The sequence below is a fragment of the Actinomadura sp. CNU-125 genome (assembly GCF_001942465.1).
GTDB lineage: Bacteria > Actinomycetota > Actinomycetes > Streptosporangiales > Streptosporangiaceae > Spirillospora.
Genome location: NZ_MKJY01000488.1, coordinates 1 through 44,627 on the forward strand (window position 1 = coordinate 1; position 44,627 = coordinate 44,627).

The 44,627-nt window shown below is 72.1% G+C and carries 50 protein-coding genes and 3 pseudogenes; 21 read left to right on the forward strand and 32 right to left on the reverse strand.

Features of this window, described 5'->3' with window-relative positions; translation table 11 throughout:
• The 3 genes from BJF79_RS38365 to BJF79_RS38375 form a co-directional block, all read right to left on the reverse strand.
• Window positions 1-428 (reverse strand): hypothetical protein (locus BJF79_RS38365; RefSeq protein WP_262403189.1); only part of this gene is annotated, 428 nt, incomplete at its 3' end.
• On the reverse strand, window positions 425-1,192 hold the full coding sequence (locus BJF79_RS38370) for a hypothetical protein (RefSeq protein ID WP_075904739.1): 768 nt from the start codon (window positions 1,190-1,192) through the stop codon (window positions 425-427). The genes BJF79_RS38370 and BJF79_RS38365, both read right to left, overlap by 4 nt.
• Window positions 1,192-2,979: an HSP90 family protein gene (locus BJF79_RS38375; RefSeq protein WP_075904741.1), complete on the reverse strand. Its 1,788-nt coding sequence runs from the start codon at window positions 2,977-2,979 to the stop codon at window positions 1,192-1,194. The genes BJF79_RS38370 and BJF79_RS38375 overlap by 1 nt, the downstream gene beginning before the upstream one ends.
• Window positions 2,980-3,130: 151 nt before the next feature.
• Between BJF79_RS38375 and BJF79_RS63655 the strand changes: the two genes are divergently transcribed.
• Together BJF79_RS63655 and BJF79_RS38380 are read left to right on the forward strand one after the other, a co-directional pair.
• Window positions 3,131-3,508, forward strand: coding sequence for an AMP-binding protein (locus BJF79_RS63655; RefSeq protein WP_262403190.1), 378 nt, complete (start codon window positions 3,131-3,133; stop codon window positions 3,506-3,508).
• The gene (locus BJF79_RS38380) at window positions 3,505-4,683 is read left to right on the forward strand and encodes an AMP-binding protein (protein WP_262403191.1); all 1,179 of its coding nucleotides are present in this window, start codon (window positions 3,505-3,507) and stop codon (window positions 4,681-4,683) included. Before BJF79_RS63655 ends, BJF79_RS38380 begins: the two co-directional genes overlap by 4 nt.
• A gap of 44 nt (window positions 4,684-4,727) precedes the next feature.
• Here BJF79_RS38380 and BJF79_RS38385 read toward each other — a convergent pair whose 3' ends face one another.
• The 7 genes from BJF79_RS38385 to BJF79_RS38410 all read right to left on the reverse strand — a co-directional run bounded on the left by BJF79_RS38385 (window position 4,728) and on the right by BJF79_RS38410 (window position 8,509).
• Window positions 4,728-5,423 (reverse strand): hypothetical protein, encoded by a 696-nt coding sequence (locus tag BJF79_RS38385; protein WP_143220770.1) that lies wholly within the window; start codon window positions 5,421-5,423, stop codon window positions 4,728-4,730.
• 25 nt (window positions 5,424-5,448) lie between these two features.
• Window positions 5,449-6,042 (reverse strand): hypothetical protein, encoded by a 594-nt coding sequence (locus BJF79_RS38390; RefSeq protein WP_075904744.1) that lies wholly within the window; start codon window positions 6,040-6,042, stop codon window positions 5,449-5,451.
• Window positions 6,039-6,206: a hypothetical protein gene (locus BJF79_RS56450; protein WP_158079422.1), complete on the reverse strand. Its 168-nt coding sequence runs from the start codon at window positions 6,204-6,206 to the stop codon at window positions 6,039-6,041. The genes BJF79_RS38390 and BJF79_RS56450 overlap by 4 nt, the downstream gene beginning before the upstream one ends.
• Complete coding sequence (locus BJF79_RS38395; protein ID WP_075904746.1) at window positions 6,203-6,538, reverse strand: hypothetical protein; 336 nt, start codon at window positions 6,536-6,538, stop codon at window positions 6,203-6,205. The genes BJF79_RS56450 and BJF79_RS38395 overlap by 4 nt, the downstream gene beginning before the upstream one ends.
• A gap of 16 nt (window positions 6,539-6,554) precedes the next feature.
• Complete coding sequence (locus BJF79_RS38400; RefSeq protein ID WP_143220771.1) at window positions 6,555-7,481, reverse strand: hypothetical protein; 927 nt, start codon at window positions 7,479-7,481, stop codon at window positions 6,555-6,557.
• Window positions 7,482-7,659: 178 nt separating this feature from the next.
• Window positions 7,660-8,028, reverse strand: a complete 369-nt coding sequence (locus tag BJF79_RS38405) for a DoxX family protein (protein WP_075904749.1) — start codon at window positions 8,026-8,028, stop codon at window positions 7,660-7,662.
• A gap of 28 nt (window positions 8,029-8,056) precedes the next feature.
• On the reverse strand, window positions 8,057-8,509 hold the full coding sequence (locus BJF79_RS38410) for a nuclear transport factor 2 family protein (protein ID WP_075904750.1): 453 nt from the start codon (window positions 8,507-8,509) through the stop codon (window positions 8,057-8,059).
• A 141-nt stretch (window positions 8,510-8,650) separates the two neighbouring features.
• Between BJF79_RS38410 and BJF79_RS38415 the strand changes: the two genes are divergently transcribed.
• Complete coding sequence (locus BJF79_RS38415; RefSeq protein WP_075904752.1) at window positions 8,651-9,541, forward strand: LysR family transcriptional regulator; 891 nt, start codon at window positions 8,651-8,653, stop codon at window positions 9,539-9,541.
• Entirely contained in the window at window positions 9,538-10,167 is a 630-nt protein-coding gene (locus BJF79_RS38420) for a hypothetical protein (RefSeq protein ID WP_075904754.1), read from the forward strand. Before BJF79_RS38415 ends, BJF79_RS38420 begins: the two co-directional genes overlap by 4 nt.
• A 3-nt stretch (window positions 10,168-10,170) precedes the next feature.
• On the opposite strand, the gene BJF79_RS63660 is transcribed toward BJF79_RS38420, so the two are convergent.
• The 4 genes from BJF79_RS63660 to BJF79_RS38440 are packed head-to-tail and all read right to left on the reverse strand — an operon-like array spanning window position 10,171 to window position 12,748.
• Window positions 10,171-10,410, reverse strand: a complete 240-nt coding sequence (locus tag BJF79_RS63660) for a hypothetical protein (RefSeq protein WP_075904756.1) — start codon at window positions 10,408-10,410, stop codon at window positions 10,171-10,173.
• Window positions 10,353-11,666, reverse strand: a complete 1,314-nt coding sequence (locus BJF79_RS38430) for an FAD-dependent monooxygenase (RefSeq protein ID WP_262403192.1) — start codon at window positions 11,664-11,666, stop codon at window positions 10,353-10,355. The genes BJF79_RS63660 and BJF79_RS38430 overlap by 58 nt, the downstream gene beginning before the upstream one ends.
• 28 nt (window positions 11,667-11,694) lie before the next feature.
• Window positions 11,695-11,973, reverse strand: coding sequence for a hypothetical protein (locus BJF79_RS38435; protein ID WP_075904760.1), 279 nt, complete (start codon window positions 11,971-11,973; stop codon window positions 11,695-11,697).
• 22 nt (window positions 11,974-11,995) lie between these two features.
• Entirely contained in the window at window positions 11,996-12,748 is a 753-nt protein-coding gene (locus BJF79_RS38440; protein ID WP_143220772.1) for a hypothetical protein, read from the reverse strand.
• A 16-nt stretch (window positions 12,749-12,764) separates the two neighbouring features.
• On the opposite strand from BJF79_RS38440, the gene BJF79_RS56455 reads away from it, so the two are divergent.
• The gene (locus tag BJF79_RS56455; RefSeq protein ID WP_075904764.1) at window positions 12,765-13,085 is read left to right on the forward strand and encodes a hypothetical protein; all 321 of its coding nucleotides are present in this window, start codon (window positions 12,765-12,767) and stop codon (window positions 13,083-13,085) included.
• Between the two features lie 764 nt (window positions 13,086-13,849).
• On the opposite strand, the gene BJF79_RS38450 is transcribed toward BJF79_RS56455, so the two are convergent.
• Window positions 13,850-14,449, reverse strand: coding sequence for an endonuclease domain-containing protein (locus BJF79_RS38450; protein ID WP_075904766.1), 600 nt, complete (start codon window positions 14,447-14,449; stop codon window positions 13,850-13,852).
• Between the two features lie 434 nt (window positions 14,450-14,883).
• Window positions 14,884-15,312, reverse strand: coding sequence for an ATP-binding protein (locus tag BJF79_RS38455; RefSeq protein WP_075904768.1), 429 nt, complete (start codon window positions 15,310-15,312; stop codon window positions 14,884-14,886).
• A gap of 100 nt (window positions 15,313-15,412) precedes the next feature.
• Between BJF79_RS38455 and BJF79_RS38460 the strand changes: the two genes are divergently transcribed.
• The 3 genes from BJF79_RS38460 to BJF79_RS38470 are packed head-to-tail and all read left to right on the forward strand — an operon-like array spanning window position 15,413 to window position 16,634.
• Window positions 15,413-16,228, forward strand: a complete 816-nt coding sequence (locus tag BJF79_RS38460) for a helix-turn-helix transcriptional regulator (protein ID WP_143220773.1) — start codon at window positions 15,413-15,415, stop codon at window positions 16,226-16,228.
• Entirely contained in the window at window positions 16,225-16,413 is a 189-nt protein-coding gene (locus tag BJF79_RS38465) for a DUF397 domain-containing protein (protein WP_075904772.1), read from the forward strand. Before BJF79_RS38460 ends, BJF79_RS38465 begins: the two co-directional genes overlap by 4 nt.
• Before the next feature lie 2 nt (window positions 16,414-16,415).
• Window positions 16,416-16,634, forward strand: coding sequence for a DUF397 domain-containing protein (locus BJF79_RS38470; RefSeq protein WP_075904774.1), 219 nt, complete (start codon window positions 16,416-16,418; stop codon window positions 16,632-16,634).
• Between the two features lie 381 nt (window positions 16,635-17,015).
• Here BJF79_RS38470 and BJF79_RS38475 read toward each other — a convergent pair whose 3' ends face one another.
• Window positions 17,016-17,294, reverse strand: coding sequence for a hypothetical protein (locus tag BJF79_RS38475; protein WP_143220774.1), 279 nt, complete (start codon window positions 17,292-17,294; stop codon window positions 17,016-17,018).
• A gap of 301 nt (window positions 17,295-17,595) precedes the next feature.
• Between BJF79_RS38475 and BJF79_RS54475 the strand changes: the two genes are divergently transcribed.
• Window positions 17,596-17,847 (forward strand): hypothetical protein, encoded by a 252-nt coding sequence (locus BJF79_RS54475; protein WP_143220775.1) that lies wholly within the window; start codon window positions 17,596-17,598, stop codon window positions 17,845-17,847.
• A 644-nt stretch (window positions 17,848-18,491) separates the two neighbouring features.
• Entirely contained in the window at window positions 18,492-18,815 is a 324-nt protein-coding gene (locus BJF79_RS38485; RefSeq protein ID WP_143220776.1) for a hypothetical protein, read from the forward strand.
• Window positions 18,816-19,141: 326 nt separating this feature from the next.
• On the opposite strand, the gene BJF79_RS38490 is transcribed toward BJF79_RS38485, so the two are convergent.
• Complete coding sequence (locus BJF79_RS38490) at window positions 19,142-19,969, reverse strand: SDR family NAD(P)-dependent oxidoreductase (RefSeq protein ID WP_075904782.1); 828 nt, start codon at window positions 19,967-19,969, stop codon at window positions 19,142-19,144.
• Between the two features lie 74 nt (window positions 19,970-20,043).
• On the opposite strand from BJF79_RS38490, the gene BJF79_RS38495 reads away from it, so the two are divergent.
• Entirely contained in the window at window positions 20,044-20,595 is a 552-nt protein-coding gene (locus tag BJF79_RS38495) for a TetR/AcrR family transcriptional regulator (protein WP_075904784.1), read from the forward strand.
• Between the two features lie 54 nt (window positions 20,596-20,649).
• On the opposite strand, the gene BJF79_RS38500 is transcribed toward BJF79_RS38495, so the two are convergent.
• Together BJF79_RS38500 and BJF79_RS38505 are read right to left on the reverse strand one after the other, a co-directional pair.
• Window positions 20,650-22,065 carry a PHB depolymerase family esterase gene (locus tag BJF79_RS38500; RefSeq protein ID WP_262403193.1) on the reverse strand — a complete coding sequence of 472 codons (1,416 nt, stop codon included), beginning with the start codon at window positions 22,063-22,065 and terminating at the stop codon, window positions 20,650-20,652.
• A gap of 273 nt (window positions 22,066-22,338) precedes the next feature.
• Window positions 22,339-23,535: a cytochrome P450 gene (locus BJF79_RS38505; protein ID WP_158079423.1), complete on the reverse strand. Its 1,197-nt coding sequence runs from the start codon at window positions 23,533-23,535 to the stop codon at window positions 22,339-22,341.
• A 62-nt stretch (window positions 23,536-23,597) separates the two neighbouring features.
• On the opposite strand from BJF79_RS38505, the gene BJF79_RS38510 reads away from it, so the two are divergent.
• The 3 genes from BJF79_RS38510 to BJF79_RS38515 all read left to right on the forward strand — a co-directional run bounded on the left by BJF79_RS38510 (window position 23,598) and on the right by BJF79_RS38515 (window position 25,746).
• Window positions 23,598-24,206 carry a TetR/AcrR family transcriptional regulator gene (locus BJF79_RS38510; protein ID WP_083734558.1) on the forward strand — a complete coding sequence of 203 codons (609 nt, stop codon included), beginning with the start codon at window positions 23,598-23,600 and terminating at the stop codon, window positions 24,204-24,206.
• Between the two features lie 665 nt (window positions 24,207-24,871).
• Window positions 24,872-25,027, forward strand: coding sequence for a hypothetical protein (locus tag BJF79_RS56460; protein ID WP_262403194.1), 156 nt, complete (start codon window positions 24,872-24,874; stop codon window positions 25,025-25,027).
• Window positions 25,028-25,203: 176 nt separating this feature from the next.
• Window positions 25,204-25,746 (forward strand): RNA polymerase sigma factor, encoded by a 543-nt coding sequence (locus BJF79_RS38515; RefSeq protein ID WP_075904790.1) that lies wholly within the window; start codon window positions 25,204-25,206, stop codon window positions 25,744-25,746.
• A 24-nt stretch (window positions 25,747-25,770) separates the two neighbouring features.
• Here the strand turns inward: BJF79_RS38515 and BJF79_RS38525 are convergent, their stop codons facing one another.
• Window positions 25,771-27,096: a cystathionine gamma-lyase gene (locus BJF79_RS38525; protein WP_262403195.1), complete on the reverse strand. Its 1,326-nt coding sequence runs from the start codon at window positions 27,094-27,096 to the stop codon at window positions 25,771-25,773.
• A 100-nt stretch (window positions 27,097-27,196) separates the two neighbouring features.
• Here BJF79_RS38525 and BJF79_RS38530 point away from each other — a divergent pair, with 100 nt between their 5' ends.
• Window positions 27,197-27,934, forward strand: coding sequence for a hypothetical protein (locus BJF79_RS38530; protein ID WP_075904794.1), 738 nt, complete (start codon window positions 27,197-27,199; stop codon window positions 27,932-27,934).
• A 97-nt stretch (window positions 27,935-28,031) separates the two neighbouring features.
• On the opposite strand, the gene BJF79_RS38535 is transcribed toward BJF79_RS38530, so the two are convergent.
• Window positions 28,032-28,523, reverse strand: coding sequence for a hypothetical protein (locus BJF79_RS38535; protein WP_075904796.1), 492 nt, complete (start codon window positions 28,521-28,523; stop codon window positions 28,032-28,034).
• Between the two features lie 515 nt (window positions 28,524-29,038).
• Here BJF79_RS38535 and BJF79_RS38540 point away from each other — a divergent pair.
• Both BJF79_RS38540 and BJF79_RS38545 read left to right on the forward strand, forming a co-directional pair.
• A complete protein-coding gene (locus BJF79_RS38540) occupies window positions 29,039-30,463 on the forward strand; it encodes a DUF4132 domain-containing protein (protein ID WP_075904798.1) in 1,425 nt (474 codons plus the stop codon).
• A gap of 51 nt (window positions 30,464-30,514) precedes the next feature.
• Window positions 30,515-33,790: a DUF4132 domain-containing protein gene (locus BJF79_RS38545; RefSeq protein WP_075904800.1), complete on the forward strand. Its 3,276-nt coding sequence runs from the start codon at window positions 30,515-30,517 to the stop codon at window positions 33,788-33,790.
• A gap of 8 nt (window positions 33,791-33,798) precedes the next feature.
• Here BJF79_RS38545 and BJF79_RS57555 read toward each other — a convergent pair whose 3' ends face one another.
• From BJF79_RS57555 to BJF79_RS38575, 8 genes and pseudogenes are all read right to left on the reverse strand, one after another.
• The gene (locus BJF79_RS57555; RefSeq protein ID WP_083734561.1) at window positions 33,799-34,071 is read right to left on the reverse strand and encodes a hypothetical protein; all 273 of its coding nucleotides are present in this window, start codon (window positions 34,069-34,071) and stop codon (window positions 33,799-33,801) included.
• Window positions 34,072-34,321: 250 nt separating this feature from the next.
• Window positions 34,322-34,918, reverse strand: a pseudogene (locus BJF79_RS67780) (AMP-binding protein); the annotation flags it as partial.
• A 235-nt stretch (window positions 34,919-35,153) separates the two neighbouring features.
• Window positions 35,154-35,441 (reverse strand): annotated as a pseudogene (locus tag BJF79_RS67785) (AMP-binding protein); the annotation flags it as partial.
• A 93-nt stretch (window positions 35,442-35,534) separates the two neighbouring features.
• Window positions 35,535-36,311, reverse strand: coding sequence for an ABC transporter ATP-binding protein (locus tag BJF79_RS38555; protein ID WP_075904802.1), 777 nt, complete (start codon window positions 36,309-36,311; stop codon window positions 35,535-35,537).
• Window positions 36,308-37,342, reverse strand: coding sequence for a FecCD family ABC transporter permease (locus tag BJF79_RS38560; protein ID WP_262403198.1), 1,035 nt, complete (start codon window positions 37,340-37,342; stop codon window positions 36,308-36,310). Before BJF79_RS38560 ends, BJF79_RS38555 begins: the two co-directional genes overlap by 4 nt.
• On the reverse strand, window positions 37,339-38,325 hold the full coding sequence (locus BJF79_RS38565) for a FecCD family ABC transporter permease (RefSeq protein ID WP_075904804.1): 987 nt from the start codon (window positions 38,323-38,325) through the stop codon (window positions 37,339-37,341). The genes BJF79_RS38560 and BJF79_RS38565 overlap by 4 nt, the downstream gene beginning before the upstream one ends.
• A complete protein-coding gene (locus BJF79_RS38570; protein ID WP_143220778.1) occupies window positions 38,315-39,127 on the reverse strand; it encodes a siderophore-interacting protein in 813 nt (270 codons plus the stop codon). The genes BJF79_RS38565 and BJF79_RS38570 overlap by 11 nt, the downstream gene beginning before the upstream one ends.
• A gap of 2 nt (window positions 39,128-39,129) precedes the next feature.
• Window positions 39,130-40,128 carry an ABC transporter substrate-binding protein gene (locus BJF79_RS38575; RefSeq protein ID WP_075904806.1) on the reverse strand — a complete coding sequence of 333 codons (999 nt, stop codon included), beginning with the start codon at window positions 40,126-40,128 and terminating at the stop codon, window positions 39,130-39,132.
• A gap of 727 nt (window positions 40,129-40,855) precedes the next feature.
• Between BJF79_RS38575 and BJF79_RS67790 the strand changes: the two genes are divergently transcribed.
• Entirely contained in the window at window positions 40,856-41,026 is a 171-nt protein-coding gene (locus BJF79_RS67790; RefSeq protein WP_410050198.1) for a helix-turn-helix domain-containing protein, read from the forward strand.
• On the opposite strand, the gene BJF79_RS67795 is transcribed toward BJF79_RS67790, so the two are convergent.
• Both BJF79_RS67795 and BJF79_RS38585 read right to left on the reverse strand, forming a co-directional pair.
• Entirely contained in the window at window positions 41,027-41,167 is a 141-nt protein-coding gene (locus BJF79_RS67795; protein ID WP_410050197.1) for a hypothetical protein, read from the reverse strand.
• Window positions 41,146-42,204: a pyridoxal phosphate-dependent decarboxylase family protein gene (locus BJF79_RS38585; protein ID WP_262403200.1), complete on the reverse strand. Its 1,059-nt coding sequence runs from the start codon at window positions 42,202-42,204 to the stop codon at window positions 41,146-41,148. Before BJF79_RS38585 ends, BJF79_RS67795 begins: the two co-directional genes overlap by 22 nt.
• Window positions 42,205-42,785: 581 nt before the next feature.
• Between BJF79_RS38585 and BJF79_RS67800 the strand changes: the two genes are divergently transcribed.
• The 3 genes and pseudogenes from BJF79_RS67800 (at window position 42,786) to BJF79_RS57570 (ending at window position 44,569) form a co-directional block, all read left to right on the forward strand.
• Window positions 42,786-42,908 (forward strand): SUKH-3 domain-containing protein, encoded by a 123-nt coding sequence (locus BJF79_RS67800; protein ID WP_083734562.1) that lies wholly within the window; start codon window positions 42,786-42,788, stop codon window positions 42,906-42,908.
• Between the two features lie 1,065 nt (window positions 42,909-43,973).
• A pseudogene (locus BJF79_RS63670) lies at window positions 43,974-44,108 on the forward strand (transposase); the annotation flags it as partial.
• Window positions 44,109-44,374: 266 nt separating this feature from the next.
• Window positions 44,375-44,569, forward strand: a complete 195-nt coding sequence (locus BJF79_RS57570) for a hypothetical protein (protein ID WP_262403202.1) — start codon at window positions 44,375-44,377, stop codon at window positions 44,567-44,569.
• Window positions 44,570-44,627 lie beyond the last annotated feature (58 nt).

Below are 44,627 nucleotides of genomic sequence, written 5' to 3' on the forward strand. Positions count from 1 at the left end.
CCCGCCCCCGGACCCGCCCCCGGACCCGACCCAAGCTCCAGCCGCTCCACCACCGGCTCCGCGAACAGCAGCGCGTCCACGGCCTCGAACAGGTGCGGCGTCCCGTCCAGCTCCCGCAAGTGCTCGGCGTGGTCGAGCGCGGCCCACCGCAGTTGCTTGGCCAGCTTGGCGTAGGTGACGAGCGGCAGCCAGTCGCAGTCCTCGTCGACGCCGCCGCAGTGGCACGGGACGCACACGTCCCGGTCGAGGCCCTTCGCGGCCGCCCGCAGGCACAGCAGCGCCACCGCCGCCATCGCCCACATCCCCTCCACGGCGCGGAAGGAGAACGAGACGCAGTCGAAGTTGCGGTGCAGGACGTCCAGTCCCCGCTCCTCGTTGCCGGTGCGGGCGCAGAACTCCATGTGCGCGCCCAGCTCGTCGTACATCATCCCGGTCCGCGCCAGGTGCGCCGGTGCGCGACGGCCGCCTCCGCCGCCCGTCCGGTGTGCAGGTACGGCATGAGCAGCCGGACTTCGTGCGGGTCGCCGCTGGTGACCGGAAGCCGCCCGGCCAGGACGGGCGCGAGCGCCGCGACCGCGAGGTCGTGGCGGCCGAGCCGCGCCCACATGGACGCGTCCAGCGCCGCCACCATGTCGGGCCGCAGATGCTCGCGCGCCGGCCCCCGCGCGAGCTGCAGCCGCCACAGCCGTTCGGCCTCGGCGGCGTTCCCGCGCCGCGCCTCCAGCCGCACCCGCAGCTCGCCGAGCGCGTACCGGGCGTGCGGCCGGTCCGGCGGGCAGCGCCGCTCCAGCTCGTCGAGCAGCCGGAGCACCTGCTCGGCGGGTTCGGGCGCGTGCCGGACGTACCGGTCGACGACGCGGTGGAGTTCGGTCCACATGTTGTCGACGTCGGTCGCGTCGAAGCGGTACGGCTCGGCGTTCCACGTCAGCAGGCACGACCGCAGGACGGCGAGCGCCTCCGCGTCGACCTCCCGCGGCTCCTTCTCCCACTCCTTGAACCGCAGCGCGTTCGCGTAGATGACCTTGACCCCGAACAGCGTCTCCGGATCGCCGAACGCCTCCGCGTCGGCGAGCAGCCCCTCCATCACGGCGAGGTACGACTGCCCGGCGACGTCGTCGTCCTCGCCGCCCCCGGCGAGGTCCAGCGCCGCGTTCAGCCGGTCCCGCAGCTCCTCCCGTCCCGCCGGGGCCATCAGCCCTCCCGGACGGCGTGCTCGACCAGCCCGAGGAACGCGCGGTTCACCCCGGCGACGTCGTCCGGCCGCAGCGGGCGGTTCCCGGTCAGCATCGCGTACCCGTACATCGCCTCGACCGACAGCTCCACGACCCGGACGTTCGCGGTGCTGGTCAGCCGCGCGACGATCGGGTTGCGGTGGTTGAACACCAGCCGCGGCCCGTCCCGCTCCGCCTTCTCCTCGGTGCCGATGAACTCCGCCCAGACGCCGTCCACGTCCGCGTCGGCGCCGTGCCCGCCGGGCGCGCCCTCCAGGTACAGGACGGGCAGCCCGGCGGGGGAGAACGACCGCAGCAGCGGCTCGCAGCCGTGCCCGGCCAGTGTCCGCTTCGCGGTTTCGAGGAAGTCGCGGGCGGCGAACTCGACGCCGGGGCCGACCGGGTCGAGCCGCGTCGCCAGTTCCGACGCGTCCAGCTTCCGGACGTCCAGTCCCGGGTCGAGCCGCCGCAGCCGGTTCAGGATCTCGATGTGGTAGGTGTAGCCGCCGTTGACGAGCGCGATGCCCTGCGCGGCGGCGATCGCCGACAGCTGCCGGAACTCCTCGTCCCGGGACGTGTACCGGATCGCGCGGTGCCGCGCCCGCAGCTCGCCGAGCGTGAGCCGCCCCTCGCTCGTCTCGAACGGGATCTGGTCGTCGACGATCCGCAGCATCTCGACGTCGTGCACCGCCAGCGCCATCACCCCGCGGTAGTGCACCGCCAGGAACGCCCGCATCCGCGCCGGGTCGGTCGCCGCGAGCCCCACCAGCCAGGTGCGCAGCGCGTCGCCGAGCCGTTCCCGCGTCACCGCGAGCAGCTCGTCGTCGTAGAGCTGCTCGCGGCTCGCCGTCGGCCGCAGCTCCCCGGCGTCCAGCACGCACCGCACGAAGAACGCCCACTCCGGCAGGACGCTCTCCACCCGGTCGCCCAGCAGCATCCGCTTCAGGTACACCCGGTGCGCGGCCCGCTGGCTCGGGTTGCTCTCGAACGGCAGGACGAACGCCGCGCCGCGCAGCCCCGCCTCCGGCACCGACAGCTCGATCGCGTCGAACGGCGTCGCGCCCAGCAGCCGCGTCCCGTACCCGAGGAGTTCCTCGCGGTCCCGCTCCCACGGCGGCGTCGCCTCGGTGACCCGGTCCCCGTCCACCCGGACGTCGTAGGGCAGCATCGCCCCGTAGTGCCGCACCAGCTCCCGCACCGTGGACGCCTCCAGCCAGTGCTCGAAGTCCCGGCGGGCCCGCAGCACGACGGTCGTCCCGGGCTCGTCCCGCTCGCCCGGCTCGACGGTGTAGTGCCCGTCGGCGTGCCCCCGCCACACGACGGCCCGGGCGTCATCGGCGCCTTCGTCGGCACCGGCGTCCGTGAGGGCGCTGCGCGTCACGACCTCGATCTCGTCGGCGACGAGGAAGCACGACAGCAGCCCGATCCCGAACTGCCCGAGGAAGTCGTGCCGCGCCAGCCCCAGCTCGTCCCGCTTGGACGAGTTCCCGATCGTCGCGAGCAGCTCGTGCACCTGCGGCTCGGTCAGCCCGATCCCCGAGTCGAGGACCCGCAGCTCCCCGCCCCCGGTCTCGAACCGGATCGGTGCGCCCGCCCCGCCCGTCCCCTCCACCGTGTCGCCGCGCGCCGTCATCGCGTCCACCGCGTTCTGCAGCAGCTCCCGCACGTACACGCGCGGGCTGCTGTAGAGGTGCCGGCTCAGCAGATCGACGATCCCGCGCAGATCGACGTTGAAATTTCGCGCCCCCGTGGGTTCCTGACTCGTCATCACCGAACTGAGATGATCCTTGCCCGCCGCCGGTTCCGGGCGGAGAGCGGCGGAAGACGCGAATTCTTCCGCGATACGGCTTCTGGGGCGGCGGCCGGTGCTGCGAGTCTGATCGCAGACCGCAGACCAGGCGTCTCCTCCAGGAGGATCGGTGATCGTCCCGTTCAGCGTTTCCGACTTCATCGACCGGGCCGTGCAGGTGTACGGCGACCGCACCGCCGTCATCGACGAACCGGACCAGCCGGCGCCCCCGCTCGGCACGCCGACCTACGCCGGGTTCGGCGCGCTCGCCCGCAGGCAGGCGGCGTTCCTGGACGGCCTGGGCGTCGGGTTCGGCGACCGTGTAGCGGTCGTCAGCCAGAACAGCGCGCGGCTGCTGACGTCGTTCTTCGGCGTGTCCGGCTTCGGGCGCGTGCTGGTCCCGGTCAACTTCCGGCTCCGCCCCGACGAGGTCCGCTACATCGTCGAGCATTCCGCGCCCGCGTCCTCTACGTCGACCCCGAACTGGACGGGCCGCTCCGCGACGTGACGGCCGAGCACCGGTTCGTCCTCGGCGACGACACCGGCATGTTCGCCCCCGAGGGCGCCGAGCCGGAGCCGTGGGAGCCCGACGAGAACGCCACCGCGACGATCAACTACACGTCGGGCACCACCGCGCGTCCCAAGGGCGTCCGGCTCACCCACCGCAACCTGTGGACGAACGCCGTCACGTTCGCCCTGCACGCGGGCGTGACCGACCGCGACGTCTACCTGCACACGCTCCCGCAGTTCCACGCCAACGGCTGGGGGATGCCGTTCGCGATGACGGGCCTCGGCGTCCCGCACGTGATCCTGCGCAAGGTCGACGGCGCGGAGATCCTGCGCCGCGTCGAGCGGCACGGCGTCACGGTGATGTGCGCCGCGCCCGCCGTGGTCGCGGCCGTCCTGGACGCCGCCGGGGACTGGGACGGCGAGATCCCCGGCCGCGACCGGGTGCGGATCATCGTGGCGGGCGCGCCGCCGCCGACCCGGACCGTCCAGCGGGTGCAGGAGGAACTCGGCTGGGAGTTCATCCAGATCTACGGCCTCACCGAGACCTCGCCGCTGCTGACGGTCAACCGGACCCGCGCCGAGTGGGACGGCCTCGACCCCGCCGACCGCGCCGCGAAGCTCGTGCGCGCGGGCGCGCCCGCGCTCGGCACCCGGCTGAGGGTCGAGGTCCCCGAAGGCGACGAGCACGGCACCGGGGAGGTGCTGGCCCGCTCGAACGTCGTCATGGACGGCTACTGGGAGCAGCCCGCCGAGACCGCCGCCGCCCTCGGCGACGGCTGGTTCCGCACCGGCGACGGCGGCGACATCGACGCCGACGGGTACCTGTCCATCAGCGACCGCAAGAAGGACGTCATCATCACCGGCGGCGAGAACGTCTCGTCCATCGAGGTCGAAGACGTCCTGTTCTCCCATCCCGCCGTCGCGGAGGTCGCCGTCATCGGCGTCCCCGACGACAAGTGGGGCGAGACCGTCAAGGCGCTCGTCGTCCTCGCGCCCGGCGCGGACGCCACCGAGGCCGAGCTGATCCGCTGGTGCAAGGACCGCGCGGCCGGCTACAAGGCGCCCACGTCGGTGGAGTTCCGCGACGAGCTGGCGCGCACCGCGACCGGCAAACTGCAGAAGTTCAAGCTGCGGGCCCCCTACTGGAGCGGCAGCGACCGCAAGGTCAACTGACGGCGCCGGGCGGTTTCACGTCCTGCGGTTCACGTCCTGCGGTTTCACGTCCTGACGTCGGCGGCGATGACTTCGGCGAGGCGGGGGAGCACCTCGTCCCGCCACATCACGGGACCGGGCTCGTCGTGCCCCTCGAAGACCGCGCCGCTGTAGGCCAGGACACTGAACACGATTCCGCCTTTGACGCAGGCGACCTCGGGAAACAGGAGCGAGGTGGGACCGCACCGGGCTCCCGCGATCTCCTTCGCCGGATAGGGGATCGCGTGGACGTCCGTCCGGAAGTAGTCGAGGTTCGATGCGGGGGCGCCGACTCTCTTGATGTCCACCCGGAGCGCCGTCGTCGCGCTCGTCTCGCTGGGGAGGCGCATGGAGTACCCGCAGCGGGTGTTCGCCGTGTCCTCCCCTTCCAGCGCGGTCGCCGAGGTACCCGGGGGCCACGTTGTGACCTCGTCCACTTTCAGTTCGTCGACGTGGGGGAGCACCGATTCGATCTCCGGTTCGGTGAGGAGCGCGCAGGCGGCGGGCCACGCCCCGAGCGGGGCGACCTCGCGGGCCAGGGCCCCGCCGGGGAACGTTATGGGGCGGCCGTCGCTTCTCGGTTCGCCCAGTGACGCCTTGGCGGGACGGCCGTCCCCGTCGTCTCCCCCCACGCGAAAGACCGAGTAGTAGACGCTGGCCGAGATGAAAGCGACCCCGGCGAGGATCACCGTCACCCGGAGGGCGAGATTCTTGGGTCGCATGCCGCGTCGGGGTGCCATGTCTCCGTCACCAGTAGGCTCCTGTGGTTATGCTCTGCCCCGGCGAAGGCCAGCCCCCCTCGTGGAAACCGCCGTTGTTATTGGCTTGCGACCTGAACTTCGACTCGATCTCCTTCAAGGAGTCCATGGCGGTGACGGTGGTGTAGGTGTAATGCGCGACGAGGATGACCAGGGCGGCGATGAGGCCGACGAGAATTCCGATCGGGCCGCCCGCCGCGGACACCACGATGGCCGCCAGGGCTTCACCGGTGGCCGCCGCGATATTGGCGTAGTAACTTCTGATCGTGCTGGCCGTCTCGACCAGGATCTTGCTGGTCTCGTCCGCCGTGGCGGCGAAATCCTTGATCGCCTTGTTCTGCGGGTCGATGTTCCTCCGGTAGGCCATCGCCGCGGGGCCCTTCCAGTGTCCGTCGTCCGCGCGCAGGTATGCGGTACCGCCCTGGCCTTGCGCGGCGAACCTGGGGGCCTGCGCGCTGACCTTCGCCTGTACTTCGTCCGAGAAGATCGCGGCGGCTTTCTTCAGTTTGTCCGGGCCGTCGTCGAAAACGCCAAAGGTCCACGTGTGGTGCGCGTCCTTGATCCGCTCCCAGCGTTCGTTCACGTCCTTCTGGCCTGTCTCACCGCGCGTACGGTGACCGCCGCGAGAGGCTTGTCCTCCATCTCCTTTATGCCCTGCTCGACCAGCCGCATCGCTTTGCCGATCGCGGCGTCCATCTTGGCCATGTCGCTGTTGATCTTGGCGATGGCGACGCCCGTCGCGGTCACGGTTTCCACCCTCTTCTGATCGCCTGCGCCTCGCGGGTGTTCATCTCCTCGGCGTCGCGGTAAGCCTTGATGGCGGCCGTCAGGGCGCGCGAGAAGTAATCGTGGATGTACGCCCCTTGGTCCGCCAGGTGCCAGAGTGTCTCGCAGAGTTTCACGTACTGGTCGGAGACTTCCTCACCGTGAAGGTGGAGCGGGACCACCCCCTCCGCCAGCCGCCGCGCTTCGGCGACCTTGTTCCGCCCCGTGAGGATCACCTCGGACGTCTTCTTCCACGCGTCGGCGTCGGCCTTCAGCGCCGTCAGCCGGAAAGCGAGCTCGGAGTCGTGCCCCATGGAACCGTCCCCTCCGCTACATCGAGCGCATCGACCGGGTGATCTCTTCGATCCTGGACCGTATCTCCGCGATCTTCTGATCGTCTCCTGTTTGCTTCGCGGTCGAGATCGCCCGGTTGATCTCGTCCGCGATCTGTGAACTCGGGGCCCTGTGGATCCAGTTCGGGTCCAGCCGGATTCCGGTGATCCGCCCTCCGGAGACGACCGGGACGGCCCGGCCTCCATCGACTTCCCGGTTCCGGTCGGCCGCGGCGGCGGCCTCCAGCCTCTCGGTATGCCTGTCGAGTTCGTGCAGCATGTCCACGAGGTGCCGGTCGCCGGCGTCGAATTCGTCGACGGTCCGTGCGCGTCGGAAAGAGCCCGCGTCCCGGTGGGGTTCCGGTCGGCCGGTGTGCGGCGGCGAACCGGCCATGTCGTCCGCCAGGATGCCGAGCCATGTTTCCGAGTATTGGCGGTATGCCGCCGAAATCGCCTGTGCGAGTGCCGGTTCGAGCCCTTCGGGGCTCAGCCGCCTGCGCCATTCGGGAACGATCTCTACGCTGTGCAGTTCTCCGCTGCCGTCCAATACGACGGTGACCGAGGCGGACGGATCGTGCGTCCTGACGGAACCGACGCGGTCCATGCTCTGCAGGGCCGTGTCCCGCCATGCCTCCAGACCTGCCATGGAAACACCGGCGAGTGGATCCGCCTGCCGGTGGGCGGCCGCCATCGGGCGCTCGCGCGACTTCCGCCCCCCGGTCTTCTCGCCCGCCGCCGCCGTCCGCGCCTTCATGAATTCGTCGGCGGCGGTGACCACGCCACTCTCGTCCTGCTCTTCGGGAGCCGCTTGCGGAGCCCTCTCGCTCAGTAACGACAAGCGCTCCCGTGCTTCGTCGGCATTCGCGGGCCGGTGCGGCACGCTGCTGTTCAGAAGTGAGTCGATGCTGTCTTTCGGATCTGCCATCGGTGCGCACCCGATCAACGTTGACAAGACTCTGGACAAGGAAAAACAAAAACACAGTATCTGTGTTGTCGATAAACCTGTCAAGTCTTTGTTGAGGGTGCCTGTTTTGGAGCGTTCCTTTCCCGCGATCGGAATTTCCGGGGTGACGGCGGGCTCCGTGGAATCGCGGCCCGCGGGCTCAGCCCAGGAAGCGCCCGCCCGCGACGAACGCCGCGACGGCGAGGTAGACCACGTTCACGGCCGCGAGCTTGTACTGCCCCAGGCGGCCGTGGACGACCATCGCGCCGATCATCAGCAGGATCCAGCACACGGCCGTCACCGGCACCATGACCGGCGCGATGTCGAGCGCGGCGGGCAGGATCAGGCCCGCCGCGGCGAGCAGTTCGAGGATCCCCAGCCCCCTGACGGCTCCCGCGCCGAACCCCTCCGTCCACTCGCCGCCGCCCTGCGCGGCCAGCTTCTCCTTGGGGACGAACGTCTTGGTGGAGCCGCCGATCAGCGCGACCACGGCCAGCAGCCCGGCGGCGATCCACAACGCGATGTCCATGGACTTTTCCTCTAGTACGGTTCGGTTGTCAGGACTCGGGCACCGCGGTCGGCGGCGAGCCCGGCAGTGGAGCGGAGTCGACGTACCTGACCTCGTAGACGCGCTCGCTGAACTTCCAGCCGTCCGGAGTGCGCCGGTACCGGTCGTGGTACAGGGCGTGGTTGGAGTGCGAGCCGCCGTCGCGCATCCGCCCGAACTCGTGGATGTAGGCGCGGCCGGTCGCGGTGTCGCCGTCGACCCGGACCACGCCCGGGTGGACGGTCTGCACGAAGAACTCCCAGAGGCCCTGCCCCCATTCGATCCCCGCGCGGATCTCGTCCCGTCCGACGAACTCCCTGCCGATGTGCGGCCACCGCATCGCGCCGTCGGGCGTGAACAGCGCCGCGACCCGGTCGAAGTCGCGCGTCATCACCGCGTCGGTGACCTCTCCGCGCAGCGCCTCGATCTCGAAGCGGTCGGCGATCGCCTGAAAGTCGCTCATGGATTCCCCCCCGCCTTATCGGTGTCCCGCCCGGACGACCGTCTGCCCGGCCGCCCGGGCGGCGGCACGTCCAGCATCGAGGCAGGTCAGCGGCGGAACAATGTAGGCTTCGTGCGGCGATCCATAACACAGGGGTTATTCATGGAGCTACGCGACATCGAGATCTTCCTGACGCTCGCCGACGAACTGCACTTCGGCCGCACCGCCGAGCGGCTCCACGTCTCCCAGGCCCGGGTCAGCCAGGCGATCGGCAAGCAGGAGCGGCGCCTCGGCGTGACCCTGTTCGACCGCACCAGCCGGCGGGTGACCCTCACCCCGGTCGGCCGCCGCCTCCGCGAGGACCTCCGGCAGGCCGTGGACCTGCTCAACGAGGGGCTCGCCCGCGCCGAAGCCGCCGGGCCGGGCGCGGACCGGACGCTGCGCCTGGGCGTCTTCGGGCACGCCGGGCACGTGCTGCGCCCCCTCACCGACGCGTTCCGCGCCCGCCACCCCGGCAGCGGCGTACAGCTCAACGAGATCAACGGCGGCGACGCGTTCACCACCCTCCGCTCCGGCCGCAACGACGTGAACGTGCTGTGGCTGCCCGTCGCCGAACCGGACCTCACCGTCGGCCCCACCGTGCTCACCGGCGGCCGCGTCCTCGCCGTGTCGGCGGACCACCCGCTGGCCGCACGCGGCACCGCGTCCCTGGAGGACCTCGCGGGCGAGCACGTCGTCGACCTCGGCCCGGACGCCCCCGAGTACTGGGTCGCGTCCATGGTGCCCGTCCGCACCCCGTCCGGACGCCGCGTCCCGCGCGGCCCCATCGCGCGGACCTTCCACGAGATCCTCTCCCTCGTCTCCACCGGGCAGTGCGTCCACCCGCTCGGCGAGATCGCCGCCCGCTACAACAAGCCGCCCGGCATCGTCTTCGTGCCCATGCCCGACGCCCCCGCCCTCCGCTGGGCCCTGACCTGGCGCACCGCCGCCGACGACCCCACGATCCGCGCCCTGGCCCGCACCGCCGCCGCCGTCGGCCCCGTCGCGCTGTGACCGACCGCCTGCTCCGGCTGCCCGGACGCGCCGACCACCTGCGCGTCCTCGCCGCCGCGCACCCCGGACGGCTCCGCACCGGGCACCCGCTGAACCACCCGTCGCACATCCTCATGCGCGAGATCGCGCGCCGACCGACCTCGGCGCCGTCCGCGAGTACCTCTCCGGGCCCGGACGGCGCGGCGCTCGCCCGGACGGTCGAGCGCCTGCGCCGCGTCGACCACGAACCGCTGCGCCGCTTCGGCATCGACCCCGCGACCGTGCGGCACGAGCCCGGCGCAGCAGTGCGCGCCGCGCGCGCACTGCTGCCCGGCGCCGAGGACGGCGAAGCCGCCGGAGACATCGTCCGGTGGGCCGGGCACGCGTCCTTCGCCGTGCTGCGCACCGGCGCCGTCGAGCACCGCGACGGACGCCCGTTCGCGGCGGCGCACGAAAATCGCCGCGTCCGTCCCGGCCCGCCGCCACTACGCCCTCAGCGTGCCCGGACGCCCCGGCTTCGTGCACCGGCCCGCGGCATCGAGGGCCTCCTCGCCGCCGCCCGCACCGCCCCGCGCACCTTCGCCGCCCTCGAAGAACACGGCTGGAACCTCCTGGGGGACCGGTTCCCGCACGCCACGGCCGGTTGACGCTCAATACCCGCACGCGCGCCGCAGCGCGTCCCGTACCGCGGCCGGGTCGGACGACGGCAGCGCGGCGGCGACGTGCCCGTCCGGACGCACGACGACCGCGCCCTCCACGCCCGGCTCGTCCGGCGCCAGCACCCTGCACGGGACGCCAGCCGCGACCCCGTCCGGCACCCGGCGCGCGTCCGTCAGCAGCACCATGCCCGCGCCGAACAGCCGCCGCAGCCGCACCGGTTCGCCGCCCACGGAGCACGAACGTCCGGGCAGAGCGCCCCCGGCAGGAACGGCCCGGACGGCCCGGACGGTGTGGTCAGCGGCGAGTCGGCGTACCGGTAGGGCTCGGCGAGCCGGCCGGAGTCGATCTCCGCGCGGGCGTCCGGGTCGTGCAGCGCCCGCTCCAGCGCCGCGACCCGCCGCGCCCGCTGCTCCGGCGTCCGCGGCACCAGGAACTCCATGGTGCGGCCCGTCACCCGCAGGTTCTCCAGCGCCGCCGCCCGCCGCTCGGCGTCGTAGCTGCCGAGCAGGCGGCCGGGCGCGCCGTGCCGGAGCACGAACGCCAGCTTCCACGCGAGGTTCTCCGCGTCCTGGACGCCCGAGTTGAGGCCCCGCGCGCCGAACGGCGCGAACACGTGCGCAGCGTCCCCCGCCAGGAACGCGCGCCCCGCCCGGAACGTCTCCGCGCACCGCTGGTGGAACCGGTACGCGGTCGTCCACACGATCTCGTACGGGACGTCCCCGACGATCCGGCGGATCCGCGCGTCCAGCGCGCCCGACGCCCGTTCGGCGTCCAGGTCGAAGCCGTCCGGAACCTGCTGGTCGATCCGCCACACCGAGTCGGGGCACGGGTGGACCAGCACCTGCCGTCCCGGATTCCACACCGGGTCGAAGTGGAACCGGCGCTCGCGGGGGAACGGCAGCTCGGCGCGGACGTCGCAGATCAGGAACCGGTCGGCGAACGACCGCCCGGGGAACCCGATGCCCAGCAGCCGCCGGACGTCGCTGTGCGCGCCGTCCGCACCGACCGCGTACGCGGCGCGCACGCGCCCGCGCCCGTCCACGATCGCCTCGACGCCGCCGCCGTCCTGTTCGAGCCCGACGACCCGATGCCCGTACCGCAGGTCGATCAGCGGCTCCGCCGCGACCAGCCCGCACAGGCGCCGCTCGACCTCGGCCTGCGAGATGTTGATCCACGGCGGTGTCGCGCCCTCGTCCGGCTCGGGGAACGACACCGAGAACAGCTCGGTGCCCCGGTAGTACGTGCGCCCGGTCGTCCACGTCACGCCGCGCGCGACGAGCGCGTCCCCGCAGCCCACGCGGCCGAACACGTCCAGGACGTCCCGCTGGAAGCAGATCGCCCGCGACCCGGCCGCCGCACGCCCGTCCGCCGCCTCCAGCACCGCGCTCGACACCCCGAACCGCGCCAGCAGCAGCGCGGTGACCAGCCCGACCGGCCCGCCGCCCACGATCACGACATCGAAGGTCACCGCGCCCGATCGCGTCACACCGGGCCCCTACCCCCGGACCGCCCGATCAGCCGACGAGGGAGAGGCGGTCGTGCAGGGGGTCGGCGCGGATCGAGCCGCTGATGTGGGACGTGCCGTTCAGGCGGTCCGGCCGCGCGGCGGCGACGACCGCCCGCGCGTGCAGGTGCCCGCCGAACCTGCCCCGGGTATTCCAGTGATCGGGCGGCCGGAACGGCCCTCGCTCGGCGATGCGGCGGCACGGCAGGGCGGCGGCCGCGACCGTCCACATCGTGCCGACCGAGCCGCACTCGCCGTCGATGCTGTCGTGTGCCGGTGCAGGAGCCACGGCCCGTGCTCCTCCTTGCCGGTCAGGGCGCAGAACTCTGGGCGCGTGGCGGTGATCCCGTGCTTCGCACCGGCGGCGGTGCGCCGGTACGCCGCCACCGCCTCGTCCGGCCGTCCGGCGTGCAGGTACGGCATGAGCAGGGCACCCTCGTGCGCGACGCTCTCGTCGCGGGCGCCGCGATCGCGGCGCGGTGCCGCCCTACCGCGTCGCCATGATCGCTCCGACGCGGCGACGCGGTCGGGCCGCAGAACCTCGCGCGGCGGCCGGCCGGCCCGCAGCCCGCGCCAGATCCGCTCGACCTCCCCGACGTTCCCACAGCGGCACTCCACGCCGACCCGACCCTGTGCCACCGCGGCCGTCCGGCCTGGACGTGGCGTTCCAGTTCGTCGATCAGCCGCCGGACGGGGTCGGCGGGTTCGGGGCGGATCTCGATGATCCGGTCGAGGATGATGAAGAGCTGCACCCACATCGCCTTGACGTGCGACCAGTCGCAGACGTCCGGTTCGGCGTACGCCGCCCGGCCGTATTCGCGCAGCGCACCGAACATCTCCGACCGCGCCCGGGCGGACCCGCGATCGAGGGCGTCGAAGCGCAGGGCGTAGGCGCACCCGATCCGGACCTTGAACAGCATGCCCGGATCGCCGAGCGCTCTCGCGTCCACCGTGAGCGCTTCCACCGCCGTCGGCAGCGCCTCCTTGGGGCCCGGCCCGTCGGTGTTGACCCGCCACGCCGCGACGAGCCGCCGCTGCAGGGAGTCCGCATCGACCACAGCCACGGGAGTGAGGAGAGCCGTGCCCGCGAGAGCGTTCGCCGAACGTCCCGTCGACGGAGCCCTGGTGCAGGTGTGCGGCCGACGCTGGGTGGTCGGGTCCGTGGGGGAGACGATCCGGGAGCACACGGTCGTCGATCGCCAGTCCGTCGAGGACGGCCACTACGGCGAGACCCTCCGGGGCATCAGGGAGATCGAGGCGACCGCGCGCACCCTGCCGTCCGCTGGGGCGCCGTCGCGTCCGCGGACGTCCGCAGGCTGCAGGCGCCGTTCCGGTCCGGCGTCGCCATCGAGGACTACCGGCTCGAACCGGTCGCCCGCGCCCCCGACGCGCCCCGCGTGAACCTGCTGCTCGCCGACGACGTCGGCCTCGGCAAGAGACGATCGAGGCGGGCCTGGTCGCCGACGAGCCGCTCGGGCCTCATCGATGAAGACGGACGTGCGGTACACGCCATCGGACGTGTTCGAGACGTTGCCGCTGCCGGAATTCACCGGGGAGATGCGAGGGTCGGCGGAGAGGTTGGATGTGTTCCGGCAAGACGTTTATGTCGGCGCGGGATGCCGGGCTCACGCAGACGTACAACCTTGCGCATGACCCATCCTGCGATGACGAGGACATCGTGGAGCTTCGGGAGATCCATAAGACGATCGACGAGCCTGTCTGCTGCGCGTATGGGTGGAAGGACCTGATGTCTCAACTCGGCCACGGCCACGGCCACTACAGCGTCGGTCGCGAGACGCGGTACACCGTGGGGCCACCCGTCCAGCGGGAGTTGGTGGGGATCGGCTGCTTGAGCCGAACCAAGAGCGGTACGCGGTCAAGGAGACCGCCGGCTCGCACGAGAAGAGAGCAAAGAAGGGGAAGGCCAACCGGCCTGGTGAGCAAGCCGCCTCGTCGAGCCCGACGGCCCGCGGCGCGCGGCGCGCACCTCACGTACCTCGAGCACCTCGAGCAGGCCACAAGCCATCTTCTGGTTGGCCCGGCCAAGGCCCGAGCCGAGCCCACACCCATTTGCCCCGTCGGGGTCCTTCGCGACGCGCCCGTGAGTTGTTGATCTGCGGCGTGTTGCCCTTATACGGCCCCGAGTAAGGGCAACACGCCGCAGATCAACGATGCGTTCGATGCGCGATTGCCTTGCGGACGCGGTTCACGATGCTTGCTGGGTTGCGGAAGAGTCCCTCCTTGTTGACGCGGATGACGATCCAACCGTTGTCGATCAGACGGCCGTCTCGCTCGATGTCGCGGCTGTACTGCCCGTAGTCCTGTTGGTGGTGAGCCCCCTCGTACTCGATGGCGATCTTGAGGGCGGGGTATGAGAGGTCAGGGCGAGCCAGCCATTCGCCCTGTTTGTCGAAGACGTCCTGGTTGACGATGGGGCGAGGTAAGCCCGCATCGGTGATCAGTATCCGCAACCGTGTCTCCGGTGGCGAGTCGCTCTTCTCGTCTAGATGCATTACCGCATCTCTGGCCTTGAGCACTCCTCGGCGACGGTATGCGTGCACCAGGAACCCGTTGAGCCGTTCTCGGGTGGTCAACCGATGCTTCAGCATGTGATCACCGGAGATGATCAGGTCGATGCGGGGGATGGCTGCTGCCAGCTCAAGGAATAGTCGTTCTGGGCTGACGATGCGGCGTCCGTCCCAAACGCGCAGGTGTCCCGGGTCGATCGTGTAGCCGTGGACTTTCATCTGCTTGATGCGCGGCACTGTGGGGGATGCGGACGGTACGGCCGCATGTACACGCGCGTCTCGCTCCGGCACCGGTACTTGATAGAGGCGGGCTGCGGTCACATCGCAGAACACTGCGGTTGCCGGGAGGATGAGGGCGGCGGCATCGCAGCGGGTATAAACCGAGTCAGGTAGATCCGCCGGAGTGTAGACGTCATGGAAGACATGTCGGTATATGTGTGAGCGAAGATGCTTCGCGGTGATACCTAACTGATAAGCCTGTGCCGCACGAAACGGGCGATCTCTGAGTGTTTCGGGAACACTTTTGGGGGGTCTCACGCGGAAATAATAATCTATGGTGCTGCTTGCGACCTGCAGAAGGAGCCAGGGTCCGTGCTCTCGTTGATCTGCGGCGTGTTGCCCTTACTGGAGGCTCTATAAGGGCAACACGCCGCAGATCAACATTCGGGCGGCTAGGGGCTGAGTCGGGCCCATACCCATTTGCCCCCGTTGGGGTCCTTCGTGACGCCGCACGTGGTGGAGAGTGTCTGGATGATCGGCAGGCCCCGGCCGCCGTTGTTGTCGAACGCGTCCTCGGAGAGGTCGAGGCCGTCGAGGGTGAGCTCGAAGAGCGGCTTCGGCTTGGGGATCTCGGGGCTGGAGTCCCAAACCGCGATGATGATCCCGTTGGCGTCCCGGCTGACCTGAAAGCGGAGTTCCTTGTGCGGCGTCTGCCGGGCGGCGTTGGTGACGAGTTCCGAGACGATAAGAAGTGCATCGTCCAGAATGTGGGAACAGTCCCATTTGCGCAGTCGAGCGCACGCAAGTGTGCGCGCGAGCCCTACGGCCGTCGACGTCCCCAATAGGGGAATGATCAAGTCGCCTGTCGCGCTGATCGTCATTGTCCCGTCCTTGCCTTGGTTTCAAAATTTCTGTGGCAAGGATCACCCCACTGACTTACGGTTGGTGTGTTCACCTAAACAAGTCTAAACAGGAGTGGTCATGCCGATCGTTCGCGAGCCCCTCGACCCCAAGATCTCCCAGTGGCACTTCCTGGCCTTCTACCTGCGATTTCTTCGGGAGAAGCAGGGCTTGTCCCTCACGCAGGTCGGCAAGATCCTTAACCTTGCGAGGTCGAGTGTTTCGAACATTGAAGCTGGCAGGTTTCGGCCACACGAAGAGCACTTGGCGAAACTTGATGAGTTGTACGGCACTGGAGTGCTGTTGCGAACAATGCTCTGGTATGCCCGAATGGCGCACGACCCCGACTGGGGGCGTCAACTTGTTAAGTACGAGGAAGAGGCGGCGTCGATCAGGATCTTCCATGGCGACTCCATCCCCCGCCCCTTCCAGACTGAGGCGTACATGCGTGCTGTCGTCGAGGAGGGGACGGTCGAGGACGTTGAGGCGAGGATCGCTCGACGCATGGCTCGTCAGCAGGCCCTCCTGGAGCGTGACAAGCCCGCATCGTTCTGGGTCATCCTCAAAGAGAGTGCGCTCGAATGCGAGGTCGGTGGCCGGAAGGTGATGCAGGAGCAGCTTGTGCATCTGCGGCAGATGATGGACCTCCCGAACGTCATCTTTCGGTTCGTGCAGCCGTCCGCAGGAGCGCATCGTGGCTTCGACGGTCCGTTTCAGGTCCTCAGCTTGGCCGGACGCGACGTGGCGTACGCGGGGGCGCAGAACGGAGGACGACTGATCGAAGTCCCCATCGAAGTTAGGGAATTCTGGACTAAGTTTGAGTACATCGGAGCGAAGGCGCTACCCCAAGACGCCTCGCTCGTCCTTGTTGAGCGGTACTTGGAGCAGTTCACATGAACGTGCAGTGGCGGAAGAGCAACCACAGCAGCGGCGTTAGCGATGAGCACTGCGTTGAGCTGGGACGACTCGTTGAAGGTGTCGGCGTTCGGGACTCCAAGGACCCGTCCGCCGGGCACCTCAGCTTGACCACGTCCGAGTTCGCGGGCCTGGTCGACGAGATCAAGCGGCTCCCGAAGGAGTAGGCGTGGCCGCCCAGTGGCGCAAGAGTTCCTACAGCGGCGCGGCGAACGACGAGCAGTGCGTTGAGGTGGGACGGCTGGAGGGCGGCTTCACCGTCGGGGTTCGGGATTCGAAGGGGGCCTCGGACGGGCCTTCGGACGAGGCGTCGGGCGGGGTCGTCCGGCTGAGTCGGTTCGAGCTCGGGGCGCTGGTGGCTGAGTTGAAGGCGCGTCCCGTCAGGTAGTGCCCGGTGTCCCGACCCTCGGCCCCGCCCATCCACCCGTGCGGGCCCGTGTAACTGGCTTGCTCCCCAGACGGGCGCGCGGGTCCGTCCGGCGGGTGGGGGCCCGTTCGACGGGCCGTCGTAGCGTGGGCTCGGGGCCCGGTGAGGTCCGTCTTCCCGGTCGGGAAGGGAGCCTCGTTCTCGTCGATCTTCTCTCGGAGCGAGGCGTGGCCCCGGGCAGTATTTCCGAGAATTACCGACGAACTAAACGCCTCGGCCGGTTGCCTGTTGGAGCTGGGGTTGTCGGGGGCCGATCGAAATCGGCCGGGACGCCGGCGCGGGCGCAGGCCCGGGCGGCGTCCCGGCCGGCTTGGCGCCTGGTGGGCGGTTTTGCCCGGCTGGTCAGTCCTTCTGGGTCCCGAACACGGTGGACAGCACTGGGACGTTGTCGCTGTTGTTCTTGGTCGACTCTTGGTCGACCACGGTGACCGCGTGGCAGCGGGGGCCGTCGATGTGCGCGCCCGGGGACAGCAAGACGATCGGATTGCCGCACTCGATTTTGGTTTGGGGGTCGGAATTGACCTCGTCGGCCGAAGCTGCGCCGGCGCCGAGCCCCAGCCCCAGGGTGACGGCGCCGATCAGCATGGCGCGTGCAGCGGTACGGGACAGGGTGTGATTCATCGCGATTGGTCTCTTCCTGATCGTGTCCGGTAACCCCACTGATCTTGGGGGTGGACAAGAGATCGCACACTGAACGACTCTAAAAGGCGAGTAATCAATCGCAAACTTATTGCAAGTAGGTGGGCCAGGGGTTTATCCCGGGGTGGGCCCGTCCATGGATCGCCGACGAAGACGTCCCTGAAACGCGGTCGGTCCACTACTTTCTGTTGAGTTTAAACTACAGTGAGCGATGGAGGGGTCCGGGCAGTGGGCTTCTCCGTGCACCCACGTCGTCATCACCTACGCGAAGGACTTGAGATCCATGGCATCAACAGCCGTACGTCGCCGCTGTGCCCAACTTCTGGCCGTCTGCGCCATCACCAGTACCGCCGTCACTGCCACCGCATCCACCGCCAACGCCGTCATCAACCCCGTCGATCTACAAGCCATCGAGAGCATCAGCAGAGTCGACCCCGTCCTCATGACCAACTGCATGACAGGCAGCGCAGCCGACCCCGTCGGGGCAGTGGTGGTTCCCCCAGAGGTGCCTCTGGTGGGGTGCCTGACCCTGTGACGATCGCCTGTGCTGGGGCCGTACCGCAGATACGGCCCCAGCCTCGTCCTGTCCTTCTCCCTCCAAGGGGCAGTTTCCACCTGTTCGTGCCCGCCGTTGGCTGGTACGCGCCGGACGGGTCGGGCCGACGACACCCCATCGACGCCTGCGGCGGCCCCGGTGGAGGGCACCGCAGAGGCGACGTCCTCGCTGTCCTCGCCGGGCGCGGTCGCGGCGTTCCTGCGGCTGCTGGACGTGCAGCCGGGAGAGCGTGCGCTGGAGATCGGCACGGGGGTCCGGGTGGACGGCGGCGCTGCTGCGCGCGCTCGGCGCCGAGGTGACCACCATCGAGGTCGATCGGCGCCGAGGGCGTGCCCGGCACCGTATGGGACGCCGTCCACGTTACGTGCGGCGTCGCCACCGTCCCCCGCGCGTGGGTGCGGTAGACCCGGGTCGGCGGCCGGATCGTCCCTGCTGTGGATGCCCGAGTATGGCGACGGGCACAAGGCCGTCCTGACCGTCACCGGCGACGGCCGCGCCGTCGGACGGTTCGCCGGAACCGCGAACTTCATGATGCTGCGCGGCCGGCGCGGCGTCTTTCCCGTCCCGACCACTCCGCCGTCGCGGCGGCGACGCAGTCCGGCACACGGCTGGTGCCCCGCCGCTTGGTGGATGACGGCCCGGGCGCCGATATCGCGGTCGCCGGGCTCCTGCCCGACGTCATGGGGCGCCTCGCCACGACGGCTCGGTGTTCGAGTTGCGGCCGGGGCGACACCGCCGCCACGTCCTGGGCGCTGTGCCGTACCGGTCCCGGAAACGTCCACCAGGTGCGCCAGCACGGGCCCCGGCGCCCGTGGGACGAGATCGCGGGCGCCCACCGGCGGTGGGGCGCGTGGGGACGGCCCGAGCGGGAGCGGTTCGGAATCACGGTGACACCAGACGGGCAGAGCCTGTGGCTGGACGACCCGGCACACCCCCACGGGACGTGACGGTTAGCCGCGCTTGCGTGCCCGTCCGTCCCTGGCGGAAGTCGTGAACCTGCCTCCCGCACGTGCTCGCACGTCCGCTCGGGGCGTGCTCGTCGGGCTGTCCCGCGCCCACCGGCCACCCCACGACCGCGCCCGCCCGTCCACATCGCATGGATGCCTCCGCCGATCCCTCCCGCACACCGCGCCCTGGAAGCCACTCCGCCCGTCTCGGTGTTTTATGGCACCGGCGACCGCGACCTTCGGATGGCCGCCGACCCCGCCTCGCCCCGCCTCGTCGGGGGTTCCCGTAGACCTCCTCCCACCCGACGGCGTCCGGTGCCGGTCCGTCAGGTCGGCGGGGTGACGCGGAGCATGAGGGCGTCCCACGTGCGGTCGGGGAGGGCGCGGCGGACGGTCGGCGCGAGCTTCGCCTGGGCGCCGAGGCGGTAGCGGGTGCGGGGGCGGCGGTCGCCGATCGCCTTGACGATCACCTTCGCGACGTCGTCCGCCCCGAGCACACTGCGCGGACCGCCGGTCGCGTGGTCCGCCATCTTGACGACGTTGCGGAGGAACGGGGCGTACGGGCCGGTCTCGTCCTTCGGGCGCAGGGAGTCGCGCCCGGTGTTCATGAACTCGGTCCGGACGGCGCCCGGTTCGAGCAGGACGGTGCGGACGCCGAAGTGCGACGTTTCGAGGCGGAGCGCGTCCGAGAGGGCTTCGAGGGAGAACTTGGTCATCGAGTAGGCGCCGGACGCGGGCGGGACGAGGAGCCCGGCGGCGGAGCCCACGTTGACGATCGTCCCGTGCCGCCGCTCGCGCATCCCGGGCAGGACGAGCCCGCACATCCGGACGACGCCGAACACGTTCGTCTCGAACTGGCGGCGCAGCTCGTCCATGGACAGTTCCTCGACGACGCCGCCGAGCGTGTACCCGGCGTTGTTGACGAGCGCGCCGACGGCGCCGTGCTCCTCCACGACCGCCTCGACGGCCAGCCGGCAGGACGTCTCGTCGGTGACGTCGAGCGCGAGGGTGCGGCAGCCGGCGGCGGCGAGTTCGTCGAGGGTCTCGGGGCGGCGGGCGGTCGCCCAGGTGGGGTACCCGGCGCGGGCCAGGACGAGCGCGGTGGCGCGGCCGATGCCGGTGGAACAGCCGGTGATCAGGACGGAGTCGCTCACGAGTTCTCCTTAACGATCGGTCGGTAAGCGAGACTGCGATACTTACCGACCGTTCGTCAAGTAGAGTGGCGGGCATGACGGAACGCGCCGCCGAAGGCACCCGGGCCCGGATCCTCGACATCGCCGGGGATCTGTTCCGGACGCGCGGGTACGCCGGGACGTCGATCGCCGACATCGCCGCGACCCTCGGCACCAGCAAGGCCGCGCTCTACTACCACTTCCGGTCGAAAGAGGAGATCCTCGACGCCCTGCTGGCCGACTCGCTGGCCGTGCACGCGCGCATCGCCGACACGGCCGCCACCGGCACCGCCACGCCGGAGGAACTGCTGGGCGCCTTCATCGACATGGTCGCGGGCGCCGGACGGCTGCTGACGATCTTCGGCGACGACCCGTCCGTCCTCGCCGTCCTGGAGCAGCGCGAAGGCGACTACCGGCTGCGGGACTCCGACGACCTGATCGTCACCGCGCTCGCCGGGACGGACGCCGCGGCGGCCGTCCGCGCGCGTGCGGCCATCGCCGTCGCGAAGGACGGCACCAAGGGCGTCATGGCGGCAGCCGGAGGGCGGCTGCCCGACCGGGCCCGCCCCGAACTCCTCGCCGCCGCCCTCCGGGCGCTCCGTCCGTGACCTGCGCACATGCCGCGCCGGAACCGGGACCGCGCGGCGATGCCCGGCGGCGGTTCAGCAGCCCGAATCGGCGATGACGAAGTAGCCGGGGGACGTTTCCTTCAGCGTGCGGGTGACGAACACGTTGAACAGGCCCATGTTCTCGTTCGAGCCGTTGGCGTAGACGTAGCCGCCGCTGGTGTGCGCCCGTCCGGCCGTGACGTGCGCGTAGTTGTTCGCGGTGAAGCATCGGGGCTGCGCGCCCGTGGTCGTGACGGTCAATGGGGACGACGCCGCCCCCGGGCGCCCCTCGGCGTCGACCGCCGCGACCGTGTACGCGTAGGACGTCCCGGGCGCGAGACCCGTGTCCGTGAACGAGCCCGCCGCGGATGTCCCGGCCTCCGCGCCGTCGCGCCGGACGACGTACGACGCGGCGCCCTCGACCGTGTTCCACGCGAGCGACACGCCGCCGTCGGACGTCCCGGTCACGCGCAGGCCGTCCGGGGCGGGAAGCGTCCCCGGCTCCCCGGCGTCGTCGAGGCCCCAGAACAGCGCGGTGCGGTAGCCGGAGCAGATCGTGTCGAGGAAGTACGCGCCCGCCGTGCCGCACTGCGCCGCGCCCGATCCCGGATCGACCGGCAGGCCGTGCCCCATCCCGGCGATCGAGTACACCTCGACGGCCGAGTCGCCGTAGACGCTCCGCGTCGTGCCGCCCGGCAGGTCGTGCGTGCTCGACGGCGTCCGCGGGACGCCCAGCACGTTCGTCCACTGGTCGCGCAGCTCGTCCGCGTTCACCGGACGGACCGTGTAGTCGGCGGTTCCCTGCCAGATCGCCACCCGGGGCCACGGCCCCGCGTATCCGGGGTACGCGCCCCGCACCTTGTCGCCCCACTGCTCGGGCGTGAGGCCCTGGTCGTTCATCTGGCAGCCCGTCGCCTGCAGCAGGCTCGCCGCGCACCCCGCGGGCAGCCCGGACGCGATCGAACCCCCGGCGAACACGTCCGGGTACGCGGCCAGCAGGTTCGCGGCCATCCCGCCCCCGGCCGACAGCCCGGTGACGAACACCCGGCCGCCGTCGGAGCCGAGCCGTCCGCGAGCGTCCGACACCATCTGGACGATCGACGCCGCCTCGCCCCGGCCCCGTCCGTACTCGCTCGGCTCGAACCACTGGAAGCACCGCTGCACGTTGTTCGCCGTCGTCGTCTGCGGGTAGACGACCGCGAACCCCATGCGGTCGGCGAGTTCGGCCCACCCGGAGTGCGTGTGGTAGGCGTCCGCGCTCTGCGTGCAGCCGTGCAGCGCCACGACCAGCGGCGCCCCGGACGGCAGCCCCGCCGGGACGTACTCGAACATCTGCAGGTCGCCGGGGTTGGAGCCGAACCCGGTCACCTGCCGGAAGGTGCCGGACGGCGCGGCGGTCGCCGGGCGGGCGAGCGGAAGGAGAAGTGCGAACACGGCGGCGAACATGAGCAGTCGGGCGGGGAGGCGCATGAGAACTCCCGGTTCGGGGGACGATCGCCGCCATCGTCCGTCCGTCCCGCGACGCGCGACACGTGCGCGCCCCGCACCTTCCCGCCGCCCCGTATGTGACCGGCGAACACACCCCGGCCGCGCACGAAAGGTTCACCCGTCCGCGCCGTACGCCTCGTCCGCTCCGCCTCGAAGCCCGACCGGTTCTCTACGCGTCTTCCGGCGACGTTCAAGAATCGGGCCTGTGGCCAGAGCGGCACGGGCCGGGTCTTCGCGTCGTTGTGGCAGCGGAGATCAGGCGCCGGTGGAGGAGACGAAGGCCAGGTCGAGGTGGGCGAGGCGGCGGATCATCAGGCTGGGCACGTACCGGGCGGGCGAGGTGGCGCGGAAGGCGCCCTGGTCCAGCAGGGCACGCACGGCCAGGACGGCCTCCAGGCGGGCCAAGTGGGCACCGACGCAAAAGTGGATGCCGCGCCCGAACGCGGTGTGGGATTTGATCGCGGGCCGGTGCAGGTCGAGGGTGTCGGGCGCGGAGAAGGCGGCGGGGTCGCGGTTGACCGCGCCCCACAGCAGCATGAGACGGGATCCGGCGGGCAGGTTCACGCCGCCGAGTTCGGTGTCGCGGGTGGTGACGCGGAAGTGGCCGCGGAAGGGGCTTTCCAGCCGCAGCGTCTCCTCGACGAACGCCTCGATCCGATCGGGTTCCTCACGGAGCCGGTCGGCCAGGGCGGGATCGTCGGCGAGCGCGCGGGCGGCGGCTCCCATGAGGCTGGTGGTCGATTCGCTGCCCGCGGTGACGAGCTGGAGCGCCATCTGGACCCGTTCGTCCCGGGTGAGGGACCGGTCTCGGACGAGGGAGTCGAGCAGGCCGCCGCAGGGGCGGGCGGCGGCCCGGGCGATCTGTTCGTCCAGGTAGCGCATCACCTCCTGGATCTCCACGGCCAGCCGCATCATCCGATCCGGACCGGCCAGGCCGCTCAGCAGCTCGATCGCGGCGTCCGACCACGCGGCGATCCGGCCCGCGTCGCTTTCGGGGAGCCCGAGGATCCGGCTGATCACCAGCACCGGGACCGGCACGGCGACCTCGGCCATCCAGTCCCCGCCGCCCCGCCGCGCGAGGCCGGTCACCCGCGGGTGCAGCAGGTCCCGGATCTGATCCGTCAGCTCCGCGACCGTTCGCCTGGCGAACGCCGGAGCGACGGCGGTGCGCTGCGGGGTGTGCCGGGGCGGGTCGACGGTCGCCAGCACGTCGACGGCCGCCCCGCCCAGGTCCAGCAGGTCCGGTCCGCCCGCGCCGGCGGCCAGCAGCCCGGCCAGGTTGCTGGAGAACACCGCCGGATCCTCCAGCGCCCGGACGACCTGCTCGTGCGCCACCACCAGGTGCAGGCCCAGCTCGGGCAGCAGATGCACCGGGCCGCGCTCGCGCAGCCGCGCGTACCGGGGATGGGGATCGGCCAGCGCCTCGGGCGAGAACAGGTCCTCGGAGACCACAGGAGCATCCATATAACACGTTATAGTTCACGTTATCGCCCGCAGGAAAGGCCCGATCCGCGTTGGACAATCCGCTGCCGGCCGTGGAACACGGCCGCTCCACGCTCAGCGTCAACCGGCCGCTGAAGCGGTCCGAGCGGGCCCGGCGAGAGAAGATCGTGGCCGCCGCCCGCGACCTGGCCCGCGACGGCGGCTACCCGGCCGCCACGATCCGCGCGGTCGCCGAGCGGGCGGGCACCACACCGGCCACCGTCTACCGGTACTTCCCCTCCAAGGACCACCTGCTGCTGCACCTGATGATCGACTGGTCCGAGCAGTCCCTCGCCGCCCTGGCCGCCGCCGACTACACCGGCACCGTCCCCGAACGGGTCGCGGCCGCCTTCGCCGACATCATCGACTGGGCCGCCGCGGAACTGCCGCTGCTGTCGGCGGTGATGAACGCCGTCGGCTCGCCCGACATCAGCGGCGGTGGCCTGGCCGTCTGGCGCGAACTGTTCACCGCCCTCATCCGCGCCGCCCTGCACGACCCCGCCTGGGAGGACACCGAAGCGAAGGCCCTCACCCTCGGCCACGTCCTGCTCGCCTGTCTCCTGAACCTCACCACCACCCGCACCGGCACCGAAGAGACCCGCGACAACATCACCACCGCCGCGCACCTCATATTCCGCTGACCCCGACGGCCGGGCGACGTCCCTCGCCGATCCGGGCGTGGTCCGGATGTCGGAAGAGGCCGTAAATCCGCCCGCGACGGATTCAGCCGCCCGCCCGCTGGCGCTGCTCGGCTTCGAGGACGTCCGCGAGGGCGAGCGCTCGGCCTGGTGACTGCGGAGCAGTTCGGCGCTGAACTCCGTCCACGCGGCGTCCTGCTCGTCGGTCATCTGCGCCCCGGACACTTCGGACTCGACGTCCGGGTGGGCGTCGAGGAACTTCGTGAACAGCGACCCCATCTCGATGCTGTGCCGTCGGTTCAGTGCGATGCGTCGCGGGTCCATCATCCCCACCTCCAGCGGCTCCGGGCGGCCGCATCGCACGAGAATACGCCTGCGGCCGTCCGTGCTCCGCTAAGTTGCGTGAATGTTCCCCTCCCAAGATGTCCGTCTGGGGATGGGTGTTTCGCTGAACTTCTCAACCCTCCCGCGCATCGATGTGATCGGGAGTGTCGTAGGAATGTGCTTGTGTATCGTGTACACGGCAAATCGAGGCGGAGGCGCATCCTTGAGTGAGCGCAGCGAGGGACTGTTCCCTCACCCGGGCGACGAGCAGCTCTCGCTGACCAAGGACGCGCCCAAGGCCGCGCGGTCGGGGGGCCGAGCGGGCGCTCGCGCAGTTGCGGGCGGTGCTCGCCGAGCAGACGCGGCTGCACGGCGCGGGCCGCACCACCGTCGCCGTCCGGAACCTGGAGGAGCTCGCCGGTGACCTCGAACACCTGCACGGGCCGGACGACGCGACGCTGCGGTCCGTCCGCGACATGATCGCGCGGCTCGGCGGCTGAACTCCGGCAGGGGTGAATCCTTTCGCGGTCGGTGGGCCTCCTATGAACGCGTCGGCATTCCGGCCGGCGCGGGAGATCGGAGGCAACCATGACCCTCGTCATCGCCGTGCTCGCGGGCGCGGGCGTTCTCGGCTGCGCCTGCACGCTGACGCTGCGGCGCCGCCGGAGCCGGTCGCGTGGCTGACGTGACCTGGCCGGGGGAGGAACTCGTCGCCGCCGCGCAGCGCGGCGACACCGCGTCGATCAGCGCACTGGTGGCGCGGTCGAACCCGCACGTGCAGCGGTTCGCGCGGACCCTGTGCCCGTCCCCGCAGGACGCCGAGGACGCCGCGCAGGAGGCGCTGATCGTCCTCTACCGCAGGATCGGGACGCTGCGCGCCTCGGCGGCGCTCGCGTCGTGGATGTTCCGCATCGTCCGCAACGAGTGCGTGCGGCGGATGCGGCGCGAGCCGCAGGTCCGCGAGGTGCCGGACGGGCTCGCGGCGTCGGCGGAGGAGGACGTGCTCCGGCGGCTGGACGCCGAGCGGGTCGCGGCGGCGATCGGCGCGCTGCCCGCCGACCAGCGGCGGGTGCTGATCATGCGCGACGTCCAGGGCCGTTCGGGACGGACGGTCGCGCGGGCCCTCGGGGCGAGCGTCCCGGCGATGAAGTCGCGGCTGCACCGTGCCCGCGCGACCGTGCGGCGCGAACTGGAGGGGACGGTCGATGGGCGACGGTGATTTCGCGAGCGCGTCCGTGGCGCGTCATCTGGTGCGCGGCGCGGTCGGGTTCGGTGCGCTGACCGGTGTGGTGGCGCTGCTGCCGGTGATCGGGCCGTGGAGCCTGCTGCTGCTCCCGGTCGCGCTCGCCGCGCTGCGCGGCTGCCCGACGTGCTGGGCCGGCGGGCCGGCGCAGACGATCTCGCGGGGGCGGCTGCGGAAGTCGTGCGCGGACGGCCGGTGCACGCTCGTCCGCTGAGTCAGGTCCGGGCGGCGTCGAGGGCGCGCGGCGTCGGCGACGAGGTCGGCGGTGTCCTCGACGCCGACCGAGAAGCGGACGAAGCCGGGTTCGACCGCGTCGCCGCCCCAGCGGCCGCGGCGCTCCGCGGAGCTGTGCACGCCGCCGAAGCTCGTCGCCTGCGTGACCAGGGTGAGGGCGCCGAGGAAGCGTTCGGCGAACGCCTCGTCGGGGAGCGTGAACGAGACGATGCAGCCGAACCGCTTCATCTGGCGGGACGCGAGGTCGTGCGACGGGTCGTCCGGCAGCCCCGGGTAGCGCAGCCCCGACACTTCGGGACGGGCGCGCAGCGCCTCGGCGAGCGCGAGGGCGTTCGCCGACTGCCGGTCGAGCCGCAACTGCAGGGTCGCGAGGGAGCGGTGCGCGAGCCACGCCTCCATCGGGCCGGGGATCGCGCCGACGGTCTTGCGCCACCACCGGACGCTCTCGGCCAGTGCGGGGTCGCGGGTGGCGACGTGGCCGAGCAGCAGGTCGCCGTGGCCGGTCATCGCCTTGGTGTCGCTGGCGACGGCGAAGTCGGCGCCGAGGTCGAGGGGCCGCTGCCCGAGCGGGGTCGCGAGGGTGTTGTCGACGGCGACGAGCGTGCCGCCCGCGTGCGCCGCCTCGACGATGCGGGCGACGTCGCACACGTCCAGGTTCGGGTTCGAGGGGGTTTCGAGCCAGATCAGCCGGGCGCCGTCGATGAGGTCGAGCTGGGCGTCGCGGGCGGTCGGGCCCATCCGGACCTCGGCGCCGTAGGACTCCAGCCGTTCCTTGAGCGCGCGGGTCGTCTGGTAGCAGTCGGACGGCAGCACCACCGCGTCGCCCGCCCGCACCTGGGAGAGCAGCACCGCCGCGATCGCCGCCATCCCGGACGAGAACACCGACACCTCGGCGCCGCCCTCCAGTTCCCCGATGGCGCTCTCCAGCAGCGTCCACGTCGGGTTCGTGTCGCGCCCGTAGGTGTACGGGCCGACCGGTTCGCCCGGAAGGTGGTAGTGCGCCGCGAACGCCGGGCCCGGCAGCGTCGGCGCGTACTTCTCCGCGGGCGGGCGTCCCGCGCCCACCGCCAGGGTTCCGTCCCCGATCTCCACGCCGACCTCCTCATATGCGGGATCTCCATCGTCCCGCACGCCGGACGGGCCGCTGCGACCGGGCCCGGGGCGTCGGTGCGATGCCCTAGCTTGACCCGATATGGATGATCTTCAGCACCCCGCGCTGCCGGACGAGGACGGGTTCGTCCTGCCGAAGTCGTGGCTCCGGCACGTCCACCCCCGGCGCGGCGGGGCCGCCGTGCCGGTGAAGCCCGGCGACCCGGCGGAGGCCGGACGGCTCGTCGCGGACGCGTCGCGCTTCGTCCGGGCGCTGCTGGAGGGAGAGTCCGGCGCCGCGGTCCGGCGGTACCTGGACGGCGAACCGGACCCGGCGGGCGCGGCGGCCGTCGGGGCCGCCGTCGTGAAGGCGGAGTGGCGGCACGAGGAAAAGGTGAAGAAGTTCCGGACGTTCGTCGACGCGTGGGCCGCCGGGCACGGGCCCGGCTTCGCCGCCGACGCCGTCGTGGAGCGGTGCCGGGCGGTGCTCGCCGCCGACCGGCGGTTCCACAACGGACGGCCCATGCCGCGCGCGTTCGCCCTGCCCGAGCAGCAGGCGCTGCGGCGCGCGCGGACCCTGCTCGCGGCGCCGACGACGCCGTGTACGCGGCGGCGTCCGCGCGGCTGGACGCCGTCGAATGGGCGCCCGACGACGCGGGCCCGGGTGCGTGGATCACCGTGTACCTGCTGCCGGACCGCCAGGACCGGGTGGACGAGTTGCTCGCGTCCCGCACGCCCTGGGAGGTGCTCGATCCGCTCGTGCTGTGCTCGCTGGCCCGCCCCGGCCAGCTCGGCGAGGTGCTGCCGCGCCTCTGGCGGACGTCGGCGGATCTCGACGTGATCGCGACCCTCGCCGACGGCATCGGCGCGGCCGTCCTGCCCTTCCTGGTGCGGGCCGCCGAGCGCCGGGGCGCCGACTCCGCCGACCGCAAGCGCGCCTACGGCGCGATGGCCGTGCTGCCCGCCGACGACGCGTTCCGGGAACTCCTCGACCGCCGGGACGACAGGCACGCGCGGGGCGCGCTGATGGACGCGATGCGCCGGTTCCCCGTCCGCGCCGCCCGCCTGCTCGCCGCGGCGGACGGACGGGACGCGCCCGGGCTCCTCGACGGGCACGTCCGCGCGAACCCCGCGCTGCTCGCCGCCGACCTCCCGGACGACGTCCGCGCGGTCGTCGAACCGATCGCCGCCGCGTCCGCGCGGCTCGTCCCCGAGGCGGGCCCCGGCGACCTGCCCGCCTGTATGACCGCGCCGCCGTGGAAGCGGCCCGTCAAGCCGGTGGTGCGCGGCCTGGAACCGCCGGAACCGCGCCTGACCTGGCCGGACGGCCTGCGCGAGAAGTGGCTCGCCGCGGACAGGGCCGCGATCGGCACGATCCCCGACCCGGACTGGGCGGCCATCGCGAGCGAGGTGGGCGGACGCCAGCCCAAGGGCGATTCCGAGGCCGCCTTCTTCCTGGACGCCCCGGACGAGCTGAGCCGGCCGCTGGTGGCGAACTGGAGCGGGGGCGCCTTCTTCCACAGCGACGGCGAATGGCGGAAGGCCGTCGTCGCCCGGTTCGGTCTCGACGCGTCCCCGTTCGTGTCCGACCTGGCGAGGCGGTGGCCCGACCGCTACCTCGGCCTGGCCCTGCCGTTCCTGAGCGCCCGGGTCGCGGCGATCGTCGCCGACCGGCTCCGGCACGGGGCCGGTGCCGGGGCCGAAGCGGCGCGCGAATGGCTCGATCTGCACGGCACGGACACCGTCCCCTACCTCGCCCCGGTCGCGCTCGGCCCGGCGGGCAAGGAACGCCGCGCCGCCGCCGAGCCGCGCTGCGCCGCGTCGTCTCCCGGCACGCCTCGACGGCGGCCGTCGCGGTGTTCCCCGCCGCGCCGGACGAGCTGCGCGCCGTCCTCGCCGCCCACCCGGCGCAGACCGGGCTCGTCAAGGCGCCCAAGGTCGGCGAGTGGGTGGACCGGGCGGCGCTCCCGCAGGTGCTCTACCGGGGCGCGACCGCGCCCTGCCCGCCGCCGACGTCCGCGGGCTCCTCGAACTGCTGGCGCTGCCCGTCCCGTACGGGACGGACGAGCTGCGCGCGGCGTTCGAGCCCGCGTCGCTCGCGGAGCTGGGCTGGAGCGTGTTCGCCCACTGGAACGACCTCGGCCGCCCGTCGAAGGAGAACTGGGCGCTGGTCCAGCTCGGCGGCACGGGCGACGACGAGGCCGTGCGGCGGCTGGCCCGGCTGATCCGGGCGTGGCCGGGGGAGGGCGGCCACAAGTACGCCGTCACCGGCCTGGACGTCCTCGCGGCCATCGGCTCCGACGTCGCGCTGATGCACCTGCACTCCATCTCGCGGAAGGTGAGGTTCCGGGGGCTGAAGCAGCGGGCGCAGGAGAAGATCCGGGAGGTGGCGGAGGTGCGCGGGCTGTCCCTCGACGAACTCGCGGACCGGCTCGTCCCGCACTTCGGCCTCGACGCCGACGGGAGCATGGTCCTCGACTACGGGCCGCGCCGGTTCACGGTCGGGTTCGACGAGCTGCTGAAGCCGTTCGTCCGCGACGAGTCCGGGAAGGCGCGCAAGGCGCTGCCGAAGCCGGGCGCGAAGGACGATCCCGACCTCGCGCCCGCCGCGCACAAGGCGTTCGCCGCGCTGAAGAAGGACGTCCGCGCGGTCGCGGCCGACCAGGTCCGCCGCCTCGAAGGCGCCATGGCCGCGGGCCGCCGCTGGACGCCCGGCGAGTTCCGCGCGCACCTCGTGCGGCACCCGCTCGTCGGGCACCTCGCCCGCCGCCTGGTGTGGCTCGCCGAGGAGGACGGTGCCCCGGCGGCCGCGTTCCGCGTCGCGGAGGACGGCACGTTCGCCGACGCCGACGACGAGACGTTCGTCCTGGCGGACTCCGCGCGGGTGGGCGTCGCGCACCCGCTCCACCTGGGCGAGGCCCTCAAGGCGTGGACGGAGGTGTTCGCCGACTACGAGATCCTGCAGCCGTTCGACCAGCTCGCCCGTCCCGTCCACCTCCTCACCGCCGAGGAACGGGCGGGGGACCGGCTGGAGCGGCTGGAGGGGGTGACGGCCCCGTTCGGCGCGGTCCTCGGGCTGGAGAAGCGCGGCTGGGAGCGCGCCGAGCCGGGCGACGGCGGCGGCCAGGACTGGATGGCCCGCCGGGTCGCCCCGGGCCGGTTCGTCGTCATCGACCTCGAACCCGGCTTCTCGGTCGGCGACCCCGGCGCGACCGGCGACGAGCAGACTCTGGCGCGGGTGCGGATCGCCGCCGACCCCGGCAGATTCCGGGCGTCGGGCCGCGTCCCCGCCACGTTCGGCGAACTCGATCCGGTGACGGCGTCCGAGGTCGTCGCGGACCTGGACGCGCTGCGGGACACCGCCCGCTGAGCTGGCGGATCGGGGCGGAAATGTCGGCTTGATCCTCTACGGTGAGGCGCCATGAACGAAGCGCGCGCGGCCCTGCCCGACGAAGACGTCCTGACCCTCCCGGACGAGTGGCGGCGGAGCCTGCACCCCCGGCGCGGCGGCATTCCCGGCCCCGAGATCAAGATCGATCCGAAGGCGCCGGGGGCCGCCGCGCGGCTCCTCGCCCGTAGCGACGGCGTCGTCGAGGCGATGCTCGCGGAAGGCCCGGCGGCCGAGGTCGCGGACGCCGTGCGGCGGCACTTGGACGGGACGCCCGACGCGGCGGGCGCCGCGCTGATCGCCGCGCTCGCCATGCAGGCGCACGAGGACGCGAAGACCCCCGTCTGGCGGACGTTCGTCGACGCCTGGACGGTCGAGCACGGGCCCGGGTTCGCCGGGTGCGCCGTGCTCGAACTGTCCCGGACGGTCGTCACGCTCTCGTTGAGCGGCAAGTGGCGGGGCCGGCTCGGCGTCAAGGCCGTCCGCGACGACGGCCGGGCCGACCGGCTCGACCGGGGACCCCTGCTGCGCGTCCGGAGCCTCCTCGCCACGGCGGACGACGCCGAGCAGGAGCGCCTCGACGCGCACCGCCGCACCCCGGCGACGCGGGTACTCGCGGCCTACCTGGCGCCGAACCGGCGCGACTGGGTCGAGGACTGCCTCACCGACAACGAGTCCGGCATGCACCGGTTCCACGCCTGCGGCACCGCCGAGGACCTGCGGACGTCCGGGATGCGCCTCTACTGGGGCAACGCGACCCGCGAGCTGCTCGGCACGCTCGCCGACGGCGTCGGCCCGGACCTCCTGCCGTTCCTCCTGGAGAACCTCGACGGCTCCTACCTGGACAGCCGCGACCGCGACCACCTCTTCCAGGCCATCGCGCTGCTGCCGTCCGACGCCGCGTTCGACGCCCTCCTGGACCGCCGCGACGACAAGTACGCGCGCCGCGCGCTCGCCGAGGCGATGGGCCGGTTCCCCGTCCGCGCCGACCGGCTGCTCGCCGCCCGCGCCGCCGACGGCCTGCCGGCCGACCTGCTCGCCGACCACGTCCGGACGCACGCCGAGACGATCGCCGCCGAGCTGCCCGGCCTCCCCGCGGACGTCCGCGCGGCCGTCGAGCCGCTGACCGAGGCGTCCGCGCGCGTCCCCGACGCGCCCGCCGCCGAACTCCCCGCGATCCTGGTCTCGCCCCCGTGGCTGACGCCGCTGCCCGAGGCCGTCGCGGACCTCACGGCGCCGCCCGCCCGGACGAGCTGGCCGGACGGCCTCCACGACGAGTGGCGCACGTCGGACATCGGCGACATCGACCCGCCCGCCGACCCGGACTGGCCGGCCATCGCCGAAGCGCGGAGCGCGAGCAGGGCCGACCTGATGGCGAGGTACCGGCTGATGATCTACGGGCCGGAGGACGCCGCCGCCCCGCTCGCCGCGGACGGCTCTTGGATCTTCGGCGGCCGCCTCAACTGGGAACGGTTCGTGATCGCCCGGTTCGAGGGGGCGGTGTACGACGGGGTCCTCCGGGCGGCCCAGCGCAACCCCTACGCGTGCACGGACCTGCTGCTGCCGTTCCTGAGCGGCGACGTCGCCGCGTTCATGTGCGAGCGCCTCGCCCGGAACGGCGACGGGCACCACGCCGCGTGCGAGTGGTTCGACCGGCACGGCCTCGACACCGTCCCCTACGTCGCCGTCCGCGCTCTGGGCAAGGCCGCGAAGAGGCGGCACGACGCCGAGCGCGCGCTGCGGCGCGTCGCCGCCCGGCACGGCGTGGACGCCGTCGCCGCCGCCCGCCCGGACGCGCGCGCCGAACTGCACGCGATCCTGTCCGCCCACCCGGTGCAGACGGGCCTGGTCAAGCGCACGGAACCGGGCGCCTGGGCGGATCCGGCGCTGCTCCCGCAGGTGCTTCTCGAAGACGGCGGACGCGCGCTCCCCGCCGAAGCGACGCGGAACCTCATCGGCCTCTTCGGCGTCCCGGACGCCTCCGGCGACCTCGACGCGGCCGTCGCCGTCCTCGACCCGGGCACCCTCGCGGAGTTCGGCCGGGCCCTGTTCCGCAGGTGGCAGGACGCGGGCGCGCACGCGAAGGACGCGTGGGCGCTCACGCAGCTCGGCCGCACCGGCGACGACGAGACCGTCCGGATGCTCACCCCGGTCATCCGCGCCTGGCCCGGCGAGGGCGGGCACCGGCACGCGGTCGCCGGGGTCGACGTCCTCGCCGGGATCGGCACCGACCTCGCCCTGTCGCACCTGCACTCCATCTCGCAGAAGGTGAAGTTCAAGGGGCTCAGGCAGGTCGCCGGGGAGAAGGTGCGAGAGGTCGCCGACGGGCTCGGCCTGACGCCGGACCGGCTCGCCGACCGGCTCGTCCCCGACTTCGGCCTCTCCGGGGACGGCTCGATGACGCTCGACTACGGGCCGCGCCGGTTCACGGTCGGGTTCGACGAGCAGCTCAAGCCGTTCGTCCGCGACGAGTCCGGCAAGCTCCGCAAGGCGCTGCCGAAGCCGGGCGCCAAGGACGACCCCGACCTCGCGCCCGCCGCGCACAAGGCGTTCGCCGCGCTGAAGAAGGAGGTGCGCGGCGTCGCGTCCGACATCCTGGTCAGGTTCGAGCGGGCGCTCGTCGCCGAGCGGCGGTGGAGCGCCGCCGAGTTCCGCGAGTACCTGATCGGCCACCCCCTCGTCGGCCACGTCGCCCGCCGCCTGGTGTGGCTCGCCGAAGAGGACGACGGCGACGGTGCCCCGGCGGCGTCGTTCCGCGTCGCCGAGGACGGCACGTTCGCCGACGCCGACGACGAGACGTTCGTCCTGGCGGACTCCGCGCGGGTGGGCGTCGCGCACCCGCTCCACCTGGGCGAGGCCCTCAAGGCGTGGACGGAGGTGTTCGCCGACTACGAGATCCTGCAGCCGTTCGACCAGCTCGCCCGTCCCGTCCACGCCCTCACCGGCGACGAGCGGGAGAGCGGACGGCTGACGCGGTTCGAGGGCCTCGACGTCCCGTTCGGGAAGGTGCTGGCGCTCGTCCGGCGCGGCTGGGAGCGCGGCAGGCCCCAGGACGCCGGAGTCGAGGAGTGGATCTCCCGGCGGCTCGGCGACGCGTCCCACCTCGTCATCAACCTCGACCCCGGCATCTCGGTCGGCGCCGTGGACGCGACCGGCGACACCCAGAACTTCGAGGCCGTCTGGCTGGCCCCGGCGCCCGATCACCACTTCCGGTCCCGGGACACGCCGCTGCGCTTCGGCGACCTTCCCCCCGTCACGGCGTCCGAGATCCTCGCCGACCTCGAAATGCTGCGGGACGCCGCCGTCTGACCGGTTCCTCAACGCGGGTAGCGGTGGAGGCGGTGGGCGGCCCAGACCGCCAGCTCGCCGCGGCGGATCTTGGTGTCGTGGCGGACGTCGACGGGGAACCGGTAGTGGAACAGGACGTGGCGGATCGCGGCCGTGCCCGGCCGCCGCGCCGCCAGCGCGAGCGCGTCCGCGCGGATGCGGGCGGCGCTGCCTGCGGCGCGTCCCCGCCTCGGGTTCCACGACGAGGACGGGACGCTGCTTCGGCGCCCGCCCGACGCCGACGAGCGCGGTGCGGCGCACACCGCGCAGCGTGTCGAAGATCGGCTCGACGTGGCCGGTGCACAGGTCGCCGCCGGACGTCCGGACGCGTTCGGCGGCGCGCCCGGCGAACCACAGCCGCCCCAGGTCGTCGAGGCGGCCGAGGTCGCCGGTGCGGTGCACGGTGCGGTCGCCGTCGGCGATGCGGGCGCGGGCGGTGGCGCCCGGCCGCTCCAGGTACGGGTCGGCGACGGTGGGGCCGGTGACGGTGATCTCCCCGATCGTCCCCGGCGGGACGAGCAGGTCGTCGGTCCACTTGCGGATCGGCCCGTCGGTCACCGTGATGATCCGGACGAGCTGGCCCGGCAGCGGCTCGCCCAGGCAGGTGCCCGCGCCGCCCGCCGTCACGGCGCCGGTGACGGTGAGGTCGCGGCCCTCGATGGCGCTGACCAGCATGCACTCGGTGGACCCGTACGCCGAGTACAGGTCGGCGTCGGGCGGCAGGCAGGCGCGGGCCCGCTCGACCACCGCGTGCGACAGCGGCGCGCCCGCCGTGAAGACCGTCCGCAGCGGGTCGAGGACGTGCTCGCGCGGCAGGCAGTAGCGCGCGACCCGGTCCAGCACCGCGGGCGGCGCGAACAGCACCGTCACGCCGAAGCGCCGGACGTCCGATACCAGCACCGGCGGGCGCCGCGCGTCGGCCGCCGGGATCACCGCGCACGCCCCCAGCAGCGTGGCGGCGACGGCGAACGGCGGGAACGTCGACAGCACCCGCGTGCCTGGGGCGAGCGGCCGCGTCCGCTCCAGCATGCCGACCTGCGCCAGCAGATGCCCGTGCCGCAGCGGGACGCCCTTCGGCACGCCCGTCGACCCGGACGTGTAGGCGATCAGCGCGACGTCGTCGAGCGCCGGCTGCGGGCCCGCGTCCGGCCCGGCGGCTCGCGTCCGCGCGCAGCCCGTGCACGGTGCGGCCCAGCCACATCCGCCGCGGCCCCACCGTGATCGTCGTGCGGACGCACGTGCGCGCCCAGCCGAGCGCCACCCGCGCGGCCTGCGCGAGCGGGACGCCGATGAACACCTCCGGCGCCGCCTCCGCCAGGCAGGCGCGCAGCGCCGGCTGCGGCAGCGCCCGGTCGACCAGCACCGGGACGGCGCCCATCCGCAGCAGCGCGTGGACGAGCGCCACCATCTCCACGCCCGGCTGGACCATCACCGACGCCCGCGTGCCAGCCCGCACCCCCGCCGTCCGCAGGCCCGCCGCCGTCCGGTCGATGACGGCGGCCAGTTCGGCGAACGTCACCGCCCGGGGCGTGCGCCCGCCCGTCACGCACGCCACCGCGTCCGGCCGCGTCCGCACCTGGCACTCCAGCAGCGCCGCGAGATGACCACCGTGGTCCACCGTCATGTCGCCCATGCCTCTCGTTACACGACCCCCGTTGACCAGGGGTTATAACATAGAGTTACAGAGCGATTACACACAAGTGACCGAAGCGAGATGAGGGGTGCGTCAGGGCGTCGGCACGATCATCGGGGTGGCGGTCAGCGGGTCCGGGACGACGATGCAGGACAGGTCGAACACTTCCTTGACGAGTTCCGCGTCGACGATGTCGCCCGGCGCGCCCGCCGCGACGACCCGTCCGTCCCGCATCGCGACGAGATGGTCGGCGAACCGGCACGCCTGGTTGATGTCGTGCAGGACGGCGACGATCGTGCGGCCCTCGTCGCGGAGCCGGGCGAGCAGGGAGAGCAGCTGGTACTGGTGCGTGATGTCGAGGAACGTCGTGGGCTCGTCCAGCAGCAGGTAGGACGTCTCCTGCGCGAGGACCATCGCGATCCACGCGCGCTGCCGCTGCCCGCCCGACAGGCTCTCCACCGGACGGTCCGCGAGCCCCGCGACGCCCGCCGCGTCCATCGCCGCCGCCACCGCGCGCTCGTCCGCGCGCGACCACGCCGACAGCAGCGTCTGGTGCGGGTAGCGGCCGCGGGCGACGAGCTGCCGGACCAGCATGTTCTCCGGCGCGACGAGCCCCTGCGGCAGGAACCCGATCTCGCGCGCGAACGGCTTCGGGCGGTACCCGGCGACGTCGCGCCCGTCGAGCTCCACCCGTCCCGACGCGGGCGACAGCTGGCGGGCGAACGCGCGCAGCAGCGTCGACTTGCCGCACGCGTTCGTCCCGATGACGGCGGTGAACCTCCCGTCGGGGACGTCCAGCGCCAGGTCCCGCGACACCGTGCGGTCCCCGTAGGCGAGGGTGACGTCGCGGGCGGTCAGGCGACCGGTCACGGCCGTCGCACCTCCTTGATGAGCAGCCAGATGAGATAGGTGCCGCCGATCGCGGTCGTCACCACGCCGACCGGCAGCTGGACGGGCGCGAGGACGGTCTGCGCCGCGATGTCGGCGGCGAGCAGCAGCAGCGCGCCGGTCAGCGCGGCGGGCAGCAGCGGGACGCCGGGCGCGCCCGCGAGCCGCCGCCCGATCTGCGGTGCGGCGAGCGCCACGAACACGATCGGGCCGGTCGCGGACGTCACGGCGGCGGTGCAGCCCACCCCGGCGAGGACCGCGAGCGGCCACAGCCGGCTCAGGTGGACGCCCGACGCCGCCGCGACCTCCTCGCCCAGCGAAGCCTGGTGCAGGGCGCGCGACAGGACGGCGAGCAGCAGCAGGAACGCGCCGGTCGTGCCGAACGGGAACCGCAGCTCCGCCCAGTCGAGCCCGTTCAGCGAGCCCGCCTGCCAGCCCGTCGCGGCGGTCGCCACGTCCAGGTCGGCGCGCAGCATGATCCACGAGTTCACGGCGGTGAGCATCGCGTTCGCGGCGATCCCGACGACGATGAGCCGCAGCCCGCCGACGCCCGCGCCGAGCGACAGCGCGTAGACGGCCGCGGCGGTGAGCACCCCGCCGACGACCGAGCCGGTCGCCAGGCCCGCCGCCGACCCGCCGAACACGGTGATCGCGACGAGCACGCCGGTGTAGGCGCCCGCGTCCAGGCCGATGATGTCCGGGCTGCCCAGCGGGTTGCGGGTGAGGTTCTGGAAGACCGCCCCGGCGGCGCCGAGCGCCGCGCCGAACAGCAGCGCGGCGGCGACCCGCGGCAGCCGCCACTCCCGGACGATCAGGACGGAGTCGCCCTCGCCCGCGAGCGCCGACAGCACGGTCGCGGGGGAGTCCCAGTCGTCGCCCCGGCACAGCCCGGCGACGCCGAGCAGCAGCCCGGCCGCCGCGAGGACGAACGACACCACGACCGTCCGCCGCTCCACCTGCGCGGTGACGGGACCGGCCCGGAACACCAGAACGCTCCCGGTGTCCGCCTTCACAGGGCCACCGCCCCGTACCGGCGCACGACCCAGATCAGGGCGGGCGCGCCCACGAACGCGGTGACGATCGCCACCGGCACCTCCCCGGTCGGCAGCAGCACCCGCGACCCGATGTCGGACGCGACCAGCAGCACCGGGCCGAGCACCATCGTGTACGCCATCAGCCACGGCACCGACCCGCCCGCGAGACGGCGCGCCAGGTGCGGCACCATCAGCCCGACGAACGCGATCGGCCCGGCGATCGCCGTCGCGGCCCCCGCCAGGACCGTGAACAGCGCGAGCGCCGCGAACCGGATCCGCGCGACGCGGGCGCGAGCGCTGCGCGACGTCCTCGCCCAGCGCCAGCCCGCCCAGCGGGCGGGCCGCGAGCAGCGCGGCGACGAGCGCGACCGCGTCGCCGCCATCGGCAGTTCGAGCGAGAGCCGCTCGCGCCCGGCGAGCGCCCCGACCGTCCAGAACCGGAACCGGTCCAGCGCGTCGGGGTAGGCCAGCCGCAGCGCCATCGACAGCCCCGACAGGACGAACGTCAGCGCGACCCCGGCCAGGACGAGCCGCAGCGGGTACGTCCGGCCGACCCCGTAGATGATCAGCATCGCGGTCCCGGCGCCCGCCAGCGCCAGGACGAGCTGCACCGACGGCGACCCGGCGAAGCCCGCGGCGGCGCCGACCGTGATCGCGAACCCGGCGCCCGCGTTGACGCCGAGGATGCCGGGTTCGGCGAGCGGGTTGCGGGTCAGCGTCTGGATCAGCGCCCCGGACGTCCCGAGCGCCGCGCCCACGAACACGGCGATGACCGTGCGCGGCACCCTGATGTCGCGCACGATCACGTGCTCGTCCGTCCCCGCGTACGCGGTGAGCGCCTCCCAGACCGCGCCCGGCCCGGCCCGCCCGGCCCCGACGCACACGCTGGCGAACGCCAGCGCGGCCAGGACCAGGACGGACGCGAGCAGGATCGTGACCCGGCGAGGCAGGTCACCCGTCAAGGTCGGCCACTCCGCGCTTCCAGTAGCCGGTGATGTAGGCGTCCGTCCGCCCCTTGCGCCACGCCCGCAGCGGCTTGATCGCGTCGGCCTCCCCGGCCGCGACCAGGAACGCCCCTTCGGGGGCGGCCAGCCCCATGACCGTGTCGGCGAGCCGCGAACCGTCGCCGTTCCGGACGAGCCGGACGTACCGGACGCCGTCCCGTTCGGCGAGCGGGTACTCGTGGTCGTCCTCGTGCTCGGTCTCGACGACGACCGTCGCCGCCGCGGCGGCCGGGGCCTCCTCCAGCCAGCGGCCGAGCGCGGGCAGCGCCGTCGCGTCGATCGCGAACAGGTAGTGGTCGTGGTGCTGCGGGAACGCCTTCGCGCCGGGCGGCCCCGCGATCACGACGTCCTCGCCGATCGCCGCGCCCGTCGCCCACGCCGAGGCGAGCCCGCCCTCGTGCAGGACGAAGTCGAGGTCCATCTCCCGCGCCGCCGCGTCGTACCGGCGGATCGTGTACGTGCGGGTCGGGGGGAGCGGGCGCGGCCAGTCGAGTTCGAGGGTCTCCTCGTTGTGGACGGGGTCGCGGCGCGTCCCGTCCGGCTCCGGGAACACGATCTTGACGTGGTCGTCGGCCTGGTAGGTGTGCATCCCGTCGAGGCCGGGGCCGCCCACCGTCAGCCGCAGCATCCGCGGCGCGACCAGCTCCCGGCGGACGAGCGCGGCCGTCCGTACGCAGATCGGGTAGCCGATCCGCTCGACGCCCGACCCGCTCCGGTGGTGCTCCCGCACCCGCCCGCGCGGGTCGTCCCTGCGCATCATGCTCACTTCTCGCCGCCTTCCAGCAGCGGCGCGAGCGTCTTGTCGACGTCGTCGAGCGCCATCAGCGCGGACTTGTAGGTGGCGGCGGCGGTGTATCGCAGGCCGAACGCCTTGCCGTCCTTCACCGCGGGCAGGTTCTTCCACAGCTTGGAGTCCAGGACGAACTGCACTTCCTCGCTCGTGGTCCCGTCGGGTTCGAGCGAGTAGGTGACGGCGTCCGCCTCACCGAGGCTCTCCGGCAGCTCCTCGATCGACGGCGTCTCCGACACGTCCTTGGAGCCGCCGCCCTTCTCCTTGACCTCGCCGTAGTACGTCGCGCCGACGTCCTCGGCGATGTTGGTGCCCCACGAATTGCCGAACTCCCGCATGAACGTCCCGCTCGACGCGTCCCCGTAGGAGCCGACGTGCCCGAACTTCACGCCCTTCAGCGCGTCCGCGTACTTCGCCTTCAGCTCGGCGGCCTTCTTGTCGTAGGCGGCCTTCGCGGCCGCCCAGTAGTCGAGCCGGCCCGCCGCGTCCGCCTGCCGCTTGGACAGGTCCCGCCACGCCGACGGGACGGTCGGGCCGATCGCCGCGACGGGCGCGATCGACTTCAGCCGCTCCATGTCGATGTCGCCGAGCACCGGCGCCGGGACGCCGATGACGATGAGGTCCGGCTTGGCCTCGGCGATCGCCTCGTAGTTCGTCGACGCGGCGGTCTCGCCCGCGATCTTCTTCAGCCCGTCGTAGGTCTCGCGGTCCTCCGGAGACATCATCGCGAGCCCGCGCTTCCAGCTGGAGATCCCGACGAGCGCCGCGTCGGCCTCGATCAGCACCGGCACCGCGTACCCGGTCGCGACGACCCGCTTCGGGTCCGCGGGGATGGTGATGGTGCCGTTGTCGGCGGCGAACGACCGGGTCTTCCCGGCCGCCTCGGCGTCGCCGGACGACCCCGAACCGCAGCCGGTCACCAGGACGAGCGCGGCGGCGAGCGCTCCGGCGAGTCGCGTGCGAGTGGACATGGGCTTGCTTCCTTACGTCATCAAGAGAGAACACCGCCCTGACCTGCGCCGGACGGCCAGCTTAGGTTAGCCTTACTTCACTTTCCGGCCATATCGGTGAGAGGACATCTTGTGCGCCCCGGAGGTCACCTTCGCGACGATCCCGTCCACTGCGAGGAGTACGGCTACGGCCTCGGCAACCCCGACGGGATCTTCGTGCTCAAGTACCGGTCCGCGAGCGGGCTCGTGCTCGGCGAGACCCGCCAGGACTTCCTCCACCAGCTCTACTGGTCGCCCGACGGCGTCCTCGCCGTGCTGAACGGCGCGTCCACCGAGTTCCTCGGCCCCCGCGAGGGCTACTGGGCCGCCCGCGCCACCGCCCACGAGGTCCGCGCCGGCGACCGCCAGACCGTCTACCGCGTCTGCCTGCGCGAAGTCCCGCCCGCCCTGCGCGACCGCCGCTGCGGCCCCGTCACCGTCGCCGCCGAAGCCGCCGAACTCGTCCGGCGCATCACCCGCCGCGACTGCGACGAGGGCACCGCGCTCGCCGCCCGCCGCCGCATCATGGCCGGGCTGACCCCCTGCACCGGCGGCGACGCGCCCCGCCCCGCCGCGGGCGGCTGCTACGCCCTCACCGTCGCGCCGCCCTCTCCCACGACCCCGCCGACCCCACCCCGCTCAGCGAATGGGCGCGCGCCTCCGCGTCAGCGCGAAGACCCTGCAGCGCGACTTCGCCCGCGAATTCGGCATGCCCTACACCCGCTGGCGCACCCTGCACCGCCTCAGCGCCGCCCGCGTCCTCCTGCACGCGCACCCCGTCACCGAGGTCGCGCACCGGGTCGGATACGCGAGCCCGTCGGCGTTCATCTCCGCCTACGCCGACCAGTACGGCCGGACGCCCGGCCGCGACCGCGGCTGATCACACCCCCGGAACCGCCTCCCGCAGCGCCGCCGCCACCCGGTGCACGTCCGCCTCGCCGGTGCGCCAGTTGCTGAACGCCGCCCGCAGCGCGGGCACCCCCTCGTGCACCGTCGGCGTCAGGAACGCCTCGCCCGACACCCGGTCCGCGAGCGCCGCGAGCGCCCCGCGTCCGGACGGTCGGCGAGCGTGAAGCACACGATGTTCAACCGCACCGGCGCGAGCAGCCGCAGCCCCGGCACCGCCTCCACCGCGTCGCCCAGCGCCCGCGCGCACGCCGTGCACCGCTCCACGATCTCCCGGTGCCCGTCGCGTCCGTACGCGCGCAGCGCGAACCACGCCGCGAGCGCCCGCAGCCGCCGCGAGTTCTCCGGCGTGAGATCCACCAGATCGGGCGTCCCGTCCACCGGACCGAGATACGCCGCGTCGTTCCGGAACACCGCCGCCTGAAGGTCGGGCCGCCGCGTGAACTGCACGGCGCTCCCGTACGGGACGTTCAGCCACTTGTGCAGATCGACGCACACCGAATCCGCCGCCCCGATCCCCTCGACCAGATGCGCGTGCGCCCGCGACAACGCGGCGAACCCCCCGAACGCGGCGTCCACGTGCAACCAGAACGGATACCGCTCCCGCAACCCCGCGATCGCCCGCAGATCATCGAAGTCGCCGGTGTTCACCGTCCCCGCGTTCGCGACGACCACGCACGGGCCCGCCTCCCGCACGGCCCGTTCGAGCGCCGCGACGTCGACGCACTCCCGCCCGTCCACCGTCGGCACCCGCTCCAGCGCGCGCCGCCCCAGCCCCAGCGTCGCCAGCGACTTGACCACGCTCGAATGCGCCGCCCCCGACAGGACCCGCACGTCGCCCAGCGCGCCCGTCCCGTCCCGCGCGGGCGACACGCCCGCCCGCTCCCCGAGCCACTCCCGCGCCACCGCCAGCCCCACCATGTTCGACGCCGTCGCACCGCTCACGAACGCCCCCCGATGCTCGTCCGGCAGCCCGAACATCTCCCGCAGCCACCCGACCGTCTCCCGCTCCAGCGACTGCCCCGCACCGTCGAGCGAACCCACCGAGTTCTGGTCCCACACCCCGGTCATCCAGTCGCCCGCGAGCGCCGCCGGAGTCGTCCCGCCGGTCACGAACCCCAGGTAGCGCGGGCCCGCGCTCGCCGAGAACACCGGCTCCCACCGGTCCGCGAACGCCGCGAGCCGCCCCCGCCAGCCCGGCCCCCTCGCCCGGCAGCGGCTCCGGCCCCGGCACCTCCCCGGCCCGGACGACCGCGCGCTCGTCCAGCCGCCCGAGCACCCCGGCCGCGTGCGCCCGGACCTCCTCCAGCAGCCGCTCCAGCCCCGCGTGGTCCGCGGCGATCCTCGGATCCATGCGACCTCCCCCTCCCGACGTCCCGTCCCGACGCTAGGCCGCGCCGCCGCCCGGCACCCGGTCCAATCGAAACAACCGGCCTGGAATCTGTCGCACGCCCTCCCTACCTTGATCGCCATGTGCGAAGAGGTGTTGGCGATCCCGGAAGAATGGCGCCGCTCGCTGTACCCGCGCCGCGGCGTCCGCGTGCCGGCCTCGAAACCGGCTCGCAAGGCCCTGGACCGCCGTTCTTTGCCGCGGCGCCGCCGGCGTCGTCGGCGAGAAGCATGGGATACCGGCTGGCCCATGTGCCAGTTGCAGGGTCCTGGTAAAGCGCTTCAAGATCAAGTTCTCGACTTGAGGGTTAACGCGGTCACGGAATCGCAAGTTCGAAAACGGGCTGCGCCGCGTCGGCTGGTATCCGGGGCGCCATACGTCACATTGGGCGAGCTGGCTCAAGAGTGAAGGGTATGGAATTCATGACGTCGCAGCGACCTTCCTGGCAGAGTATGGAGGTTTGTAATTTTCTGACTCAGGCCAGGAATCTCGATCTATCGAGACTGTTTTGCAACAGATCCGTGTCTGGTGGGTAGTGGATGTGAAATTATTGAAGGCCGAAGTGAAGAACCCTGCAAGCATATTGTGCCACTTGGCCTTCTAGGGCAGGAGATGTTTGAATTCGGCATGGATGAAAATGAATTCTCTATCTAGTTTCACATGCTTGCAAAGTTCTGAGCAAAGGTGGGGGAGGGGTAAAGATGCTCGTTCTTGGAATTGATGGGAAAATTATTGGGTGAGTTAAACGTTGCAAGCTTGTCGCCGAGCGATGCCTCCAGGTGTGCAACAGGGGAGGTCCTCTTTCCTCAGTCCGGCTCGAATCGGCCCGCGTGATCCAGGTCAAGCGCGACAATAGCGGGTCGTCCAGGCGGTTATGTGTGGCCAGGTCAATATCATCCTGGGTGTGTAGTGTGTACTGGTCGGTGCAATGAATGCTGCGTGTACCAGTTCCGTTTACGGATAAGATCAGTGGTGATGGAATATGGTTCCTCGGGTTGGCGATGAAGTCATCGTCTCCTGTGAGTCGGCAAGAACTCGGGTGGTCGCGGTGAATTCGCGCCATATTACTTTGGAGTGGCCGTGGGGTGTGCTTGACCATTCCTCGAGCTTTCGATGGAATGGCAACTATTCTCTTCCCTGTGATGAGTGTCATTCGGAATGGGTTCCGTATCGGCTCGAACCGGCGGCGTCCGAACTCCGTGCAGGAGATGTTTGTGAGGTTTATATTCCGCCGATGCGGCTCTATGTTGGGCATTATGAGGAGTATGATCCTCCGCGCAACCTCGGTTGGATTCCCGCACCCGTCGCGGGCATCTATGTGGTCCCAACGGAGAAGTCGGACGAGGAGGAGGCGGGGTGTATGCTGTATTTAGGTGGTGCTGAACCCATTCGTGTGGAGCTACTGCCATAGCAGAGTCGGCGATGACCGCGTTGGCCTCGATTTGACCGACGAGCAATGGGCCCTGATCGAGCCGATCATCACCGCGTGGAAGCAGCGGCATCCCTCGGGTAGCGGTCACCGGGCCGCTACGAGATGCGCAAGACCGTCAACGCCATCTGCTGCCAGGGCTGCACCGGCTGCCAGTGGCGCTACCTCCCGCACAATCTGCCCCAGTACACCGCGGTGTACTACTACGCCGCCTGGCGCGACGACGGCACCGACTAGACCGTCCACGACCTTGCGCTGCCAGGTGGTGGTGACCGCCGCGAGTATGCACGACAACGCTATTGGCATCGACCTGCTGGACGGGGCCGCGATCGACAACCCTCGGTGATCAGGGCGTGGGTGCACGCCGGGTTCAAGAACGCCGTCGCCGACCACGGCACCGCCCTGGGCGTCCAGGTGGAGACCGTGCATCGCGACCCCGGCGTCCGGGGGCTTCAGCCGATTCCCCAAGCGGTGGATCGCCGGGCAGGTCTTGGCATGCTGATGTGGCACCGGCGGTTGGTCCGCGACTACGAACGCTCGTCGGCCACCGCCGCGTGGTGCTCGGCCTCGACCCGGGCTTCGGCATCGGCCACATGGCCGAGGGGAAGGACCGGACGCTCCGCCAGGTCGGGCTCGGCGGCGCCTACGGGCCGCCGCGGTTCGGCGACCTGGAGTTTCTGGTCGGTTCGGGCGGGTGAAACCGTCGAATTGATCTCTTTTGTCGGGGTGTTTCTCTACGGGGTCTCGCCGTCCGCG

Excerpts from the sequence above, each read along its gene's own strand:
- BJF79_RS38370 (WP_075904739.1), bottom strand. The coding sequence starts at position 1,192 with ATGGCCCCGGCGGGACGGGAGGAGCTGCGGGACCGGCTGAACGCGGCG.
- BJF79_RS38375 (WP_075904741.1), bottom strand. The coding sequence starts at position 2,979 with ATGACGAGTCAGGAACCCACGGGGGCGCGAAATTTCAACGTCGATCTG.
- BJF79_RS38385 (WP_143220770.1), bottom strand. The coding sequence starts at position 5,423 with ATGCGACCCAAGAATCTCGCCCTCCGGGTGACGGTGATCCTCGCCGGG.
- BJF79_RS38395 (WP_075904746.1), bottom strand. The coding sequence starts at position 6,538 with ATGGGGCACGACTCCGAGCTCGCTTTCCGGCTGACGGCGCTGAAGGCC.
- BJF79_RS38400 (WP_143220771.1), bottom strand. The coding sequence starts at position 7,481 with ATGGCAGATCCGAAAGACAGCATCGACTCACTTCTGAACAGCAGCGTG.
- BJF79_RS38405 (WP_075904749.1), bottom strand. The coding sequence starts at position 8,028 with ATGGACATCGCGTTGTGGATCGCCGCCGGGCTGCTGGCCGTGGTCGCG.
- BJF79_RS38410 (WP_075904750.1), bottom strand. The coding sequence starts at position 8,509 with ATGAGCGACTTTCAGGCGATCGCCGACCGCTTCGAGATCGAGGCGCTG.
- BJF79_RS38415 (WP_075904752.1), top strand. The coding sequence starts at position 8,651 with ATGGAGCTACGCGACATCGAGATCTTCCTGACGCTCGCCGACGAACTG.
- BJF79_RS38455 (WP_075904768.1), bottom strand. The coding sequence starts at position 15,312 with ATGACGATCAGCGCGACAGGCGACTTGATCATTCCCCTATTGGGGACG.
- BJF79_RS38460 (WP_143220773.1), top strand. The coding sequence starts at position 15,413 with ATGCCGATCGTTCGCGAGCCCCTCGACCCCAAGATCTCCCAGTGGCAC.
- BJF79_RS38465 (WP_075904772.1), top strand. The coding sequence starts at position 16,225 with ATGAACGTGCAGTGGCGGAAGAGCAACCACAGCAGCGGCGTTAGCGAT.
- BJF79_RS38475 (WP_143220774.1), bottom strand. The coding sequence starts at position 17,294 with ATGAATCACACCCTGTCCCGTACCGCTGCACGCGCCATGCTGATCGGC.
- BJF79_RS54475 (WP_143220775.1), top strand. The coding sequence starts at position 17,596 with ATGGCATCAACAGCCGTACGTCGCCGCTGTGCCCAACTTCTGGCCGTC.
- BJF79_RS38495 (WP_075904784.1), top strand. The coding sequence starts at position 20,044 with ATGACGGAACGCGCCGCCGAAGGCACCCGGGCCCGGATCCTCGACATC.
- BJF79_RS38500 (WP_262403193.1), bottom strand. The coding sequence starts at position 22,065 with ATGCGCCTCCCCGCCCGACTGCTCATGTTCGCCGCCGTGTTCGCACTT.
- BJF79_RS38530 (WP_075904794.1), top strand. The coding sequence starts at position 27,197 with ATGGATGATCTTCAGCACCCCGCGCTGCCGGACGAGGACGGGTTCGTC.
- BJF79_RS38545 (WP_075904800.1), top strand. The coding sequence starts at position 30,515 with ATGAACGAAGCGCGCGCGGCCCTGCCCGACGAAGACGTCCTGACCCTC.
- BJF79_RS38570 (WP_143220778.1), bottom strand. The coding sequence starts at position 39,127 with ATGATGCGCAGGGACGACCCGCGCGGGCGGGTGCGGGAGCACCACCGG.
- BJF79_RS38575 (WP_075904806.1), bottom strand. The coding sequence starts at position 40,128 with ATGTCCACTCGCACGCGACTCGCCGGAGCGCTCGCCGCCGCGCTCGTC.
- BJF79_RS67790 (WP_410050198.1), top strand. The coding sequence starts at position 40,856 with ATGCCCTACACCCGCTGGCGCACCCTGCACCGCCTCAGCGCCGCCCGC.